At 36.1% G+C, this 57,671-nt stretch carries 59 protein-coding genes (1 of these 59 running past the window's edge); 27 read left to right on the forward strand and 32 right to left on the reverse strand.

Features of this window, described 5'->3' with window-relative positions; genetic code table 11:
- From C0W29_RS10635 to C0W29_RS10655, 5 genes are all read left to right on the forward strand, one after another.
- Positions 1-281: helix-turn-helix transcriptional regulator (locus C0W29_RS10635; RefSeq protein WP_146147151.1), on the forward strand; the 281-nt coding region annotated here is incomplete at its 5' end.
- A gap of 121 nt (positions 282-402) precedes the next feature.
- Positions 403-723, forward strand: coding sequence for a helix-turn-helix transcriptional regulator (locus tag C0W29_RS10640; protein ID WP_158260024.1), 321 nt, complete (start codon positions 403-405; stop codon positions 721-723).
- Positions 723-1,463 (forward strand): EAL domain-containing protein, encoded by a 741-nt coding sequence (locus C0W29_RS10645; RefSeq protein ID WP_045044628.1) that lies wholly within the window; start codon positions 723-725, stop codon positions 1,461-1,463. Before C0W29_RS10640 ends, C0W29_RS10645 begins: the two co-directional genes overlap by 1 nt.
- Before the next feature lie 22 nt (positions 1,464-1,485).
- Positions 1,486-2,244, forward strand: a complete 759-nt coding sequence (locus C0W29_RS10650) for a hypothetical protein (RefSeq protein ID WP_045044629.1) — start codon at positions 1,486-1,488, stop codon at positions 2,242-2,244.
- Positions 2,245-2,288: 44 nt separating this feature from the next.
- Positions 2,289-2,783, forward strand: a complete 495-nt coding sequence (locus C0W29_RS10655; RefSeq protein ID WP_052671585.1) for a GGDEF domain-containing protein — start codon at positions 2,289-2,291, stop codon at positions 2,781-2,783.
- 178 nt (positions 2,784-2,961) lie between these two features.
- On the opposite strand, the gene C0W29_RS10660 is transcribed toward C0W29_RS10655, so the two are convergent.
- Positions 2,962-4,629 (reverse strand): RluA family pseudouridine synthase, encoded by a 1,668-nt coding sequence (locus tag C0W29_RS10660; protein WP_045044630.1) that lies wholly within the window; start codon positions 4,627-4,629, stop codon positions 2,962-2,964.
- 273 nt (positions 4,630-4,902) lie between these two features.
- Here C0W29_RS10660 and C0W29_RS10665 point away from each other — a divergent pair, with 273 nt between their 5' ends.
- Complete coding sequence (locus C0W29_RS10665) at positions 4,903-5,184, forward strand: HPF/RaiA family ribosome-associated protein (protein ID WP_045044631.1); 282 nt, start codon at positions 4,903-4,905, stop codon at positions 5,182-5,184.
- Between the two features lie 144 nt (positions 5,185-5,328).
- Here the strand turns inward: C0W29_RS10665 and C0W29_RS10670 are convergent, their stop codons facing one another.
- Genes C0W29_RS10670 through cyoA form a run of 8 tightly spaced genes read right to left on the reverse strand, consistent with a single transcriptional unit; the run spans position 5,329 to position 11,883 of the window.
- Positions 5,329-5,829 carry a hypothetical protein gene (locus tag C0W29_RS10670; protein WP_045044632.1) on the reverse strand — a complete coding sequence of 167 codons (501 nt, stop codon included), beginning with the start codon at positions 5,827-5,829 and terminating at the stop codon, positions 5,329-5,331.
- A 13-nt stretch (positions 5,830-5,842) separates the two neighbouring features.
- Positions 5,843-6,346, reverse strand: coding sequence for a copper chaperone PCu(A)C (locus C0W29_RS10675; RefSeq protein ID WP_045044633.1), 504 nt, complete (start codon positions 6,344-6,346; stop codon positions 5,843-5,845).
- A gap of 11 nt (positions 6,347-6,357) precedes the next feature.
- Positions 6,358-6,978, reverse strand: coding sequence for an SCO family protein (locus C0W29_RS10680; protein WP_045044634.1), 621 nt, complete (start codon positions 6,976-6,978; stop codon positions 6,358-6,360).
- A complete protein-coding gene (gene cyoE, locus C0W29_RS10685) occupies positions 6,975-7,892 on the reverse strand; it encodes a heme o synthase (RefSeq protein ID WP_036789856.1) in 918 nt (305 codons plus the stop codon). The genes C0W29_RS10680 and cyoE overlap by 4 nt, the downstream gene beginning before the upstream one ends.
- Positions 7,893-7,905: 13 nt before the next feature.
- Positions 7,906-8,259, reverse strand: coding sequence for a cytochrome o ubiquinol oxidase subunit IV (gene cyoD, locus C0W29_RS10690; RefSeq protein WP_036789859.1), 354 nt, complete (start codon positions 8,257-8,259; stop codon positions 7,906-7,908).
- Positions 8,259-8,903 carry a cytochrome o ubiquinol oxidase subunit III gene (cyoC, locus tag C0W29_RS10695; RefSeq protein ID WP_045044635.1) on the reverse strand — a complete coding sequence of 215 codons (645 nt, stop codon included), beginning with the start codon at positions 8,901-8,903 and terminating at the stop codon, positions 8,259-8,261. The genes cyoD and cyoC overlap by 1 nt, the downstream gene beginning before the upstream one ends.
- A gap of 15 nt (positions 8,904-8,918) precedes the next feature.
- Entirely contained in the window at positions 8,919-11,006 is a 2,088-nt protein-coding gene (cyoB, locus tag C0W29_RS10700) for a cytochrome o ubiquinol oxidase subunit I (protein WP_036789864.1), read from the reverse strand.
- Positions 10,996-11,883, reverse strand: a complete 888-nt coding sequence (gene cyoA, locus C0W29_RS10705) for a ubiquinol oxidase subunit II (protein WP_045044636.1) — start codon at positions 11,881-11,883, stop codon at positions 10,996-10,998. Before cyoA ends, cyoB begins: the two co-directional genes overlap by 11 nt.
- Before the next feature lie 513 nt (positions 11,884-12,396).
- Here cyoA and C0W29_RS10710 point away from each other — a divergent pair.
- The 4 genes from C0W29_RS10710 to C0W29_RS10725 all read left to right on the forward strand — a co-directional run bounded on the left by C0W29_RS10710 (position 12,397) and on the right by C0W29_RS10725 (position 17,772).
- Positions 12,397-13,362 (forward strand): LacI family DNA-binding transcriptional regulator, encoded by a 966-nt coding sequence (locus C0W29_RS10710; RefSeq protein ID WP_045044637.1) that lies wholly within the window; start codon positions 12,397-12,399, stop codon positions 13,360-13,362.
- Between the two features lie 91 nt (positions 13,363-13,453).
- Complete coding sequence (locus C0W29_RS10715; protein ID WP_045044638.1) at positions 13,454-15,187, forward strand: glycoside hydrolase family 13 protein; 1,734 nt, start codon at positions 13,454-13,456, stop codon at positions 15,185-15,187.
- Between the two features lie 59 nt (positions 15,188-15,246).
- Positions 15,247-16,869: a PTS transporter subunit IIBC gene (locus C0W29_RS10720; RefSeq protein ID WP_045041132.1), complete on the forward strand. Its 1,623-nt coding sequence runs from the start codon at positions 15,247-15,249 to the stop codon at positions 16,867-16,869.
- 90 nt (positions 16,870-16,959) lie between these two features.
- Positions 16,960-17,772 (forward strand): endonuclease/exonuclease/phosphatase family protein, encoded by an 813-nt coding sequence (locus C0W29_RS10725; RefSeq protein WP_045044639.1) that lies wholly within the window; start codon positions 16,960-16,962, stop codon positions 17,770-17,772.
- Positions 17,773-17,843: 71 nt separating this feature from the next.
- On the opposite strand, the gene C0W29_RS10730 is transcribed toward C0W29_RS10725, so the two are convergent.
- The 10 genes from C0W29_RS10730 to C0W29_RS10775 form a co-directional block, all read right to left on the reverse strand.
- Positions 17,844-18,440 carry a DUF3157 family protein gene (locus C0W29_RS10730; RefSeq protein ID WP_045041134.1) on the reverse strand — a complete coding sequence of 199 codons (597 nt, stop codon included), beginning with the start codon at positions 18,438-18,440 and terminating at the stop codon, positions 17,844-17,846.
- A gap of 18 nt (positions 18,441-18,458) precedes the next feature.
- Positions 18,459-20,441: an FUSC family membrane protein gene (locus C0W29_RS10735; protein ID WP_036789875.1), complete on the reverse strand. Its 1,983-nt coding sequence runs from the start codon at positions 20,439-20,441 to the stop codon at positions 18,459-18,461.
- 240 nt (positions 20,442-20,681) lie between these two features.
- Entirely contained in the window at positions 20,682-21,398 is a 717-nt protein-coding gene (locus C0W29_RS10740) for a sulfite exporter TauE/SafE family protein (RefSeq protein ID WP_036789876.1), read from the reverse strand.
- A 110-nt stretch (positions 21,399-21,508) separates the two neighbouring features.
- Positions 21,509-23,287, reverse strand: coding sequence for a carboxypeptidase-like regulatory domain-containing protein (locus tag C0W29_RS10745; protein ID WP_045041135.1), 1,779 nt, complete (start codon positions 23,285-23,287; stop codon positions 21,509-21,511).
- Positions 23,230-23,952, reverse strand: a complete 723-nt coding sequence (locus tag C0W29_RS10750; protein WP_045041136.1) for a hypothetical protein — start codon at positions 23,950-23,952, stop codon at positions 23,230-23,232. Before C0W29_RS10750 ends, C0W29_RS10745 begins: the two co-directional genes overlap by 58 nt.
- Positions 23,927-24,433: a fimbrial biogenesis chaperone gene (locus C0W29_RS10755; protein WP_146145908.1), complete on the reverse strand. Its 507-nt coding sequence runs from the start codon at positions 24,431-24,433 to the stop codon at positions 23,927-23,929. The genes C0W29_RS10750 and C0W29_RS10755 overlap by 26 nt, the downstream gene beginning before the upstream one ends.
- A gap of 189 nt (positions 24,434-24,622) precedes the next feature.
- Positions 24,623-25,036 carry a hypothetical protein gene (locus C0W29_RS10760; RefSeq protein ID WP_045044641.1) on the reverse strand — a complete coding sequence of 138 codons (414 nt, stop codon included), beginning with the start codon at positions 25,034-25,036 and terminating at the stop codon, positions 24,623-24,625.
- Entirely contained in the window at positions 25,014-25,469 is a 456-nt protein-coding gene (locus C0W29_RS10765; protein ID WP_036789881.1) for a DUF4402 domain-containing protein, read from the reverse strand. The genes C0W29_RS10760 and C0W29_RS10765 overlap by 23 nt, the downstream gene beginning before the upstream one ends.
- Before the next feature lie 298 nt (positions 25,470-25,767).
- Positions 25,768-26,250, reverse strand: coding sequence for a hypothetical protein (locus C0W29_RS10770; RefSeq protein WP_045044642.1), 483 nt, complete (start codon positions 26,248-26,250; stop codon positions 25,768-25,770).
- A gap of 149 nt (positions 26,251-26,399) precedes the next feature.
- Positions 26,400-27,290 carry a LysR substrate-binding domain-containing protein gene (locus C0W29_RS10775; RefSeq protein WP_045041139.1) on the reverse strand — a complete coding sequence of 297 codons (891 nt, stop codon included), beginning with the start codon at positions 27,288-27,290 and terminating at the stop codon, positions 26,400-26,402.
- Positions 27,291-27,423: 133 nt separating this feature from the next.
- Here C0W29_RS10775 and C0W29_RS10780 point away from each other — a divergent pair, with 133 nt between their 5' ends.
- Together C0W29_RS10780 and C0W29_RS10785 are read left to right on the forward strand one after the other, a co-directional pair.
- The gene (locus C0W29_RS10780; protein WP_045041449.1) at positions 27,424-28,773 is read left to right on the forward strand and encodes a 6-phospho-beta-glucosidase; all 1,350 of its coding nucleotides are present in this window, start codon (positions 27,424-27,426) and stop codon (positions 28,771-28,773) included.
- A gap of 16 nt (positions 28,774-28,789) precedes the next feature.
- On the forward strand, positions 28,790-29,557 hold the full coding sequence (locus C0W29_RS10785; protein WP_045041140.1) for a carbohydrate deacetylase: 768 nt from the start codon (positions 28,790-28,792) through the stop codon (positions 29,555-29,557).
- Positions 29,558-29,625: 68 nt separating this feature from the next.
- Here the strand turns inward: C0W29_RS10785 and C0W29_RS10790 are convergent, their stop codons facing one another.
- On the reverse strand, positions 29,626-30,372 hold the full coding sequence (locus C0W29_RS10790) for a hypothetical protein (protein WP_045041141.1): 747 nt from the start codon (positions 30,370-30,372) through the stop codon (positions 29,626-29,628).
- A 181-nt stretch (positions 30,373-30,553) separates the two neighbouring features.
- Here C0W29_RS10790 and C0W29_RS10795 point away from each other — a divergent pair, with 181 nt between their 5' ends.
- Positions 30,554-30,874 (forward strand): hypothetical protein, encoded by a 321-nt coding sequence (locus C0W29_RS10795; protein WP_036789887.1) that lies wholly within the window; start codon positions 30,554-30,556, stop codon positions 30,872-30,874.
- A gap of 92 nt (positions 30,875-30,966) precedes the next feature.
- Here the strand turns inward: C0W29_RS10795 and C0W29_RS10800 are convergent, their stop codons facing one another.
- The 5 genes from C0W29_RS10800 to C0W29_RS10820 all read right to left on the reverse strand — a co-directional run bounded on the left by C0W29_RS10800 (position 30,967) and on the right by C0W29_RS10820 (position 36,071).
- Positions 30,967-31,425, reverse strand: a complete 459-nt coding sequence (locus C0W29_RS10800) for an NfeD family protein (protein WP_045044643.1) — start codon at positions 31,423-31,425, stop codon at positions 30,967-30,969.
- A 14-nt stretch (positions 31,426-31,439) separates the two neighbouring features.
- A complete protein-coding gene (locus C0W29_RS10805) occupies positions 31,440-32,396 on the reverse strand; it encodes an SPFH domain-containing protein (protein ID WP_036789889.1) in 957 nt (318 codons plus the stop codon).
- A 270-nt stretch (positions 32,397-32,666) separates the two neighbouring features.
- Positions 32,667-33,767, reverse strand: a complete 1,101-nt coding sequence (locus tag C0W29_RS10810) for a YdcF family protein (RefSeq protein WP_045041142.1) — start codon at positions 33,765-33,767, stop codon at positions 32,667-32,669.
- A 187-nt stretch (positions 33,768-33,954) separates the two neighbouring features.
- The gene (locus C0W29_RS10815; RefSeq protein WP_045044644.1) at positions 33,955-35,226 is read right to left on the reverse strand and encodes a winged helix-turn-helix domain-containing protein; all 1,272 of its coding nucleotides are present in this window, start codon (positions 35,224-35,226) and stop codon (positions 33,955-33,957) included.
- 392 nt (positions 35,227-35,618) lie between these two features.
- Positions 35,619-36,071, reverse strand: a complete 453-nt coding sequence (locus C0W29_RS10820; protein WP_036789895.1) for a DUF3069 domain-containing protein — start codon at positions 36,069-36,071, stop codon at positions 35,619-35,621.
- Positions 36,072-36,285: 214 nt separating this feature from the next.
- Here C0W29_RS10820 and C0W29_RS10825 point away from each other — a divergent pair, with 214 nt between their 5' ends.
- The 5 genes from C0W29_RS10825 (at position 36,286) to C0W29_RS10845 (ending at position 40,062) form a co-directional block, all read left to right on the forward strand.
- A complete protein-coding gene (locus C0W29_RS10825; RefSeq protein WP_045041143.1) occupies positions 36,286-37,260 on the forward strand; it encodes a GGDEF domain-containing response regulator in 975 nt (324 codons plus the stop codon).
- A 181-nt stretch (positions 37,261-37,441) separates the two neighbouring features.
- Positions 37,442-38,101, forward strand: a complete 660-nt coding sequence (locus C0W29_RS10830) for a YceH family protein (RefSeq protein WP_045041144.1) — start codon at positions 37,442-37,444, stop codon at positions 38,099-38,101.
- A gap of 112 nt (positions 38,102-38,213) precedes the next feature.
- On the forward strand, positions 38,214-38,501 hold the full coding sequence (locus C0W29_RS10835) for a GIY-YIG nuclease family protein (protein WP_045041145.1): 288 nt from the start codon (positions 38,214-38,216) through the stop codon (positions 38,499-38,501).
- 98 nt (positions 38,502-38,599) lie between these two features.
- A complete protein-coding gene (locus tag C0W29_RS10840; RefSeq protein ID WP_045041146.1) occupies positions 38,600-39,142 on the forward strand; it encodes a YaeQ family protein in 543 nt (180 codons plus the stop codon).
- A gap of 260 nt (positions 39,143-39,402) precedes the next feature.
- Complete coding sequence (locus tag C0W29_RS10845) at positions 39,403-40,062, forward strand: YdcF family protein (protein ID WP_045044645.1); 660 nt, start codon at positions 39,403-39,405, stop codon at positions 40,060-40,062.
- A 75-nt stretch (positions 40,063-40,137) separates the two neighbouring features.
- Here C0W29_RS10845 and C0W29_RS10850 read toward each other — a convergent pair whose 3' ends face one another.
- From C0W29_RS10850 to C0W29_RS10860, 3 genes are all read right to left on the reverse strand, one after another.
- The gene (locus C0W29_RS10850; RefSeq protein WP_036789910.1) at positions 40,138-41,502 is read right to left on the reverse strand and encodes a TrkH family potassium uptake protein; all 1,365 of its coding nucleotides are present in this window, start codon (positions 41,500-41,502) and stop codon (positions 40,138-40,140) included.
- Positions 41,499-42,161, reverse strand: a complete 663-nt coding sequence (locus C0W29_RS10855; RefSeq protein ID WP_036789913.1) for a potassium channel family protein — start codon at positions 42,159-42,161, stop codon at positions 41,499-41,501. The genes C0W29_RS10850 and C0W29_RS10855 overlap by 4 nt, the downstream gene beginning before the upstream one ends.
- A 525-nt stretch (positions 42,162-42,686) precedes the next feature.
- The gene (locus C0W29_RS10860; protein WP_045041147.1) at positions 42,687-43,058 is read right to left on the reverse strand and encodes a VanZ family protein; all 372 of its coding nucleotides are present in this window, start codon (positions 43,056-43,058) and stop codon (positions 42,687-42,689) included.
- A gap of 213 nt (positions 43,059-43,271) precedes the next feature.
- Between C0W29_RS10860 and C0W29_RS10865 the strand changes: the two genes are divergently transcribed.
- Positions 43,272-43,601, forward strand: a complete 330-nt coding sequence (locus C0W29_RS10865; RefSeq protein WP_045044646.1) for a hypothetical protein — start codon at positions 43,272-43,274, stop codon at positions 43,599-43,601.
- Between the two features lie 66 nt (positions 43,602-43,667).
- Here C0W29_RS10865 and C0W29_RS10870 read toward each other — a convergent pair whose 3' ends face one another.
- Entirely contained in the window at positions 43,668-44,192 is a 525-nt protein-coding gene (locus tag C0W29_RS10870; RefSeq protein ID WP_045044647.1) for an NADPH-dependent FMN reductase, read from the reverse strand.
- Between the two features lie 131 nt (positions 44,193-44,323).
- Here C0W29_RS10870 and C0W29_RS10875 point away from each other — a divergent pair, with 131 nt between their 5' ends.
- Together C0W29_RS10875 and speG are read left to right on the forward strand one after the other, a co-directional pair.
- Positions 44,324-45,223: a LysR family transcriptional regulator gene (locus tag C0W29_RS10875; RefSeq protein ID WP_045044648.1), complete on the forward strand. Its 900-nt coding sequence runs from the start codon at positions 44,324-44,326 to the stop codon at positions 45,221-45,223.
- Positions 45,224-45,329: 106 nt separating this feature from the next.
- Positions 45,330-45,854: a spermidine N1-acetyltransferase gene (gene speG, locus C0W29_RS10880; RefSeq protein ID WP_036789927.1), complete on the forward strand. Its 525-nt coding sequence runs from the start codon at positions 45,330-45,332 to the stop codon at positions 45,852-45,854.
- A 43-nt stretch (positions 45,855-45,897) separates the two neighbouring features.
- Here the strand turns inward: speG and C0W29_RS10885 are convergent, their stop codons facing one another.
- Together C0W29_RS10885 and C0W29_RS10890 are read right to left on the reverse strand one after the other, a co-directional pair.
- Positions 45,898-48,201: a phosphocholine-specific phospholipase C gene (locus C0W29_RS10885; RefSeq protein ID WP_045044649.1), complete on the reverse strand. Its 2,304-nt coding sequence runs from the start codon at positions 48,199-48,201 to the stop codon at positions 45,898-45,900.
- A gap of 130 nt (positions 48,202-48,331) precedes the next feature.
- On the reverse strand, positions 48,332-48,991 hold the full coding sequence (locus C0W29_RS10890; RefSeq protein WP_045041153.1) for a glutathione S-transferase: 660 nt from the start codon (positions 48,989-48,991) through the stop codon (positions 48,332-48,334).
- A gap of 181 nt (positions 48,992-49,172) precedes the next feature.
- Between C0W29_RS10890 and C0W29_RS10895 the strand changes: the two genes are divergently transcribed.
- Complete coding sequence (locus tag C0W29_RS10895; protein WP_045044650.1) at positions 49,173-50,606, forward strand: coniferyl aldehyde dehydrogenase; 1,434 nt, start codon at positions 49,173-49,175, stop codon at positions 50,604-50,606.
- Positions 50,599-51,033, forward strand: a complete 435-nt coding sequence (locus C0W29_RS10900) for an RDD family protein (RefSeq protein WP_045041155.1) — start codon at positions 50,599-50,601, stop codon at positions 51,031-51,033. The genes C0W29_RS10895 and C0W29_RS10900 overlap by 8 nt, the downstream gene beginning before the upstream one ends.
- 77 nt (positions 51,034-51,110) lie before the next feature.
- Here C0W29_RS10900 and C0W29_RS10905 read toward each other — a convergent pair whose 3' ends face one another.
- Positions 51,111-51,683, reverse strand: coding sequence for a PhnA domain-containing protein (locus tag C0W29_RS10905; protein WP_036789940.1), 573 nt, complete (start codon positions 51,681-51,683; stop codon positions 51,111-51,113).
- A gap of 351 nt (positions 51,684-52,034) precedes the next feature.
- Here C0W29_RS10905 and C0W29_RS10910 point away from each other — a divergent pair, with 351 nt between their 5' ends.
- From C0W29_RS10910 to C0W29_RS10925, 4 genes are all read left to right on the forward strand, one after another.
- Complete coding sequence (locus C0W29_RS10910; RefSeq protein ID WP_045044651.1) at positions 52,035-53,264, forward strand: trypsin-like serine protease; 1,230 nt, start codon at positions 52,035-52,037, stop codon at positions 53,262-53,264.
- Positions 53,265-54,157: 893 nt separating this feature from the next.
- Positions 54,158-56,137 carry a HAMP domain-containing methyl-accepting chemotaxis protein gene (locus C0W29_RS10915; protein WP_045044652.1) on the forward strand — a complete coding sequence of 660 codons (1,980 nt, stop codon included), beginning with the start codon at positions 54,158-54,160 and terminating at the stop codon, positions 56,135-56,137.
- Positions 56,138-56,235: 98 nt separating this feature from the next.
- A complete protein-coding gene (locus C0W29_RS10920) occupies positions 56,236-57,495 on the forward strand; it encodes an ABC transporter substrate-binding protein (RefSeq protein ID WP_045044835.1) in 1,260 nt (419 codons plus the stop codon).
- Between the two features lie 160 nt (positions 57,496-57,655).
- Positions 57,656-57,671, forward strand: partial view of a response regulator transcription factor gene (locus C0W29_RS10925; RefSeq protein WP_045041158.1) — the 5' portion only. Its footprint extends 650 nt past the window's final position; only the first 16 of its 666 coding nucleotides appear in the window; its start codon is at positions 57,656-57,658; its stop codon lies off the right edge, out of view.

A 57,671-nucleotide genomic window follows, 5' to 3' on the forward strand; every position in this document is an offset into this window, starting at 1 on the left:
CTTTAAACTTAACTCAAAAAGATATGGCTTTATTGTTAGGTGTTTCAAGAAATACATATATAAAAATTGAAAGTGGGATTGTTATTCCAAAAGTTGATTTATTATTGAAAATATCAAAATTGACTAATAAGAAAATTGCTTATTTTTATAATAATGAATATAGGAATAATGAAAAGATTTTAACATTATTAGATTCCTCTAAAGGAAATAAAAAGCGGATAATGATTTTATGTGAGATTTTATTACAAGTTGAAGTCGCTTTAAATAAAGAACATAAATAACTTAAATATCATCTTTGTGAACGCTTATAATATGTTGATGCTTCATAATGACAGATATGACTTAAGGTTTTTATGTATTAATTATCTAACTAATCCTATTGATTATAAAAATATAAATCACATGAATAACATTTCTTTTGATAAGAAAATAAAGGGATCTCGAATAATCTCAAATATCAGCCAAAAAAAAATGGCTGAGAAGTTAGGGATATCAAGACAAACATATATAGATATTGAAAATGGTGTAAGAATACCAAAAGCAGATACTATTTATAAAATATCAGTTATTACAAATCAGAGTATAAATTATTTTTTTTATGACAATACTGAAATAGGTGATATTGATCAGATATCTATATTGTTAGAACAATTACCAGAAAGTAAAAAAAAGTGGTTTTTCGCGGTTTTAAAAAAAATCATTGAATGTGAAGATTTATTATAATGAAGTTTGATTTAAATAAAATGAAAATAATTTCATTAGCAATAAAATCTAAAGAAATAAAACCATATTTACAGCCCATAGTTGATTTTAATAATAGAATTAAAGGATTTGAAGCATTATCGAGGTGGGTAAAGAATGAACATGAAGTTCTATTGCCTTATGCATTTATTGAAGATATAAAAGCTGATCATCAATTATTAGATGAGTGGACGATTAGTATAATTGAACAGTTAATTTGTTTTTTAATACCAAGAAAAATAAAATTAATTGATCTCCATTTGAATATATACAGTTCAACATTAAATACAACAGTTATAGAACATATAATTTGTTTAAATAAATATGTGAATGTAGTCATTGAAATTATAGAAGATGATATTATTTATAATGAAGATGAATTTATACGTAATTTAGATATATTATCTAAGTATGGCGTTAAATTGGCCATTGATGACTTTGGGTGTGGTTTTAATAATGAGTCGAGGTTATATAAATATAAATTCGATTTTATAAAGATAGATAGGTCATTAACATCATTGATAGATGTCGATATAGAAAAATATAAGTTAATAAAAAGAATCAAAAAGTTATCAGATGAAATGGGTACAACGATTATTGCTGAAGGTGTTGAAACTATAGAGCAGGCAAAATTATTGAAAGGTTTAGATATAAATAGATACCAAGGTTTTTTATATTATAAAGCATTACCTTTAGAGATAATAACTGAATTACAGTGGTAAGGTTAAGTCATGGATTTGAAATATGATTAAAAATTTGATTTTTTTATATTTGATATCATTTTTAATTACTAGTAGTTTTTTGACTATAAAAATAGAAAAGTTAAAAAATGAAATAGAGCAATCTTTTAGATATTTGAGTGATAGTATTTATAGATATCAAATTAATACTATCAACTCTAAAGTTATTTATGGAACAAAAGAGATTGAAAACATTTTGTACTTAACAAAAGTTAAAAATGACGAAACAGTAAAAGATATCTCAGAAAATTTTTCTAATTTTATATTAGATAGTCGTAGGAATGAGATTGTTAGTGGTAATATATGGACTGTAGCAAATATTTATCCTAAATATATGTTCGTTGAACCATATAGAAAAGCATATGAAAGAATACACGAACATACAGATACAGACAATGAGAGAAGTTACTTTGATTATTTAGTTGGATTAGAAAATATAGAAGTCAATTTAGAAAAATCCAATTTATCTATATATGAAACAATGAAAGTTTATGGACCATATACTGAGAGTGATACTAATGAGGAATTAATTACAATATATTATCCTTTGTATGTTAATAGGAAAATACAATCAATATTATTATTGGATATAAAATATGGTTTTTTTGATGAATTTATAATTAATTTTAATAAAAGAAATTTTTCGGTAATAAAAAAAGAAGATGATATTAATATTAGTCAGATGATTTTTGATATTATAGCAAAGAATAATTATAATGATAAAATTCATATACCTGTTGAGATTGAAAAAAGTATTTTTTAGTATATAGCATTTTTGTATTTCTATTTTTTTGTGGATGGTATTATTTGATTACTTTTTTATTCAAGTTTGTAACTGAGAGTAAAAAAGATAAATTAACTGGATTATATAGAAAAGATTATCTTAATGAGAAAAATTTAATCAATTGTATTATTGTTATTGATATAGATTTTTTTAAAAAAGTTAATGATACTTATGGCCATCAGGTCGGTGATTTAGTCATCGCTGAAGTTTCCAATCGAATTAGAAATACGATTAGAAAAACTGATGTGGGGGTTCGGTGGGGAGGCGAAGAGTTTGTTATATTACTTGATGGTGTAATTAATATTTCTGATTTAAATGTCAAACTAGAAAAACTACTAAAAATAATCAGTGATAAAAAAATAGAAGACATAAATGTAACAATTTCTATTGGCGCCTTTTTATCATCGAATAGTATTATGCTATCTGAAGCATTTAAATACGCGGATGACGCTCTTTATCAATCAAAAATGGCAGGAAGAAATAAATATACTATTTTTACTGATGAAAAATTAAAGTAGAAAAAGCCTTAAAATTTTATTTTCATTTATAATATAGCCATTGTAGAGATTATATATTAGTGATTACCTAGCAGTATTAACATTGTTGATGAGGTAGGGTGCAGCAATTGCTACGCCCTAAAAAAGACTGGCATTAGAAGTGCCAGTCTTTTTTTACATGCAACCTTATTACACATATTTAAAAGTCGGCATCGACTTCAAAGATCATTGGCTCGCCAGTCACAGGGTGTGCAAGGCCAAGATATTGTGCGTGTAGATGTAAGCGCTCGGCTTTTTGACCGTATAAGTCATCCCCGACAATTGGCATGTTCATGCCGTTGTGATGAGCTGAGTGGATGCGTAGTTGGTGAGTACGGCCTGTTTTAGGGTAATAATAGACTTTGGTTTTACTGTCTTTGCGCTCGATAACTTGCCATTTTGTTTGTGCTGGTTTGCCGTGTTCATAGCATACTAACTGGCGGGGACGATCATCTAGATCAACTCGCATTGGTAAGTTAATTTCACCGTGATCGTGTTCAGCAATGCCATCTAATAGCGCCACATAACGTTTTTCTGCAGTACGGTTAATAAATTGTTTTTGCAGAGCTTTATGCGCATCTTTAGTTAATGCTATCACTATTAGCCCTGAAGTTGACATATCTAAACGATGTACAATCAGTGGGCTATCACTATCTGGGAACATCGCTTGCATACGGCTATAGACAGAGTCAGTGATCACTTTACCTGGAACAGAAAGGAATTCTGCGGGTTTATTGATAACCACCATTGCTTCGTCTTGATAAACAATCTCAAGTTCTTTGCCTTCGGCGGGGTTTTGTAATAACGGGTTAGCATCAATTTCAATACCAGTAAGCATATGCTGTAAAATTGGCTCACATTTGTTTTTACACGCTTCATAAAAATATTTGTGCTTACGAATTTGTGCAGCAGGAGATGCTCCCCACCAAAATTTTGCCATCGCTAATGGTTTGAAATCTTGTTTAAAGGCATGCTGCAATAGTTTAACTGTGGCGCATTCGCCTGCCTCTTGTGGCGGTGTTATATCCCCAAATAAGGTATTTAAATCTTTTGCTTCACCATACTGATTTAAAAATTGATATTGTGCGTAACGGTGCTGCTGTAATAATGTCGTTAAGGTGTCGTACTCTGATTTTAGTAAGGCTAGTTGTTCTTTATCTGCTTGTAACTTATCGCTAATCTCTGCAAGTGTTTGAGTCCACTGTTGACGAATAGTTTTCTGCTGGTGCTTATCAAACGCACTTTCACGGGCTAAACGATGGAATTCTTGCGTCATAAATTCGCTATCGTTACTTTGTTCGGCTGCTGTCCGCTGTAATTTACGTTGTTTGCGTTGCTCTATCATCTGTAAACGAAATGACTCAGAGGTTAACTCTGCTTGAGTTTGGGCTGTCTGATACTGCTGTTGCAACTGAATGTAGCTTGGTTTGGATTTAATCGCCGTAATCTTAGCGGTAATATTATCTATGATAATTTGTTGAGTGCTGATAGCTGGATTAATGTTGAGAGCATCAACCACAGGCGGAACAAAATGTGGTAGATGTGTTTGGCCAGCAATTTTTCCAGAAAATGCAGATAAATAACCGATATCACCTTGCGGGTTTTGAACTAATAAAACGCCAAACATATGGCCAATAGCATCATCATTATTTAACCCAAAGTTATGCTGCCATTGATCTTGAGTTTCGATATGTTGTTGTAATTCTTGAGCTGCTAATACACATAATGGATGTGGTGTGTAGCAAAAAGGAAAAGTAAAGCGCTCAGGCAGTGATAGCGTATCAATAGCAGTGATGAAGTGGGTAAAGGTGTTGTCAGATGCGTGCATGATGTTATCTATTACGAATAGGGGCGGCGATTCTAGCATTTCTAACACTTAAATTCGAGTTAACTAATAGGTAACGGTTTTGCTTAATACTGGTTGTTTAAGATTAAATATTTCATAGATGTATATAAAATATTTCTAATTGACATCTATTTAACCTAATTATAATGAGTGTCAAATTTTGAGTATTAATATTACTTTTTTATAATAGAGACATTTTAATTTTTTAGGATTATAGTTTGTTCAAGATATTTAAGATAATTACCGAGGTGTATCATGAGCTTAAAAATCAAATGTGAACATATGGAATTAACCGATTCAATTAAAGTATTGGTTGCCGATTATATTGAAAAATTGATGGTTATTGATCCAGAGTTTAAGCATGTTCATGTGGGTATTTTTAAAGAAGATACAGGTTATGCTGTTGATTTAAAAATGGATACAGAAGAATTCAATAAATTAAGTGCTAAAGCTCATAATGTTAATCTTGATGAGTGTATTAAAGAAGCATTTTTTCATTTTGAAAAAGTAATTGAAAAGAAAGTGGCACATCAATAATAAGTTACAGTTTATTATTGTGATTAGAAGGCTCTTATTAGAGCCTTTTTTATTATCTGCTATTTATAATAATAAAATTATTTTTTTAATAAGTAATAAATAAGGGCTGAGTAATGTTATTTACTCAGCCCTAATATAATAATATTAATTACTGATCACTTGTCGAGTGGTGACTAAGCAAATATTGGGTAGCTGATCAGTCAAAAAAGCTTGTTTACCTTTAATGCGTTTACTATTAAGTACATAAGTCCTTTCATTCAGCTTACCTTGAAAATCCCATTTACTGAATGCTTCATGACGAGCATCAGAACACGATGTTTGTAACACATAACTTTCGGTGACTGAAGTATTACAGCGGCCCGCAGTGTTTTTTACGCCGTGAAAGCTAACATGGCTATCACGATCTCGATAACTGGTTACTGCAAGTGCGTTGAAGAGGTGAATATTGTCTGCTTTATCGTTGTAAGACAATATACGGTGTGGGTTGGTTTTCAATGTCACGTCAGCAAGTTGTATTAATTCGCTAGAACAAGGGATGGTTTGACTCTTTAGTATACTGTCCATTGATGTTTTTGCCGTTGCTTGTGCAATATACATACTTGGTAATAGACAGACTCCAATAATAAAAAGCGATGCACCTTTCATCTCTGATCTCCGATTAATACTTTTTCAATGGCATAACTAACAACTGAACATCAAACTGTTCACCATTAGCTTGTTGCATGCGTACTGTAATCACTTGATCGGCTTTAAGAGCATTTTTAACACCCATAAACATTAGGTGATAACCATTGCTCGCAAGCGTAACACTGTCTTTTGCTGGAATTTCAAGTGCATCTACTTTACGCATTGCCATTTGACTATCACGCATAAACATACGATGAAATTCGGTATGCTTAGCGATAGTCGTGGCCGCGCCGGTGAGGGTGATCGCTTTATCGCTATTATTGATGATTTTCATATAGCCAGAACTGACTTTTGCGCCAGGAATAGTGGCTTTCGCAGTGGCATTCTCAATGGTTAATGCAGCGTTTATCTGCTGAATATTAGTATAATCGTGTTGGGTTGATGACTGATGGTCAGCATGAGCTATTTCAGTGGCAAAAACCGCCGATGGAAAACAGCTAAGTAATAATGCTAAGTACAAAGAACTTTTTTTCATTGTTATATCTCCTATTGTTTAGCAATGGTTTTGGCGTAAACACGTTCAATACCAGCCGCAAGCTCAATCGGGGTGGTGTTATGGCTCATCGCACCGACTAATGTGCCTGTTTCATCAATAATGTAGAACCGCGAAGAGTGATCAACGGTGTAGCTTAATTCCGATGATTCCATGTCGACAATGTCAAAATAGACCCCATATTGTTTGGTTAATGCATCAATTTGTTGTTCTGTACCGGTAACGCCGACAACGTGATCGTCAAAATATTTAGCAAACTGATTTAAAGACACTAAATCATCACGCTCAGGATCGACACTAATGAATAATCCTCGTACATGGTTATAGGTTTGTGGCGATAAGCGTGATAAAGCCGCTGATAGAACCCCCATTGAAGAAGGGCACACTTCAGCGCAGTTTAGAAAGCCAAAATAAAGTACAACGATATTGCCTTTATATTGATCAAGGCTGACAGTGCCATTTAAGCTATTAAGTTCAAAAGGACCACCAAGATCTTTAAGTGGCTTAACATTTTCACCAACAGGGGTGGTGGTGTTATAGACATAACATCCCATCAATGTTGCAAGAAAGAGTGCTCCGACAAGAAGCACTATTTTGGTTGGGTTTTTGGTCATGAATGCGGCTCCATTATTATCGTTGGAAGCGCATTAACTTGATAATTTTCACTGAGACTTTCAGATGAAAAATCCAATGAAATCAGGGTGCAAAATACCATAATGTTAAAAATAGAGCTTAACAGCATTTTCTTACCCCATTGCGCATCAGGCACTTTTTGATAGCCTACTTTGGCAATATATAGCCAATGTAAACTCACTAACCCCATGCCTAATGCATACCAACTACCAGCGTAACCAAGGTAAGTGAGAGTCAGTGCCGCCATAGCAAAAGCAATGATATAACCAATGATATGGTGACGCGCACGCGCAATACCGACTTCAACAGGTAATACTGGGATCGAAGCGGATTTATAATCTTCGAAACGATAAATCGCAATGGCATATGAGTGAGGAATTTGCCATAAACAAAAAGTAATAAAGAGTACTGCAGCACCGGTATCAAATTGGCCAGTAACAGCGCAATAGCCAATAACGGGCGGACATGCACCAGATAAGCCACCAATTAATGTGCCGTGTACTGATTTCCGTTTGAAGTACAAACTGTATAAGCCAACGTAAACCACGAATCCAAGCACACCAAATTGAAATGCCACTAAAGAAGTGTATTGATAAAGGGTAAAAAAGCCGGCAACACATAATGCTGTCGCCCAAACTAAAGCATGAGATACAGGAACAACTTTTTTGACCAATTCACGCTCACAGGTGCGTTTCATTAACTTGTCGATATCAATATCGATGACATTATTGAATACACACCCTGAAGCAACAATTAAGGTTGTACCCACACATACCGCGAGTAGTAGTAACCAATTAATATTGCCTTGAGAAGCAAGTAGGACGCCACCCACGGCGGCAACTAAGTTGCCACCGATGATGCCCGGTTTAGTAAGTTTTAGATAAGGTTTAATCATAGAACATCCCTGATCAATGACCCATTAGCATATTGTGGTTTAAGTGATCCATGATCCACAAAGAGCCAATAAGAATAATAGAAACAATGACGACCACGAATACGGCAGATGACGTATTCCACATTTGTTCTGAAGAGGTGTTCATATGAAGGAAGAACACCAGCTGTACCAGGATCTGTGCCACGGCGAACACCATGATCACACCAATAATGAATTGGGTAGAGCCAACTCCTGCCATTACCATAGCGAAAGGAACAATCGTCAAAATAATGGAGAACACTAGCCCTCGAACATATTCTTTTACACTGCCGTGTGCTTGGCCACCTTGACCATGTTCAGTTGAGTGTTGGTTAGTTGAATTGTCCATTACAATACTCCCATTAAGTAAACAACACTGAACACACAGATCCAGATAATATCTAGGAAGTGCCAGAACAGGCTTAAACAGGCTAAGCGGGTTTTGTTTTCTGTAGAGAAGCCATCACGCTTAAAGTGGAAGAACAGCACGATCATCCACACTAAACCTGCAAATACGTGTAATCCATGAGTCGCAACGAGACCATAAAATGCTGACCAGTACGCGCTGCTGTGGAATGTCGCACCTTCACTACTAAAATGATAGAACTCGTATAGTTCCATGATTAAGAAAGAGAAACCAAGCATGAAGGTGATGCCTAACCATTTGAACATACCTTTCATATCTTCATGGTTAGCTTTTAACATCGCCATGCCGAACGTAAAACTACTAAACAGTAGTAATGCGGTTTCTGCTAATACAAAGCTAAGGTTAAACAGCTCTTTGGGTTCAATTAAGCCTGCAAAACTGTTGGAGTAAACGGCGTAAACTGCAAATAAAGTACCGAATAATAAACAGTCACTGAGGATATAAATCCAAAAACCAAAAATGGTATCACCAGCATAGTCATGATGGTCATGATCATCGAGATCATGACCGTCATTAGACTGAGCAGGGACATTGAGGTTAAATGTATCTTTTACTTCTGTAGTCATAGCTGCTCTCGTCCCTTATGCCATTGAGTCTGCTGGTTTTAGACCTGATGGATCGAAATCATCATCATCTTCACCATCTTCGTTTTCAAGTGTCTTCTCACCGCGCGCTTTAGCAAGATGTTTACGTTCAATTGCTTCAACTTCAGAGACTTCAACGTAGTAATCTTTATTGCGTTGGAAGCTATAAATGATCCATGAAGCAATCATGCCCACCGTACCTGCAATAACCATCCACCAGATATGCCAGATAAAAGCAAAGCCAAACATTAATGAGAACATACTGATAACTACACCTGCCCACGTGTTTTTCGGCATGTGGATGCGCTTATAACGCTCAGGTTCTTTGTAAGCTAAACCATGTTCTTTAGCGTAATGGTGCTCATCACGGTCATGAATTTTAGGTAATAGAGCAAAGTTATAGAATGGAGGAGGGGACGATGTTGCCCATTCCAAAGTACGGCCATTCCATGGGTCACCAGTAAGATCCACATTCTTTTTACGATCACGGATACTGACGTAAATTTGATAGAATTGAACCGCGATACCGGCAGCGACAATACAAACACCAAATGCAGCTACCCATAAGTAAGGTGCCCACTCTGGGTTATCTGCAACATTAAGGCGACGAGTCATACCGTTAAAACCAAGTACATACACTGGCATGAAGGCAACAAAGAAACCAACAGTCCAAAGTACGCATGAGATTTTGCCTAGGCGTTCATCAAGGGTGAATCCTGTTGCTTTAGGGAACCAATAAGTGAGACCAGCAAAGTAACCAAATAGTGCACCACCAATAATAACGTTATGGAAGTGGGCTATAACGAACAGACTGTTGTGTAGAACAAAGTTAGCTGCTGGTATAGCAAGCATTACGCCAGTCATACCACCAATAGTAAATGTGATCAGGAACGCAATCGTCCACCACATACTGGCACTGAACTCAACCCGTCCTTTATACATGGTAAATAACCAGTTGAAGATCTTAACCCCAGTTGGAATTGAGATAATCATGGTAGCAATACCAAAGAAGGCGTTAACACTTGCTCCTGCGCCCATGGTAAAGAAGTGATGCAGCCATACGATAAATGACAACACCATAATAACCATCGTTGCCCATACTAATGACGTATAACCAAAGAGGCGTTTACGAGAGAAAGTAGCGGTTATTTCGGAAAAAATACCGAAAGCAGGTAATACCAGAATATAAACTTCAGGGTGACCCCATGCCCAAATTAAATTGACGTACATCATTTGGTTACCACCCATATCAGTGGTAAAGAAATGGGTGCCAACATAACGATCTAGCGTAAGCAGCGTTAGAGTGACAGTCAAAATAGGGAAGGCGAGTACAATCAGTGCGTTGGCACACAGTGATGTCCATGTAAATACCGGCATTTGCATCATTTTCATGCCTGGCGCACGCATACGAAGGATAGTAACAACAAAGTTAATCCCTGTTAGCAATGTACCGATACCTGATATTTGCAGTGACCATAACCAATAATCAACCCCGACCCAAGGATTTGCATCCATGCCCGAAAGCGGTGGGTAGGCTAACCAACCTGTTGCGGCAAACTCACCAATAAACAGTGACATGTTAATTAAGATAACACCGACAACGAATAGCCAAAAACTCAGGGAGTTTAAAAATGGGAAGGCAACGTCGCGGGCACCTATCTGCAATGGCACAATAATATTCATTAAACCCACCACGAATGGCATCGCAACGAAGAAAATCATGATCACGCCATGAGCAGTAAAGACTTGATCGTAGTGTTCTGGTGGAAGATAGCTAGCATCAATCGTTGATGCCGCTTGTTGAGAACGCATCAGTATTGCGTCAGAGAAACCACGTACGAGCATCACCATTGAGACGATGATGTACATAATACCTATTTTTTTATGATCAACAGAGGTAAACCATTCACTCCATAAGTAGTGCCATTTCTTTTGATAAGTGATTAATCCTAACAGTGCCAGTCCACCGAGCACGACTGCTATCATGACCGGGAAAACAACTGGATCGGTAAAAGGAATTACATCCCAATTTAATTTGCCGAAAATTGGATCCGCTTCGGCGTATACATCCCCTTTATAGGCCATTTTGGACTCCCGCGTGCTTCTCAATAATGTCTTTAAATTTAAGCGGTGCAACAGAGGCAAAATATGTCACCGGATGTGGCGCAGTTATTTGTTCTTTAGCATTCGCTGTTAGTTGGTTATAGCTATTGCTATTTAATACTTGCTCAGAGGCTTTAACTTTTTGAATCCATTGTTCAAAATCAGCGTCGTTAACAGCGTGTGCCTTAAATCGCATGTTAGCAAAGCCATAACCACTGTAATTTGCTGAGATTCCTCGATAAGATCCTTCTTCCTGAGCCATGAGATTTAAACGGTTTTCCATACCAGCCATTGCGTAAACTTGGCTACCTAGCTGTGGAATAAAAAATGAATTCATGGCGGTATCTGAAGTAACTAAGAATTTAACTGGACGGTTAACTGGCAAGGCAATTTCATTGACTGTAGCGATCTGTTGTTCAGGATAGATAAATAGCCATTTCCAATTCATTGCAACGACTTGAATGGTTAATGGTTCTTTATCAGAAACGATTTCTTTTCTTGGATCGAGAGAATAAGAGGTTTGGTAGGTGATCCAACCAAGCGCTAAAACAATAAGACAAGGTACAGTCCATACGATGACTTCTATTTTAGTCGAATGCTCCCACTCAGGAGTGTATTCAGCCTCTTTGTTGCTATGACGGTATTTATAAGGAAAATAAATGGTCATGAACAAAACAGGGACGATAATGATTGCCATCAGTAATACTGAGGTAATTATTAATGATGATTGCGCTTCGCCAATGATGCCTTTCGAGTCAAAGAGCACCATATTACTACTGGCGAAAAGAGCGATCAAAAGTAATGTTGCAAGTAGGGTAAGAAGAATTATTATCATCTTCTTACTACGAATTATTTTCATTTTTCCTCCATGAACTAGCCTACTCATAAAAATCCAGTAATAACTGTTATAAAATAACCAACGACTGTTAATTTAAAGGTTAATGACTTGTGATTTTAATGGTTCTCAGTGTAACAAAAGATAACTACATGATATATATTATTTTATTATATTTACAAGCTAAAAATAGCTCGTTAATGTTGCTTGTTTGTTCATAAAGTACAATAACTAAACTTATCTTTATCATCTTCGTTGTTGGATTTCCCTATTTTGGATCAATTAACACTAGTAATAAAATGCTTATTTTAAATAATTGTACTAAAAATGTTAAAAAACATACCTGTGTTATGTTTTTGAAAAAAAGTTTTCAATTTATTGATGATTTAATAGACGTTTTGCTGGGGGGGCTGTTTTCGAGGTGGCAATAATAATGTTGAGGGTAATCGTCAATGTTTGACATTTAGTTACTGTGTTATTTTTGAATATATTGGATACTGTATCTAGTACTGATTTTTATAGAGTAATGAAGATATTATGGCGCAAAAAATGACCATGGCTGATATTTCAAAGCAGCTTGGAATTTCAAAAATGACAGTGTCACGTTATTTTAACGGCGGTTATGTTTCAGAAGAAAATCGTCTTAAAATTGATGCCATCGTAAAAGAAAATCACTACACTCCTAATAAATTTGCGCGTTCTATTCGCAGTCAATCAAATATTATTGGTTTTATTGCGCCGCGTATTGAATCTTATACCACTAGTTTAGTGATTAAAGGGGCATTAGCGGCCGCGAATGAATCTAATGCACGAATGCTGTTTCATGCGACAGGGTTTAGCCATGAATCTGAACGTCAAGCGGTGAGTGAGTTTAGTGGTTTAAATGCTCTTGGTACGATTGTTATTGCTTCAAAACACAGTGTAGAAGAGCCATTTTATCAAGGATTAGAAGATCTTATCTTTATTGGTAAACAGATCCCAGATCACTGCTGTTTATATTACCCTGAAAAAGCAGCTATTACGGCGTTGGTTTCCCAAACTATTCGCCAATTACAGCAACAGCACGCACCATTTACAGCCATTCATTATATCTATGATGCGCGTATGCTTTCGTCTCGTACTCAACTAATGCAAATGACAATCGCTGATATCGCACCAACACTGCCTTGTTCATTACAAGCGTTAGCTGATTCAGAACAAAAAGAAGCCTATCAAACGATTACACTGCAACCTAATCAGGTTTATTTCTGTGCTACCGATAATATTGCGATTCGTTTGTATCGTCGTGCTAAAGAGCAGAATTTAAAAATTGGCCATGATATTTGGGTGATAGGGATTGGTGATTATGACTACAGCGATTTATTAGTACCGAGTTTAACTAGCGTTGCTTTTAATTATTATCAGATGGGTTATCAAGCAGTAAAGAAGCTAATTAAACGCGATTCAAGTTCCTGCGAAGGTCAATTTGAGTTAAAAATCAGAGAAAGCTCTCAGTTCATTTAAAAACATTTTGCATATCAATCCATTCGATCTTACCTTGTGTGTTATCGGTAACACATAAAGATAATACATCGCATTCAGTAAGGTTAAATGGATGAATCACTCTAATAATGCATCAGCAATATCACTGCCATGGTGGAAAACAGCGACCGCTTATCAAATATATCCACGGAGCTTTTTTGATAGTAATCAAGACGGTATCGGTGATATTGAAGGGATCATTACCAAACTTGATTACCTAGCTGATCTGGGTATTGATTTGGTGTGGATTTGTCCATTTTATCAATCTCCGAATGATGATAACGGTTATGACATCAGTGATTATCAAGCGATCCATCCTGACTTTGGCAGCCTTGAAGATGTTGATCGCCTAATTTGTGCGGCACATGCCCGTGGTATTCGTATCATTATGGATTTGGTGATTAATCATACTAGTGATGAGCACCCGTGGTTTATTGAATCTCGCCAAAGTAAAACTAACCCTAAACGTGATTGGTATATCTGGCGTGATGGCTGTGAGCCTACCTCAGAAAAACCGACTTACGACCCTAATAATTGGGAAAGTATTTTTCATGGCAGTGCATGGCAATATGATGCCGAGACTGCCCAATATTATTTACATCTCTTTTCTAAAAAGCAGCCTGATCTTAATTGGCAGAATCCCGAAGTTAAACAAGCCTTATTTTCGATGATCCATTGGTGGTTAGCGCGTGGTATTGATGGCTTTAGAGTGGATGCGATTAGTCATATTCAAAAGCAACCGAATTTGCCTTCATTACCTAATCCGAAGGGTGATGATTATGTGTCTTCATTTGATTATCACATGAATGTTGATGGGATTGAGCAGCATTTATATGAACTGCGCGATCAGGCTTTTGCACCGTTTGATATTGTTACCGTTGGCGAAGCGAATGGTGTTGATGCAAAAGATGCGTTGACCTGGGTTGCTGAATCGACTGAGACCGATAAAGGTGGTGTTTTTAATATGATCTTCCAGTTTGAACACATGAAATTGTGGGCAGAAGAGCAGAACCGTGATCAGTTTAATCTTGTTGAATTTAAGCAAATATTAACTCGCTGGCAAAATACATTGGAAGGTAAAGGCTGGAATGCGCTGTATCTAGAAAACCATGACCAAGCTCGCTGTATTAATACCTTTGCCAATGTTAATCATTGGTATGGTAGCGCAACCGCATTAGCAACCTGTTATTTCTTGATGAAAGGAACGCCGTTTATTTATCAAGGGCAAGAGCTTGGCATGATCAATCATCAATTTATGGCATTGGATGAATTTAATGATGTTTCAGCTAAAAATTTAATCACCAAATTGCAGCAACAGGGGCAATCTGATCAGTCTATTTTAGCGTTATTAAATCAAGTCTCTCGTGATCACAGTCGTCTTCCAATGCCGTGGAACAATCGTCCGTTTGGTGGTTTTTCGAAAGTGAAACCATGGATAACGGTTAATCCTAATTACACCGATATTAACGTTGAACAGCAACAGCAAGATTCGAATTCGATTTTACAGTTTTATAAACAGTTAATTATGCTACGAAAAAACAATCAAAATTTAATTACTGGTCGTTATCAATTATTGCTAGAAAATGACACTAATATTTATGCATATCAAAGAATTAGTTCCGATGAAACCTGGATTATCATCACCAATTTAAGTGATATTGAGGTTCAGGTTGATATTGATAATACGCTGTTAGGAGAGTTAGTACTGGATAACCAAACACCGAATAATGACAACGTGAGACTAGATTTTATGGCCACAAAAATAGCGCCAGCCTATGCCGCCTATGTGTTTGTGAAAAAACATTAATTGTGTTTATGGCAGGTCATTGATGACGTAAACCTGCCATCTCAATCAAGGAATTAGTTATGAGTAAATTGTTCTCGTTTGATTTTTGGCAACGATTTGGTAAATCCCTAATCGTTGTTATCGCAGTAATGCCTGCTGCCGGTATTATGATCTCATTGGGTAAAGTGGTTGCCATGTATGCCGGTGGGATTGGCGCTATCGAAACCTTAGGCCATATTATGGAAAATATTGGCTGGGGTGTGATTGTTAACCTGCATCTATTGTTTGCTGTTGCTATTGGTGGTTCATGGGCAAAAGAGCGCGCAGGTGGTGCATTTGCAGCTGTTATTGCTTTTATTCTAATTAACCGTACAACTGGGGTTATTTTTGGCGTTAATGGCGCGATGATGAGTGATCCCCACGCGACAGTGATGAGTCTGTTTGGTACTGAACTGCCTGTTTCTCAATTTTTTACGACTATTTTAGGCGCACCAGCACTTAACATGGGTGTATTTATTGGCATTATTTCGGGTTATCTGGGAGCCAATTTATATAACCGCTATTACGATTTTTCTCGTTTACCAGAAGCATTAGCGTTCTTTAATGGTAAACGATTCGTCCCTTTTACGGTAATTTTTTATTCGGTAATTATTGCATTAGGATTAGCCGTTGTCTGGCCGCTAGTGCAAGGTGCGTTAAATGATTTTGGTCAATGGATTGCAAGTTCAAAAGATAGCGCGCCGATTATCGCTCCATTTGTTTATGGGACGTTAGAGCGTTTATTACTGCCATTTGGCTTACATCATACGTTAACTATTCCAATGAACTACACCGAGTTAGGTGGCGCATACCAACTACTAACGGGTCCAAGCGCTGGTTCAAGTGTTTATGGTCAAGACCCATTATGGTTAGCGTGGGTGAGTGATTTAAATAACTTGAAATTAACCGATCCAACCACTTACCAGCACTTATTAAACACGGTTCATCCTGCGCGCTTTAAAGCCGGTCAAGTGATCATTGCTGCTTCTTCACTAATTGGTATCGGTTTGGCTATGTACCATTGTGTCGATAGTGATAAGCGTTTGCAATATAAGCCAATGTTCTTCTCTGCTTGTCTTGCTGTTTTGCTTACTGGTGTGACTGAGCCGATTGAGTTTATGTTCATGTTTGTCGCGCCAGTATTATATGTTGCCCATGCGATATTAACCGGCCTGGCTTTTGCGCTGGTGGATCTGATTGATTTACGTGTACATGCTTTTGGTTTAATTGAACTTATTACACGAGTTCCGATGATGATTTCCGCAGGAATTGGCAGTGATTTAATTAGTTTTGTATTGGTGTGTATTGCTTTCTTTGCAATTAACTACACTTTGTTCCGCCTATTAATCGTTAAGTTTAATATTCCAACACCTGGGCGTGCTGGTAACTATATTGATGAGAAAGCCGAAGGTATGTCGCAAGACGATAAACTTGAAATCATTATTCAGAACTTAGGGGGGCGCGACAATATTGCCGAGATTGATGCTTGTATGACACGTCTTCGTATTACCGTTAAAGATCCTGCATTAGTCGCTGATTATACATTATGGAAATCAACGGGTGCATTGGGGTTAGTGATTAAAGATCAAGGTGTACAGGCCATTTATGGACCAGGTGTTGATGTGATTAAGTCGGCATTGATAGATAAGTTTGCTATGGCGTAATAAGCAATCGCGAATAGGGAGCATTATCGATAAGCGTAGTAGTAATGCTACGCTTTTTTATCTCACATAACATCGATAAGTGAATAATTTATGAAGTTATTGACATTAAATACCCACAGTTGGCAAGAAGATAATCAATTACAAAAATTAGACATAGTGGCTCAGGCAATTATAGAGCAACATTGTGATGTTATTGCGTTACAAGAGGTGAATCAGCATCATCTTAGTACTGTTATTAGTGAGCAGACATTAAGTAATCATCCTGTCCGTGAGGATAATTATGGCTATTTATTACAGCAAAAATTAGCAGAATTAGGTCATCATTATCAATTAACTTGGGATTTCGTTCATCAGAGTTACGATGTTTACCAAGAAGGACTCGCATTTTTAACTCGATTACCGATTATTGAACATCAGGTTATTGATTTAAATGATCACTATGATGAAAGTAATTGGAAGCATCGTCGTGCTGTACGAATTAAAGTTGTTTATCAACACCGAGAAATTGATTTTTATAATTGCCACTGCGGCTGGTGGAATGACAAAGAAAGCCTATTTACTGATCACTTAAATAGAATTACAGCAGTATTATCATCTCGATTGAGTTTCTTGTTAGGCGACTTTAATAATCCTAGCCATATTCGTAATGAGGGCTATGATTATGCGTTACAATGTAACTTATATGATTGCTACTCTATCTCTGAGAGTAAAGATACGGGCACAACAGTTATTAAAAATATTGATGGCTGGCAAAAAAATACTCAAGCGTTACGACTTGATTATATTTTTAGTAATCAGAAAGTTGCTGTAATGCAGCATCGGGTTATTTTTAATGATGATTTTTATGAGGCGGTGTCGGATCATTTCGGGATCATTATGGATGTGACTATTGTCACAGAGTAGTTTGTAAATAAGCTTTGGATATAAAAAAGCTCAAATTCAACGGTGAATTGAGCTTTTGCTATATTCTATTGCTATCTCAGATCAATATTTGTGACTTCAGCGTGAATCAAGTAACTCTCTGACTTTGGTACTTTGAAGCTGATAGGTTTACCTTGTTGCTGAGTCTTGGGACGGAAATAGGTTTCTGGCATACGGTTAATTGCGCGCCATAAGGTAACATCTTCAGCTGCAATTGTTTGACCCTGCATATCACTTAAACGTACTTTCATCGTGACATTAACGACTGATTTTGAATTTTGGTTAGTCATCATTGTTGGAATAACCAGTGTACCATTTTTATAATGTGCAGCTGATAACAATATATCCACGCCGCTATCACTAAGTTGTTGGATTGCTTTTTTAGCACCAAGTTCAACAGTAACTCCTTTTGAGGCGCTAATAATAGGGATCGCAGCTGCAGACGTTGCTATAACAGGTGTTTCAGTCGTAACGTTAAGTGTTTGTTTTGTTTGGGGAGTATTAGCCTGATGTTTATATTGCCAAGTAAAATTATCATGCAGAATAACTTCACGGCCATCATTGAGAGTGAGTGTTTGATCGGCTGCCCATACAGAACTTGAGGCTATTAATGCAATGATAGCACCGCATAGTTGAGTTTTATTTAGCATTATTATGTCCTTAATATCTTATTGCGGTTGATGGTCTATGGCTTTAAGGAATAATGCAATTTCTTTTGAAAGTAATGCTATCAATGCATTGTTATCAAGACGGTAGATTTCATCTTCGATATAAGTGAAAGATTGATAAATAAACTTTTCTTGCTTAGAAATATGCTTGAATAATTCCGTATGATTTAATGTTTGTTGTAACAGTTGTTGCAGTTGTATTAGTGAGTGCGTCGCGCTTTTTAATTCTGCTTCAATCTCATCATTAAGTATTATATTTTCTTTACTTTCATTTATTTGAGTTAATATACGTAAAATTATATTAGAGCTACGGCTACAAAGAAGGATATGTTCACTTGTTTGTGAATTGCGTTGTGGTTCGCCTAAATATCCCATCCAATGATCAAAGAGGTTGGTATCGTAGACAACACAATTTTGGAAGTGATGCTGTAACTTTTCAGTGTGTTTTTGGTCTTTATTCGATAAGTAAAGATTGAAGCTAATTAAGTAATCAATATAGCCTTTAACGGTAGTACTAAGCTGAGTTGGGAATGATTTCTTTTGCCAACCAGGGGTTAGGATAAACACAAATATAAGTGGAATAATAACACCTAATACCGTGTTATCTAGACGAGGCAACATAATATTGTCGCCTTGGCCATTGAGCGAGAAACCGGCGAATACAAATAAGGTCACAAAAAAGACCGCAAAACCATAGTGGCGTGCAGATGTATGGAAAAACAATACCGCAGCAATACAAAATATGAACGGTAAAATACTACTTGCCACTTGGAAATGTAATAATCCGCTTACTACAATTAAACCGCAGATAGTACCAGTTAAGCGCTGTAATAATCGTGTCCATGTCATTGATAAATTTGGACGAAGGATAAGCAAACTTGTCATTAACGTCCAAAAACCAAAATCGAGATCCAAGAGACGAACAACGATCAGGCCAGTAGTGAGACTTAATGTTCCACGAAGTGCATGACGAAAGTAACTTGATTTTAACGTCATTTGGCTGGTTAATTTAGAAATAATATCACGCCATTTCCAAGTTAAAACTATCGGTTTTACGATTGTAGGATTGGTGATAGTACTCGATTGATTTTTGAGCTCGCATAATGAAAGATAAATAATATCGAGCTTATTAATAAAAGATTGTGCAGCGATTGCCTCTTGCTGGGCTTCCGCGGGTACTTGATAGCGACGTAATGCTTCAAAATCAACATTTGGCAGTGCTAAATGGTGGACATTATTGACACTCACTTGTGCGAGGTATTGGCTAATTTGTTGATCCGCGTGATGGATATGTTCTAACCATTGTGGGCAACTCTGCTTTAAAAGTGGTGTCGAGGTGAAATACATTAGCCGTGTTTGTTCATTAATATGTTCCGCTATTTTTAAAAAGCGGTAGATATCTTGTAATTTTGCACTGTCTTCACCACAACTAAATTGTTGGTGGATCCGATATTCAAGTGTGTGTGACAGAGTCGCTATTTTTGAGCGTAATTGGGCTGATTGAATGAATAGCTGGTTTTTATCGGTGGAGAATACAAAGCCTTGATCATGGATCATCAGTTTTTTAGCGAGTGCTTGGTAAAGGTCCGATAAAATATCTTTTGATTCTTGATTGGGTAGAAAAGTAATGGCTAATGCTTGCCAGAAAATGTACCACATTGCACCGCCAGTTAGCCACATAGGTATTAACCATACAGGGCGCCCTTCAAGGTGTAATAACATGGCATAGATGGCTAATAGAATAGCAGCGAAACCAATCGCTCCTAAACGTGGCGTTAATACTGCGAGCATAAAGAGCGCAAAACTAACAATTGCTAATGATCCAACAAATAACAATGAGTGTGGAAAAACGACTTCAATACCTAAACTGATTAAGAAAAATAATGGTAAAGCAATCGCAAAATCTAAAATACGATATTTAGTTACGCTAGATGTATCAGCAAAACCACAACTGATGCTACCGAGTGAGAATGCAATTCCCATGGTGACATGTCCCATGAGAAATAGAGGAATAGAGCAACTAATAAAACTAAGGGCTGCAATATTTGTCCTTAGATTAAAAAAAGTTCGTAATGATGGATAACGAAGTAAAATATTTGATTGAATCATTGTCAGCACAGTAGTTAATGAAAAATGCGTATTATTATAATTTATCGCTTGTTGGTATAATTAGCCAGTGTGATGGCTGATTTTAGTGATAAAAATACAGGAAAAAATGATTCATCAGAGACTTTTATATACCGCAATAACACCACAAATTAAGCATAAAGATAACGCGCCATAACGAATGGTTTCTTTCGGTAAAGATTGTGTCGTTTTTAATGCTAGCCAATATCCTGCCCATGCAGCAGGCAGTAAGGGTAAGGTTAACCACAGTTTTTCGAGATTTAAAAATCCAGCAGGAATCAAGGTTATTAATGAGATAATTGAACTAAAAACAAAAAAAGCAGATAGATTACCACGGAGTTGATTCGCTTCTTGATGCTGTAATAGTATGGCCATTGGTGGTCCTCCAATGGCAGAACTAGTACCAAATAATCCAGAGAAAAATCCAGCGATAACCATTCTTGTTGGCGTTGGTTCAATTCTAAAAGGCATTATGCTAATAAAAACGGCCAGTAATACTAATAAACCAACCCACAATGATAAAGTTTGAGTTGAGACAAAAACCAGTAAAGTGGCACCAGCAATAGATCCTGGAATACGACCAAAGATCGCCATCTTTAATCCTCCTAATTCAATATTGCTTCGGTACTTGAGGCTATTAAGCAATGAAATAAACAATGCGACTAAACAGATAGGAGCGGGAACATATTGAGGGGCAATAATAATAAGAATAGGCGCTGAAACTATAGCGAGCCCAAAGCCGATAGCTGTTTGTACAAAAGACCCTACAAAGATCATAGCAATGGCAAGTAAAGTCGTTGGTTCGATGATCATAGTCGTCTTCTTATTAAAAGGGAGCAATAAAGTGACTGCAAAATAATATTATTAGCGTTTAATGTAAATAATAAACTGTCTAGAGAGAGAATAATTGCGAATCGTTAAATCTAAGGAGGAGAAACCATCGATAAAGTACATTGTTGGGTCTTATCGATACAGTCAATCTGTAATTGAATATTACTGAGCCACTGTTGCTGATTAAGAGCTGACCATTCCATTGATGCTTGCCGTTCTCCAGCTTTATAAGTAATGGTGTAATCTGCCGCAGTCAGTCCTTCAATCATGAAAAAACCGTCATCTTCAATCTTATAAGTGAGTTGATGTTGGGTATTGTTGTTGATAAATGTAATCGTAGCTTCTGAATGACCATCAAAATTAGTAATGATACCGTCAAGACCAAAAACCCTATTTAGACGAACGATAACATCAGTAATTCCACCTTTCTGAGTGTTGATTAATAGTGGGTTATATTGTGGTTGCAAGTTAATATCGATGGTTTTGGGATTCAGTTTTAATGCGATGTTATCGGCTATAGCGACACCATCTAATACAAAAATACCATTGGCGTCTGACCGTGTTTTTTTACGATAGATACTAAGGCCAATATTAGGTACTGGCGTGCCAGTATGATCGACGATTTGGCCTCTTACCGTAGCATAACCATAGTGATTAGGATCAATTGATGAGAGTTGCCAATCAGTTACTTTTGAAATTTTTAAGCCATAACTATAGCTAGCTAATAATGAAATTGAATCATGTGTCGCATTCGCGGTCAGTTTTATATTTTGGTTGAATTCAACAGCAACAGATGCTGATACGGTAAGTTCTTTTTTGTAGGAAGCACGAATGTTGTAATAACTTTGATTTGAAGTGATTATTGATGAAAAAAAGCAGTTAACACATTGATAACGGTAATTTGCATTATACAATAATTCGCTATATTGAGATGATTGAAGTAGCTCTAATTCCAATGTTTCTGTTGTACTTCTTATATAATTGGTTGTAAAAGTATACTCCGTATAAGGATTATTATTAGTATGAATATCATTGATCATTAATGAAGCAGATAAGTATGAGTTTAGTTGAGAACGAATGATAATATTGGTATTAATTTTGGTTTTAGTTTGAATAGCATTAATATTGAATGAAGCAATACTATTGTAGTAACGGTATTCAAGTTGGTTAAATCTGGTATCATCATCGTTACTAAAAAGATCTGAACGATTATAATTAATTTTCAGATAATGGTTAGCATTAAAATTAAAATCAACTTCACCTAATAACTTATTTTCCTTTGCAATCCAAGCGAAGGTGATGCCTATATTCGATGTTGGAATTGCACGAAATCCAGCAGTGAGCTCTGTTGCTAATGTAGAGTGAAAAGCACTAATACCTAACGTAAAGTTATCTTTTATTCCGTAACTGAAGCGAGAGCGTTTACGTTGATTTCTATCCATTTCGCCCTGAATAGAATAAGCAAAATATCCTTGTTTTAATACTGATTCTGATGTGTTGGCAATGTGAATTTGAGTGTTGACGATTTCACCAATACCAATACGCTCTTTAAAATTAACCATATCACCAGGCATTACCGAAAAGCCGTCAACAATATATCTACCTGAGTCGTTTGCCTGAACAGTTTTAACGAAAATACCATTAACATAAATATCAACGTACGCATTAGCAAGTGTGCTTCTTTCATCATAGAAACTACCTTCGCCATTAGTTTCATAATTCGTTAGGCTGTAGCCATTTTTAGTTTGGAAAATATTATTTGTTATTGATTCAGGTATAACAACATTACCTATTGTTAGGCTCGCATCTGCGATCAGGTCCTCATAGAAATAGCGGTAGTAGGTAAGGGCGTTATCACTACCCGATTGCATTGATATATCGATAAATTGCTGGTAGTTGCGAAAAAAAAATCGCTTGCTACCTCAGTGTTAATTTGTTGGGTATTATATTGGCTGCTAAGTGCTAAACGACTTTGTATCATTGTTGTATTCGTCGGTGATATACGGGGTTGAGTCGCTAATTTTTTTATTTGTTTGGCTTTTTCTATAGAAATACGGCGAGCGCGGTCTATTGCTTTTTGAATATCTGTAGGTGAAAGGTATTGCGTTTGTATGTTTAAAATATAGCTATCAGTATCCCAATAAACATTGGCATTGAAACAAATGGCAATATCTTTCCAATGTAACCAATATTGTTCTTCAATATAATGGACATTAATATTATGTACTTTTTTGTTTGTTGTGGAATTACAGTGTTTTTCTTTAAAATTGATGGTTGTTTGACCATCATTAGGTCTTAATGCTATAAAATAATGACAACGCTCACTATCACACTTTCTATCAAGTCCATAGAGTAATGGTAGTAGCGTTGATATATTTAAATAAGGTGTTTCATCATCAAGTAGCACTCTAAAAAATGAGTCATAACGTTCATTCGTTTTAATCTCAATAAATGCCTCTGATAACTCATCTGCAAATAATGATGCAGAAATAAAATAAATTAACAGGTAGCTATAAACACACTTTTTGCTGTTCATCATTAATCTTTATTGTTGTTTTTCCATTATAAGCAATATCTAGATCTGATTGACGAAGAAGAATAAATTGCTTATATGTATCGGCACCTAACAATTCTATTTTTTTTTGATAGCGTGAGTTGTTAATGATTGTTAAATGATTTTTACTGCATTTAATAATAGCCTTTGGTGGTGTTGTTCTATCCTTTTTTTGGTAGTAAATAGGAATGGATGAATTAACAAGCATTGCTAGATCAAATGAAATTGATGTGTCTTCATCGGTGGGTGGGTTTAATTTTTTTATTACTTCCTGAGTGAATTTTAAATGAGTACGGTATTCGCCACTCAAGTAGTTATTAGGGATATCTGAAATACGCAGCCTTATAATTTTTCGTTCGTTTGGCATCAAGGTACTTATAACGGGAGGAGAAACACGTAGAAAAGGGGTAAGATCTTCATTTTTTTGATTAATATTCTTATGACGAGTTTGATATTTTGACATAGGTGATTCAACAAAGGAGGGAGATATTCGTACTCTAATAGATTTGTCTCCAGTGTTAGACACGAGAAATTTTTGAGTTGTATTTGCTTCTGTAGTGATCACTCGTAATGGCGCTATTTTCATGTTTGCCATTGAGTAATTAGAAAAAAACATTATAAATATTAATAGCCTATACATTTTTATTCCTTGTTATTTCACATACTCAGCATGTAACATGAGTGAAGTGACTGACTCTCCACTTTTCATGTTTGCCGGTATGATAATTGTTCCATCAATACTTAACTTCTTTGAGTAACCTTTAGAATCTATTGCAACGAGTCCTTTCGTATTAAATCCATCTCTGTACTTTATATTTTTGATGAAAATACTATTATTATTGTTATTTAATGCATCAATTTTTATATAAGAGTTTGGCTTTCCTTTTAATTTAAAACTAAAACTGCCATTTTCAATATTATCTTTAGAAAATTTAACTTGTTGTGAATAATTGCTTTCAATAACAGTGATTATAATATTTTCTTGTTCAATAAAATCAATAGCAAAAATATTTGTACTTATAAAAAGGAAAGCAAATAAATAATTATTGATATACAACCGTAACATTAAACGATCCAGTGTAGTTACCAACGGTCAGTGCTCCTACTGCATTATCTATATCAGCCGTACCACCGGCTTTCACTTCTGTTGCACCACTTAATACAATCGATGAGTGATTAAGATTAATACCTATAATTGGGATGGTTTTTGTTCCATCTGTCGTATGAGTTAAAGTCGCTGTTGTGTCGGTTGTAATATCTGTTGTTGTTCCATCGTGACCACTAATAGTGAATGTCGCTGCACCTCCATCAGTGGTAGCAACAATGACATCTTCCGTTCGATCTGAGAATATCGTACCAAAGTCTAACGGACTGGTTTCTGCGATGGATAGAGGAGGTATAATCTCAATGGTTGCTTGAATACTTCCCACTTCGGCTTGTGCTAACGATGGCATTATTGCTAATGCAACAAAAGCTAATTTTCTCATCGAGTTGCGCATACTACTTCCTCTTATTTGATTACATTTTTCACCTTATTTAAAGTTAGTTGATGAAATTATGAAACTCAATTAATCGATAGCGATGAGGTGGAATAAAAATTAAACAAAATTCCCACTAAAAATCATTAATATTCAATTGGTTATTTTTGTGGTTGGTTTTTTAATGTTAGATAAATAGAATATTCTTATATTTAAGAAGTTTTATGTTGTAGTGTTTATAATTGAAGTGTGTTTAATTAAACAATAAAAATAGCAAAGAATGCTACTTTTATTGTTTAGGGTTATATTTGAATTAAATCTATTTCTCTATTATTTTTTCAACAAAGTGAATATAGATAATTAATATTATATTGATGCTAAATAAATTCAGTAAATATTCAGCATCACGCGCATTAGAGAGTGTTTCACTAAAAAGCATTATGACGGTGACGATGAATGATGCTAGTGCTGACTTTATTAGCCATGGTCTTGTTTTATTAATAAGGAATTCTTTATTAATAATCGACATGAATATAAATAAAAAGGGTAGGCACTGTAATACTATTATTATAGGGAATAAGATATCAAAAAAAGGTGAAAAAAACAAATGACCTATTCGGCTCTTATCCCAGTTGCCGACAATATGATCATGCCAACCGTTCCATGTTAAACCGTAATAGGCTGTTTGAGGATGAATTATCCCTAAAGAAATGCCGACTATTTTATCAAGAAAACCATGTTTTAACCAATATGCTGCTAAAAACAATTGAAGGGGTATTATATATAAAGAAATTTTTTTCACACGTATAGGTCCTAAAAATAATGTAAGTTTATAATAGTTATTTATTAACGTAATATTTTATTTGAATTTAAATATAAATGGAATTGAGATCACAAAATAGGTAATTAATAAAAATGACATTCACCCTGTAAATATAACAAGGTGAATTATTAAATATCATTATTTATTTCATTTAATAACCATTGACGAAATGCTTTATATTTAGGTCGTTGATCAGTGTTTTTTCTACAGACTAGATAATAGCTAGCGGTTGCATCTATAGCGGGTAATGGATTAATCAAGGTCTTTTCAGCTAGAGCCTTTTGAGCAAATTGGTAACGACCCATCACAATTCCCAAAGAGTTTAAAGCTGCTTTCATATAAAGATCACTATGGTTAAAGCTGTATTTTTTTAGATTTGGGTTTATATCACTACCGATAATATCTAACCATTGTTGCCATGCTTGAGATTGGCTACGGTGAATAAATGTTGCGTTGCGTAAGCCTTCAATACCATGTTGCTCAAGGTTTAGTTGTTGGGCATATTCGGCAGTACATAGAGGCATACGTTGCTCATTTAATATTTTTTCGTAGTGTAAGTTTGTTGGTGGTGATTCAAGGTAATAAATAGCAACATCTATCGGTTCATAATCAAAATCATAAGCATTATTTTGAGCTTGTAGACGAATATCTAAATTAGGGTAACGTTGTTGAAAGCGGGCTAATCGAGGCATTAACCAATATGAAGCAAACCCATTTGAGGTGCCAATATAGAGTTCACCACTTAACTCGTCATGAGTGATGTCGTTTAGTTCGGTGTAAATATTATCAAATGAAAGTGAGACTGTTATTTTGAGGCGTTCACCTTCAGGGGTAAGTGCAAGTTGCCGTGTTTTTCTAATAAATAGTTTAAACCCCAACTGTTGCTCAAGTTTTTTCATCCTATGACTAACAGCACTTTGTGACATATTAAGTTCTTGTGCCGCTAGAGTAAAACTTAACGTCCGAGCGGCAATATTGAATACATGCATATTGGCCATGAATATCTGCTGGTCACCCATATTTTGACTCTCTTTTATTTTTATACATGAACAAAACTAATTTATAGCGGTTATTTGTTCGTTTGTGAAGTGTATTGGTTATGGTTTTAATAGGCTCATCTTAATCAAAGGACACTGAACGATGAATACAAAAATGAAGAAGAATCCTCTTAAAGTCGTGATCATTGGTGCTGGCTCTAGCTACACGCCAGAATTGATCGAAGGTATGTTGGCGCGTAAGAATGAAATGACAATTAGCGAGTTATGGTTAGTTGATATAGATGATGGCTGGCACAAAGCTATGACTATAAAATCATTGACTGAACGTATGGTGAAACATGCTGGTGTTGATATGAAAATTCATCTCACTAAAGATCGTCAGCAAGCATTGAAAAATGCCGATTTCATATGCTCACAATTTAGAGTTGGTTGTTTAGAAGGACGTATTCGAGATGAAACCATATCCTTAAAACATGGCATGATAGGTCAAGAAACGAATGGTTTAGGCGGCTTTGCCAATGCGTGTCGAACTATTCCTGTTGCATTAGAAATATGTCGTGAAATCGAACAATTATGTCCAAAAGCGTGGTTGCTTAATTTTACCAATCCATCAGGTATGGTGACAGAAGCTATTTTAAAACAAACTAATGTAAACGTGGTGGGCTTATGTAATGTACCCGTTACGATGCAAAAAGGTGCCGCAAAAATTATTGGTTGTAATGAAGATGAATTAGTTATGCAAATCGCAGGCCTTAATCATCTTGTTTGGGCAACAGAAATTATTCATGACGGTGAAAATAAACTCCCTCAGGTTTTAGACGCTGTTTTAGCTGGTGATAACAGTATGGTACCCCAAAATATTCCTGCTTTTGGATGGCCAACAAAGTTAGTACGAGATATCGGGTTGATTCCATGTGCTTATCTACGTTATTACTACCAAAGCCAAGATATGCTCGATGATGAAGTTATTGAAATGAAAGAGCATAAACTTGGTTGTCGTGCTGAAGTTGTAAAAGATATAGAAAGAAAGCTTTTTGAGATATATGAAAACCCACAGTTAAATGTCAAACCTAAAGAGTTAGAACTACGTGGTGGGCAATATTATTCTGAAGCTGCTTGTGAATTGATGAGTGCTATTCATAACGACAAACGTACTATTATGCATGTTAATACACGTAATAATGGCGCAATAGCAGGGTTACCTGATGATTGTGCTGTCGAAGTGAGTTCAATTATTACCAGTGCCGGCCCTAAACCATTAAATGTTGCTCCATTACCTGTAGATGTACTTCGTTTAATTCAGTTGATGAAAGAATTTGAAACACTCACAGTAAAAGCTGCAATTGACGGTGACTTTAGCGCAGCATTACGTGCATTAGTCCTAAATCCAATCGTACCCACAGGTAAAATCTTGGAGAAAGCATTAGAAGAAACGATTATGGCTAATAGCTGCTATATGCCTCAATTTTCATCTTTAATACAAGAATTAAAAAAGAATAATTAAATGAAGAGGTTGTAGCATGAAACTTATTATGAATGCCGATGATTTTGGACTTACTCCGAAAGTTAACGATGCCATTATTCAGTGTTTACAAGCTGGTATAGTGAAATCAACAACATTGATGATAAATCAAGCGGCTGTTAGTGATGCTATTGTGCGTATTAATGCTGGAGATGTTATAGGAGATGTTGGTTTACATATAACATTAACGGCGGGAAAGCCTATTTTAGCGTCGGAGTTTGTAACGAGTCTTATAGACTCGGATGGTTATTTTCTTAAAAAACCACAATTATTTAGTCGTACTGATGTCGATGCAAAACAAGCCTATCAAGAAATGCACGCGCAATACCAGCGAGCGTTAGATCTTGGTTTTAACCCAAGTCACATTGATAGCCATCACTTTGCTGCAGCACTGCCTCAGTTAAAGTGTGCATTTGTACAGTTTCTTAATGATATTGGTCTACCTGCACGTAGAGTTGATGTGTTTGATGCTGGTTTAGGTGGATTAACTGTGCCCACGACAGATGCCTTTGATATGAACTTTTTTGATCAAGGAGTCTCTGAAGATAAACTTAAACAGTTAATTCTTAAATATCAAAAAATGATACCTAATGGCGTTCTAGAGCTGATGTGCCATCCAGGTTTACAACAAGATTCATTGTTGAGTTCAGTGTCTGGATATGTTGATCTCCGCTATCAAGAATTGCTTATATTAACGGATCCTCAGCTACGATTATGGTTACAAAAGCAGGATATTCAATGTGTCAACTTTAGTAACTTAATATAGTTGGTAGAGAATATGTATTTGTCACAAGTAAGTGAGAATTACATATTCTCTTTTTATTGAACTGGTCATTATTTAGATAGTTTGTCTAAAAAAATCAAACCATTTTTTAAACCATTAGTGGTTAAGGTTTTATAGAAATTATCAATATCAGCTAAATATAGGCTGATAGCTTGTCTTTCTTCATCATTCTTCGTCATATTTAAAAATATAAGACATACAGTACCTGTTCTAGAATGGATCACTTGCTCTAATAATAGCGTACCTGCTTTTGATGATAATTTGATACCTAAGTCTAATGTGTTGTTAGTCATAGCATGGCTAAAAACCGATAATAATTCATTATCAATATCTTCTGCCTGCGAGAATAGAGAGGCGAGGAACTTAACGTGTTTAGTTGCGAGTGCCGCTACCATGTTCTCAAGGCTTTCAGGCATAGGGGATTGCTGCCAATGCAACATGTCATTAGGTGTTACGGTTGTTATTTGACCGCAAGTATTGGCTTTATCTATAGCAATATCATGATTTGAAATATAAAACATATTAAAGCAATGTTGGATCACCCATTCAAAATTGGTTTCTGGTGTAGTGATGTTTTGTTGTGAAAGAATATTAGCAGTGGTGTTTTTTGCTTCACTGTGGAGTGATTGCACCATTAGGTATAGTGTAAAAAATATTTTTCCTTGATGAATCGCCTCATGCATACGATCATCCATTGATGATGAACGAGCTGTTAACTCGGTAAATGCCGCTATCTCCCTAACAGCTGCTTGAATGTGTAGTTCGATACTAATAGTATCATTAAGTCTTGTACTCATTAGCGTATTCCTTTTTCGCTGGTACAGCTTAATTGTGGTACAGATTAGTGATTAATGCATAGTGTAATAGTAGATCTGTGAATAACGTTCACTTTTTCTTAAAGCGTATTTAATTCGCTTAAGCTATTACATAGTGAACTTAAGGAATATACTATTACAAAAATAACTAGATGCATTCACCATGAATATTACTTATAGCGAAAATCGGCATTTACGAAAGTTTTTTCATTTACACGAGCAGTATCAAGCAATTATTTATCAAGATGTAAGAGAACGACTTCCTAATTTGATTGCTAGCCAATCTGCAAAAATAAAGACAGCAAGACAATTACGTAATGACGGCTTAAAAATCTATGAATACAAAATTGTAGCTGCTAAAGACGCAGTATTTCGGTTAGCTTATACGTATTTTAATGACACCATTAACGTTATTTATATTAGTCAAACAATAATAAAGCACCAGTTTTGTAAGTTATTAGAAAAAACAGAACTTGTTGATTAATATATATTATATGAAAATTTTGATGTAAAAATAAGCCGCTAAGTAATCTTAACGGCTTGTTTATATTTAGCTAAGATTTATTCTAGACAGTTTTATTTTATTGCACTATCTACGGGTTCGACCCATAAAACGCCGACTTCTTTTTTTATAACCTTAACGGCTACACCTTTTGCTATTGTTGTATTTGATTTAATTAGCCATTGAATACCGGAGTAATTATATGTGTAGCGTTCTGATGGTAATAAATCCTTTTCGAGTTCAAATGTTATAACTGCAAAATCACTATTTATATCAGTTTGAGCTGTTTTATTTTGTAATTTTTTCAAGGGTTTCCAGAGTGCAAGTGTTAGCAATAACGTTATGATTGCCAAGGTTGAAATGGTACTCAACCAATTAGCTTCAACCATGCCAATATAAATTAACCCACTGGTTAGGAGCATAGCGATGCCAAAAAATAGCAATACTAGCGTACTGCAACCGAGTATCAGAACTTCAATGATAAGAGCTAATAAGCCTAATACCACTAATGTTTGTGGAATATTGCCAAACATACAACACCTTAGCTCTAAGAATTACCTTTTTGAGCTTTATTTATAGAGTTAATGATTGATAGACCTTGAGCAACCATTGAACTTGCGTTTGTTGCGTCGTCTGCTAGAAGAACAACAGATGATTCTTTTGCAATGGCTTTCTTTGCTTCAATGGCTTTAGTTGCTAATTCAAGTTGAATCGCTTTCTGGCCTTGTTCTGTATCAGCCGCTTCACCTATTTTGCGTAATGCCTGTGCTTGTGCATCAGCAACCGCCAAAATTGCTGCAGCTTCACCTTCAGCCCTAAGAATTTGTTCTTGCTTATCAGCTTCAGCAGCTAGAACTTGAGCTTGTTTTTTACCTTCAGCAACGTTGATAGCGGATTGTCGATCGCCTTCAGACTCAAGAATTTGTGCTCTTTTTTCACGCTCAGCTTTCATCTGAGCTTCCATTGCTTCCATAACAGAGCTCGGTGGCACAATGTCTTTAATTTCGTATCGTAGCACTTGTACACCCCAAGGATCTGAGGCTGTATTGATAGCAGCAACAATGTTAGCGTTTAAAAGATCTCGTTCTTCAAATGTTTTATCTAACTCCATTTTGCCTAATTCACTACGCATCGTGGTTTGTGCTAATTGAGTAACAGCAAATCTGTAATCATCAACACCATAAGTCGCTTTATATGGTTCAAGAACGCGGAAATAAAGTACACCGTCAACGACAAGACTAATATTATCTTTCGTTATCGCTGACTGTGATGGAACATCGACAGCTGTTTCTTTCAGGCTTCGTTTTGCACCAATACTATCAATGAATGGAATAATGAAATTTAGACCAGCTTCTTTGGTAGAGCGGTATTTACCAAAACGTTCAATAAGCCATGCTTGGTTTTGTGGTACAAAAATAATACTTAATTTAAGTGTAACTACAATAAATATCAGTAAGTATAATTGTGGACTGGTGAGTAGGTTAGTAATGAGATCGAGCGGCATTTTATACGTTCCTTATGTTTATTACCGATTAATATTAAGTTTATACTGTGAGCAAATAAAGCCTTATTATACCTGTTTCTTATCCCGATAATATACAATTGAATTTGAGATGTGTAGTCATTTGAAAATTTAACTATTGCGATAAAAGCTCAAAAAAGAAGATTTAAGCTAGTAAAGTTAATCAGAGAGTAATTAATCGTATAAAAATGCCACAGAATATAAAACTGGGCATGTTAAGACGATTTATATAAGAAAAGTAAAAATAGTGCTCTAGCGCTGTTCTAGTGGGTATGAACGGTAGCTCCACATACCATAAGTGCGAAGAGCATCACGGTATATACCGAGTAGTTCCTTATCTGAAGGGATCACTAATGTTGATAGCGGTTTATCAGCAACACTAATACTGTCAAAGGTGATACCGCGAGGTCCTGTTTGCCAACTGGCAATATCAAACAGTGTTTGGCCTCGACGAACATGACTTGCTGAACTGATAATTGTTGCGTGATCAATGTTGTGACGAGCTAATGCATAACTAACATATAATGCATTTTCAACGGTACTTCGCGCATAGTTATCTTCAATAATACGCTGCTGAGGAACACCATGTTGAATGAGCCAGTCAGCCATTAATTTAGCTTCAGTCTGATGATTTAGAGGCATACCTCCAGTGACAATGATCAAAGCCTTCGGTGACTGTTTTGCCAAACTTAAGGTTTTTTTGAGACGCTGAATAAGAATATCATTCATTGTTCCATCTGGATTTAAAGCATAGCCTAAAGTGACGATGGCAGTATTGCCATTATAGGACTTGAGTGGCGTACTTTTCAGTGGAATTGCAACAATATGATCTATTGTATTAATTATGTGTTCTATATCTGCTTGACGACCAGGATTGAGTGAGGCTAGCTTTGTCATTTGTTTTATAGACGCTGCATTATTACCCTTGAAGTTATGCCATACAGCAAGGTATGACAAAATATCAATATCATTAGGAGCGACAGTTTGTGCTTGCGTAAAGAGTGCAATTGCGCGATCAACATTGCCATTATATATTTGCGCGTTTGCTGCTGAAATGAGTAAGTCTGTCCGATAAGGTTCAAGTTTATATGCTTTTAATAGCCGTGAAGTAACAATCTCAAGGTTGCTTGGCATTTTTGCGGTAAAGCCCGCATGAGAGATACGAGATGGTGATTGAAATGCAATAAGAGCGTCGGTGAGTAATTGATTGACGACTTGGCGTTTAGTTGTGTATTGAGTAATGTCTGTCGAAGGAGTAATACTTTGCAAGGGAACTGAAGTATTGGCAAATGTAATAGTAGAACTCAAGCAAAGTAAGCTAGCAATTAAAGTTGAAATTATATTCTTTTTCATCGTCATTTAGGTATTATTATTTTGGTTAGAAATATACTAAATTGAGATGATCAAGAATGTGATCATTACGTGATATTTATTGTTAACTAATTGTATGTTTTAATGATAGTGCCATGATCATCATTAATGACGGAATTGGATTTTCTCACAAGTTTCGTCAATAGTATTCCGTAGGGATTACACTTACTTAAAAGTGTTCTGCTGGTAGTAATGTTAATGGGTTATTTTTACTGCTGTGTAGCCAATAGAGGCCCGAATTTTCACCTAAGATCAGTTGTAAGCGCTTCTGAGCTGCAATTATATAGTCATAGCGAATAGCATTATTTTTATATGAATTTGATTTATTATCGTCATCTGAGAAAATAACTGCTTTATTTTCACTTAAATTAGTATTGTTTTGATAAGCCCAATGAAAAACTTCAGGTGTTATTTTTAGAGTTGCAATGAATTGAGAATCTTTTTTGGTTATCTTTAATGATTCTGCTGATAGTGAGAGAGCTTGGTAACGACCTGTTTTTTTATCTGCAATAAAGCTGACTTTCGAATAATCAAAAACATTGCTTTGATCAGTTGGTGAAATATAAAAATTTGATACCTTAGATATTAAACCGTAATTACCTATATATGAGCGGTAAACGACAGATAAAGGTTCATATAATGACTCCGATGTAATACTTACATTTTCATGAAAGAGTTTTTTATTATCGATAATAAGATGAGTAAAGCTATTCCATTTATTGGCGGAAATTTTATAACTGAAATCAGTCATTGGTTTACATTGGTTTGTTTCAGGTGTTACTTGACACCAAGCGATAGAGTAAAAGTCATCTGCTTTATAAAAAAATATCTTTTTATTTGTAGCAGTGATTTTGCCATATTTATTTATTTGTTGTGAAAAAAGAGCTTTTGTTTTGTTCCTTAAATCAACTTGTTGTTCTAAATTTTTGGTGATGAACGTAATATTATTCGTGCCGATATTTTCATGCTCAATTAGAAAATGAGTAGGTTCTGTTTGAGAAGGCGACATATACCATACACAACTACCAAATAGTGTTATGGCAAGGATAGCAGCAGAAATAATGGTTTTTTTGTTAATATTACTAATAGTACTGTTTGATTTTTGTTCGCTTAGATCGACTTCTTCACGGGTGAATTCGCGAATTTGATAACCAACTCTAGGCAAGGTTTCAATCACATCACCTTTATTTTTCTCATTAAGTTTTACCCGTAACGCTCGAATAACTTGAAATAATGAGGCTTCAGTAACGATACGATCAGGCCAACCCACTTTAAGTAAGTCATCTTTAGTTACTGGAGTACTGTGATTCTCAATAAGATAGCTGAGAATATATTGTTCTGACAAATTTAGCTTGAGCGTAGATTCGGATGTTTTAAGTACTCCTTGACTTGCTATGAAGCATACTTTTGTCCGAAATCTTATTTGCTCAATATTTACCATTTATAAACCTTGAATATTATTAGCTAGTCTATCAATTCTATCATGAAAGAGTTATAAAATGACTTATAGGTGTTAAAAGTTACACCTGATAGTTGTGTTTACATTTATAATATTAATTATTGACATAAAATACAACAGGCTAGGTGATTATTAATGTGGTAAATAAAAGATAAGCGATTAATAAGAATACTATAAATCAATAATAAATAGGAATATACCAAATAAGCAACTTCCTATTATTAGATACTATTTTTTATCCATATAAATGATGTTATTTGACGTAATCTTTACATTCAAAGAGATTAATTATAAAAACCATGAATATAAACGTTCAATTAAAGAAAGAGTATTTATACTCTTTCTTTAAATATTAATTATGATTGCAATAAATATTACTTTTGAAAAATTTCAGTGAACTCACGCTTCATAGGTGGGTTACGACGGGCTTTTTTCAATTGCTTACACATATCTTTGACGCAATTAACCAGTACCTTATCAAGCATTGATGCCTTATACTCAGCTTGCTCATCAGCACTCATGTCTTCTGGGAATTTGGTATCTTGCATTTCACCAAGAAAGTCAACGCCAGAATAGCTTTGGCTTAATGCAACTAGAGAGTGAAATTGCTCAAAATTATCCAAAACATTTTGTGCGCTTGCTGGTAATGCGTTCCATGCTTCACGTGATGTAGGCTCTGATACCTTATAAACGTTTACAAGCATATCAATCAACTCTGCTGGTACTTCCTCAAATTTGACTACTTGGCGAAGTTCTGGAGAACAGTCATCTAATGTGAATACTGTTTCTTCGATGATTTGCTCTTCGTTGTTATTAATTTCAGACATAGTTTTTCCTAACGCATTGTGTTTTGAGAGGAGGAATCCTATATTCCTACTGATAAATGTCAATATATGATTATAAAAGACATAATAAAATTTATTTTAGTGGATAGTCATGGTGTAATCACGTTGTTAAAGGACTTTTTTAAAAATAGGCATATATGGCACGAATAATGCAATTTGTTTTATATTATATGCTTGCTATCGTGAAGGATTTAATATGGGCGTGATGCGGATTTTAATGGCCGATGATATCGCTAGTGAGAGATTATACTTAACGGCATGTTTAACAAACCTTGGTCATCATGTTAAGTCGGTTTCATCAGGGGCTGAACTCTTGAAATGTTATTCAGAATTTCAGCCTGATTTGTTATTAATTGATATTGAGATGCCAGAGCAAAATGGTATTGAATTAGTTCATACCATTCGTCTTCAGTACCCCGAATGGGTACCTATTATCTTTTTAAGTGGTCTTAATGAGCCCCATGTTATTGCTAAGGCGATTGAGGTTGGCGGGGATGATTATTTAGTTAAGCCAGTAAATCCGATTATTTTAGCAGCAAAAATGCAGGCAATGAGCCGTATCGCAGTTATGCGGCAACGGTTAGAACATACTACGGTACAGTTGCAAAAGGTAAATAAATTATTGTTAGAACAGGTAAATGAAGATCCATTGACTAAGCTTGCTAATCGTCGATATCTTGATCAAAAGTTAAAAGAGTTTATCGCATTACATGGACGAAATAGTTTACCGTTAACGATTATCTTACTGGATGTGGATTTTTTTAAATTATTTAATGATTTCCAAGGGCATATAGAAGGGGATAATTGCCTTAAATTATTGTCCTCTAATCTGAAAAGAACATTTAATCGAGCCGGTGAAGTTTGTGGTCGCTATGGTGGTGAGGAATTTATTGTATTAATTTGTAATTGTGATGAAAAACAAGCAATTAAAGAGTGTCAGCGGCTAAAGGATTCGATTCGACGATTAGCTATACCGCATGAGAATTCGTTAATTAGTGATAAATTAACGGTGAGCCAAGGCGCTATTTCATGGGTTCCTACGGGATTGGAGTTAGTTGAGAATTTATACCAAGCGGTTGATACTTTATTATATCAAGCGAAAGAAAATGGCCGTGATCAATTTGTGACATCAGAATATCCATATTCTTTAGTTAGCCATAATGAAAACTAACTTTTACTTGTCCATGGTCAAAATTCATGCATTTGATGACCTAACTACTTGCTGGTAAAGATAAATGTGCTAGTCTTCTTAGTGTATTTTGACACTATATTATAACAATGGCTTTTTGAGTGATAAGTGTCGAGATATTACGTTTACGAGAAAGCCATTAGGTAATATGAATAGGATGATCATGGATATGCAATTAACAGAACAACAGGCTCGAGTTATTGGTTGCTTACTTGAGAAAGAAATTACTACTCCAGATCAATACCCTTTAACGCTTAATGCGTTGACGACAGCATGTAATCAAAAATCAAGCCGTGAACCCGTAATGGCGCTTGAGGAAGCAACAGTACTTGATACTCTTGAAGAGCTTAAAGAAAAGCGTATGGTGAGTGACGTATCAAGTTTTGGCAGTCGTGTATCTAAGTTTCAGCACCGTTTTTGCAATACTGAGTTTGGTTCGTTGCAATTTACTAAACAAGAGCTTGCTGCAATTATTGTATTGTTATTACGAGGGCCACAGAGTGCGGGTGAAATTCGTACTCGAACTAATCGTTTATGTGATTTTTCTGATACGCAAGAGGCTGAAGCGGTACTTGAGCAATTAGCATCAACTGCCAAGGGACCTTATGTTGTTAAATTACCTAAAGAGTCGGGTAAACGTGATTGTCGTTATATGCATTTACTCAGTGGTGAGATTGATATCGATAATTACACGCCGATGAAGTCTACGGCAGCAAGTAGCACTATTAACGAAGAGCGAATTATTGCATTAGAGCAAGATGTAGAACAATTAAAGCAGCAAGTTATTGAATTGCAAGCAATGTTAGAATCATTAACAGAATAGTTTCTATTATTTGGGAATACTGGTAGATTACTCAGTCTGTATTCTTACAGTTTTATTGCTTATGTAGGCTCAACATTATGTGTTGAGCCTGTTTGTTTTATGGCTTGTTATTATGTCTACCACACCTTGGTTTGTTTATCTTATACGTACTCGTAAAGGGACTCTTTATTGTGGTGTTACCACTGATGTTTGCCGTCGTTTTGAAGAACATCAACATAGTAAAAAAGGGGCTAAGTACCTTAAAGGTAAAGGACCTTTAACATTAATGTGGTCGCAGCAGGTGAAGTCTAAACGTGATGCAATGCAGTTTGAATATCGAATTAAAAAACGTTTAACAAAAACACAAAAAGAAGATCTTATTCAGCAAGATATCTCCTTATATAGGTTGTTTTCTGATTAAAACAACCACAGTATTTTTTGTGTACGCGAGTTATATATGTGATGTATTAGTTGCGGACACTGTTATTTAGAAATAGTTATAATCATAAAGGGTTTCCCATGGCGATCAGTGCCACTATATATAAAGTAAACATTAACGTAGCAGACATGGATCGCCATGTTTATCTCGATGGTCAGCATACAGTTGCTTGTCATCCATCAGAAACATTACAGCGCTTTATGCTGCGTGTGCTTGCTTGGGGATTAAATGCAGATACAGACTTACAATTTACGAAAGGAGTAAGCTCTGCAGAAGAACCCGACTTATGGACTAAAAACTTAGTAGATGAAATCGAATTATGGGTTGAGTTAGGTTTGCCTGATGAGAAACGTATTCGTAAAGCATCGCATCGTGCGAAGAAAGTGATTGTTTATGCCTATGGTGATCATGCAGCTCCCGTATGGTGGCAAGCGAATAAAGCTAAGATCAGTGCTTTAAAGAATGTATCTGTCGTATTTATTCGTGATGAATCATTAAAAAGTTTAGAGCAGTTGGTTGAACGTTCAATGCAACTACAGTTAACGATTGAAAGTGAACAAGCATGGCTAAGCGATCAACATGGTACAAGTATTACGATTGTGCCTGAATGGTGGCAACGGTAACGAATACAACAGATAATTTATAGTGGAATAAGTGCAGACTTGTTCCATTTTTTTTGCTTATTTTCCAGTGATTTTTGAACAATTAGGATCGTCATTGTTCATTGATAGTATATTAAGTCATCTCATGGTAGCGTGACTATAGTTCTGATTAACGAATCAAAATAGTACTTATTATGAGAATGATATTTTGAATATTAGCAATGTGCAAATTATCGCCATAATTATTAAAATAACAAATTTAGATAACAAAAGGACTGTTTATGCCATCGGGAATTTATCGTTCAGCTAAAATTGTTTGGGATTATCATTTATTGCATCAACCATTAGTTAAAAGTGATTGTTTGTTTGTGCTTGGCAGTAATGACGTTCGAGTGGCAGAGTATGCTGCTCAACTTTTTTTACAAGGTTATGCTCCTTATATTGTTTTTTCTGGCAATGTGGGCGAAATCACTCAGGGGTTATTTCCATGTTCAGAAGCCGAGCATTTTGCCAATATTGCGCGTGAAATGGGGGTACCAAATGATTGTATTTATATTGAGCCTCTGGCAACCAATACTGGGGATAATATAATAAAAACCCGCGAGCTACTACACGCTAAAAAGCTTGATCCACAGCGATTCATTTTGGTTCAAAAACCATTTATGGAGCGTCGGACTCTTGCTACATTTGAAAAGCAATGGCCCAATAAAGCCGCATTAGTGACTTCACCACCGTTAATGTTTGATGAGTTTGCCAATGATGTTATTAGTTACGGTGATGTTGTGAATGTTATGGTAGGGGATCTACAACGCATTCGTTATTATCCGGCGTTAGGCTTTGCAACTGAACAAATAATTCCGCAACAGGTGTGGCAAGCATATCAATATTTAGTCGCAGCAGGGTTTGATGATCATTTATCGGCAGATCTTCCAAGAGATTGATCTTGATATAATAAAAAGGCGTGTTTCTTAATATAAGAAACACGCCTTTTTTATTTGTCATAATTTATATGGCTATTAACCAGCAGCAACATTATCTTCAGGATAAACCAGTAGCGTTGGCTTTGGACGAGCTAACATATACGCTAATGTTAACGGTCCGAGACGACCAATAATCATCACGACAATGATGATGTATTTACCTGGTTCTGATAGCGTCGCACTTAAGCCTGCTGTAACACCAACGGTTGCAAAGGCTGAAATAGTCTCAAACATCACCTCATAAAACGGCGCTTTTTCCGTTAGCATTAAAGCAAACATTGCGATCAACAATACAATGCCACTAACCACAATAATCGCTAATGATTTAGTCACAGTTTGGTTTGAAATTGTGCGTTTAAAAAGTACGACGCGATCACGCTGTTTTAAGAATGACCACGTAGCTAAAATAGCAACAACAAAGGTCGATACCTTAATACCACCACCGGTTGAGGTTGAGCCCGCACCAATAAGCATTAATAGCATTAGAACTAACAATCCAGGCTCAGTAAAAGCACCAATGTTAACGCTATTAAATCCAGCTGTACGTACTGTTGCTGATTGGAAAAATGCAGCAAGCCATTGACCGGAAGTATTTAAGCTTCCCAGAGTTTGCATATTATCGTGCTCCAGTAACCAAATCATCACTGTACCTACTAATAATAATATTGGTGTTGCAATAATCATTATTTTTGAATGTAGTGACAAAAAGTGAAAGCCACGATGTGCGTTACGCTGTAAATCTGAAATAACAGTAAAGCCTAAACCACCTAAGATAAATAACATGGCAATGGTAATGATCACTAATGGGTCATCGACATATTGAGTTAAATTATCAGAAAATAGTGAGAATCCGGCGTTATTAAAGGCTGATATTGAGTGAAAAACAGCAGTAAACAGGCCTTTATCCCATCCCATCATCGGCACCCAGCGTAATGATAGAAAAAAGGTTCCGATTAGTTCACATATAATCACAAAAATAATAATGTGCTTAACCAGTAGACGGATATTGATGAATTTCTCTTGCCCGAGTTGCTCTTTTGTTAGCGATTGTTGACGTAGACTAACGCGTAAGCCAAACATATATAACAAAACAGCAGATAGGGTCATTTGTCCAAGACCACCGATCTGCATTAAGATCATTAATAGTACTTTACCACTGGTGGAAAAGTGAGTGCCTGTATCTACAACGCCAAGTCCTGTAACGCTAATAGCGGATGTTGCAGTAAAAAGTGCATCAACAAAACTTAAGCCTGAAACAGAAAAGACTGGTAGCGTTAATAAAATAGCGCCAGGGATCAGTATAGCCAAAAAACTAAAAATAATGATTTTTGGCTCAGACCAACGTTTACGCTTTTCTGTTTTTATAGGGACATACATCGCCCGATTTGGGATAAAACTCATAACTTTCTTAATGTTTCTGATAGTACGTCTTCAGGGCCAGTAATAATAAGGATATCACCAACTTGCATTTCCATAGTCATATCAGGTGCTTTACGTACTTCTGGACCACGTTTAAGTGCTAACACTTGTGTTTCATCGCTACTTGCACATGGGTGTTGTGAAATAGGTTTACCCATATTACGTGCAGTCACTACAACTTCAGCTAATGAAATACCACTGCCAAGTTCTGAGAATTCGAAAACACGTTTATCTAACATGTTACGAGCGATACGAATACCCATATCGCGCTCTGGTCTTATGATTTTATCAGCGCCAATTTTTGAAAGGATTTTACAATGTGGAGTATCTTTGGCTTTGACCCAAACGGTTTTTACACCTGCATCTTTTAATAAAAGTGTTGTTAAAATATTAGCATTAATATCATCACCAATTGCAACCATCACTAAATCATAATCGTCAAGTTTCAGTTCAGCAATTGTAGCTTCGTTTGAACAATCAGCGACGACAGCTTGTGTTGCTATATCCGCAGCTTGGCGAACACATGTTTCATTAACGTCTATAGCTAATACTTGCGCTCCGCGTTCACTAAGTTCTTCACATAGCGACATACCAAATCGGCCGAGGCCAATAACAGCAAACTGTTTATCTTCAGGATTCATTCTTTTTCCCCACATTACTTTAGTGTAATGCTTTATTTGTTTTGTTGTTGATTGTAAAAACATTAAGTTAACAAATTAGCTATCACCATGCTATCTGAGTATCCTTCTCGTCATGTCATTTCTTGTTATGACGATAGACATAGCAATATCAAATTCCGGTTAGGTATAATTTTCGGATATTGCTCGCATTTTTTATGTAATTCAAGTTAATGAATTCTAGTTTTTATTCATAGTTTACTACAGTAAGATGATGAGTTTAGTGTAACTGTTTGATTAGAAATGTTTTTCTATTTATTTTGTATATTGTTATCAATTTTTTTATTGAAAAAAGTAATCTTATATTTAGCTCTAATTATGTTATTTACTCATTATATGTCGAATTATCAGCCAATCTTATGTTGATCTATTGTTTCGATGAGCTAAAAATAAGCTCAATAAAGGTGCTCTTCAGGTATAGACAAAATAAACCTAAATAACCATTATTTTGTCAACAATCGGTCAGGGAATAAGAATAAATGATTATCATCAGCTTGTTGAATTAAGGTGTTTGTGACAAAAATAAGCCATAATTCTAGCAATAATAAAGCCACTTATTAATCCGCCAGTATTCGCAGCAAGATCTAGCCACTCACCAAAGCGGTTTACGTAAGGTTGAATTAATTCAATTGCGCCGCTCCAACAAAAGAAAAAAATAGCTATCCATTGCCAGTGTCTGGGTTTAACAAAACCTACGGCAAACATTAATGCAGCATAAGCAATAAAGTGATGGGTTTTATCTGTTCCGACAACTACTGGTAACTCAGCTTGGGGCGTTAGAGATAAGACGGTAATTAAAGCTAGTATAAGTAGGCTAATTAATTTCCAATACGAATGAAAAAAGTGGTTTATGCGCGACATGGTAGCAAGTCTCGGTATAAATTATTTTATAAATTATACCGCTGCTACTCTTTGATAACAACGACGATAGTAGCGTATTGATGTTAAATACGGCGAGGGCAATGGAGGTCAGGCTTACTTACACCTGTGTTAATTATAATTGAATAGAGTATGGCAATGGCTACATTCTATGATAATGATTGCTTTTATATTATTAATAAAGCTGGATAACCCATGGCTAAAGTTCATATATCACAACTGTTTCATACCTTTCAACGTGCACTACCTGTTATGGTTGCAGGTGAGGCGATAGAAGCGAGAACATTTAAAAAAGACCGCGGTATTGTGGTGCTAAAACAAGATGTCGATCATTTTGTATTTAATCAATTTGGTTTCGATAATAAAACACTGACTCTTGATAGCACTAGCTTACTTAAGCAGCTAAAAAAGTCGATAGCAAAAGAGTTTCCGCGTAGCAATATGGCGTGGATTGTACATTTTGATGGTGTGGCCTCGATTGAAGCATTAGGTTCTGATTATCATTCACAGCCAAGTCTTTTTTAGTTATGTCCTATGTTTGATGATAAAGGCAGTATTTTCGATATAAATACTGCCTTTTTAATAATAGTATTAGCGTAGTGTACTAATCGTTGTTTGTAATTGTTGATGTAATTCTGCATTAGTTACCTTTCCTGTAACAAGGTCAAAATTATCGTAGAAACTAGGAATTGATAATGACGCTTTTACTTCACCTGCAAAATAGGGAGCAGAGCTAACTGCCGTTGTTAATACCGTATTTGCGCCACCTGGGCCAGGTGATGTCGCCAGTAATACCATCGGTTTATTTTGATATACTTTAGGTTCAATGCGTGATGCCCAATCAAACAAGTTTTTATAGGCGGCAGTATATGAACCATTATGTTCTGCAAAAGATATAATTATTGCATCAGCTTGAGCGATACGATCTAAAAAATCTTGTGCTAATGATGGAATACCTGATTCTGTTTCACGATCAATACTATAAAGTGGCATTTCAAAATCATTAATATCTAATAAATCAATTTCAGCTCCTGCAACTAATGATGCTGCATATGTTGCAAGGTGCTTATTAATTGATTGGCGACTGCTACTAGCTGCAAAAGTAAGTAATTTCATGTTTAATTCCTAATTATAATCTTTGATTCGATATATTGATTGGTTAATAACGATACCTTGTTAGTGTTGTTCCAGTGTATATTGACAGTCTAAATTAATTAATAGACCAAAAGTGTTTTAACTGTTTCCATATGACTAATAATAAATTATTTGATGGTATTATTATTTTTGTTCAAGTTATTAAAAGTGGTGGCTTCGGTGCAGCAGCTGAGGTGCTAGGGCATTCAAACTCACATATTAGTAAAGAAATAAATAAATTAGAAACGCGCTTGGGAGTAAGGTTGCTTAATCGCACTACGCGTTCAGTAGCGCTTACTCCTGAAGGTGAAGTGTATTATCAAGAGTGCGTACACTTGATAACGGATGCTGAGCAGGCGTTGGGGCTAATTTCGCAAGATAGCCTAAATCCAAAGGGGATACTTAAAATAAGCTGCCCGGTATGGTTAGGGACTCAATATTTGCAACAGGCATTTAGTGACTATTTATCCCTGTATCCTGATATGCAGTTAGATATTGATTTAAATGATAAAACGGTAGATGTTGTTGCCGATGGTTATGATCTTGCTATTCGCGCATCAGTCGCATTAACTGAATCAAGTATTATTTGTAAACGTCTTTTTAGTAGCAAAATATACACAGTGGCGGCACCTTCTTATTTGCGACAATTTGGTACTCCTGAGCATCCATCTGAACTTATTCATCATCATTGCTTATGTTATAGCAATTTGAAGAAGTCTAATCGTTGGCAATATAGCAATGCTGATGGCAACACTTTTAATGTTGATGTTCAGCAAAAGTTACGCTGTAATAATACGCCGATGATGGTTGCGATGACGGTTAATGGAGCAGGTATTTGTCATGTGCCTGCATTTTATATTGAAGCACAATTGCAAAGTGGTGAGTTAACGGTATTACTCACTGAGTTTGATAGTACACTAGTAAATGTGTACGTTGTGTATCCTAGTCGCAAACATTTATCTGCAAAAGTGAGACGATTTATTGACTTATTAGAGCTCATAATGAGCAAGTAGATGTTTTTTGAATCTATTGTCGTACAATTTTACATTTTTAGTCTTTTGTTTTTATGTTTTAGTGATATTTTCTAGAAAAATAGTTTTTAGGAAATGGATAACCACTATGAATAATGAAATTCGCCTTCGTGCTTTAGAACAAACAGATTTACGTTTTATTCACCAATTAAATAATAACCGTGCCATTATGTCATATTGGTTTGAAGAACCGTATGAGTCATTCTATGAGTTGGAAGAACTTTACCGTAAGCATATTCATGACAGCACTGAGCGTCGTTTTATTGCAGAAAACAATGAAAAAGAATCGATTGGGCTAGTTGAATTAGTAGAAATAAATAGCATTCATCGTAGTGCTGAATTTCAGATTATTATTGCTCCTGACTTTCAAGGCTGCGGTTATGCACGTGCATTAATTAATCGTGCTTTGAACTATGCATTTACGATTTTGAATTTACATAAAGTGTATTTACATGTAGCAACAGAAAACGAAAAAGCGATTCACTTATATGAAGAGTGTGGCTTTATTGAAGAAGGCCATTTAGTGAAGGAAATCTTCATTAATGGGCAATACACAGACGTTAAGCGTATGTACATGCTACAAGATCAATATATCGCTAGTCGTAATAAATAATAAAATGACCCTGACAGTGCAATACTGTCAGGGTGATAGCTGCTTAACGAACGATTAATGCTTCAAGTTCAGGAGTATTACTCAGATTACCCATTTGTGGGTCTGAGCAGGCTTGGTAATTGTGTCTATGTTGTTGTTCAACTCGGCCAGCCGCTTGTAAGCTAAAATTAGGTTGTTGTTTTAATGTGATTGTGACGTCATACCAGCAATGCTTATTTAACTTCAGTTCTATATGCTCTGTTTTTCCTGCCTTAATACGATGCTTTTCGGTTTTATTTCCATAACTGTTATCTTTTACAACAATGATGGTATCTTGATCACTTGGATTTATAATCTTAACGGCTAAATGTGGACGCTGTTTATGGCCTCGAAGTGCTTTGTGACGAATTTCTATCAATGGTAATTCTTGATGATCGCTGGTATTGGCTTTTATATGGCGAATAAAACCATTGGGGCCAAAAGTCATTAAATCAATATCGGTATTTTTACCCACAGACCATTTATCCGATACGATAGGTTTTAGCGGATTTCCGTTTTTACGCATTACCGTATAATTACGAGGCATTGTTAAGTCGATATCATTTTCGTCAATCATGATACTATTGTTGCTTGGTACGTAGTTATATGTTTGATAAACAATCGATTTTTTACCGTTATTTTTATATTCAAATAGAACAGCTTGTGATTTTATTTGAATATCAACTTGCGGTGAGTAAGGTAAATCACACGAAGGGCGAACATAGTGATCTACTGCTGGAAGGCCGACTAAATTAGATTGAGGAATATTAGGTTCACCATGATCTTCATTCCATTGATCTGCTTCGGCTCGATAAGCATTTGCAGTCTTTATATCTGTTACTACCTCATCGGGAATATCAACCGTTGCATCTTTTTTTTCAAAGTCAAAACACGACATTAAATTACCACAGACTTCGCGTCGCCACGGTGAAATATTGTCTTCTCGAACCCCAGTAAACTGCTCTAAAAATTGTAATACTGATGTATGATCAAAGAGTTCAGAGTTAACATTTCCCCCCGTACTCCAAGGCGAAATAATGTAGGTTGGTACGCGTGGCCCAAGTCCGTGGGAAGCATTATGGATAAACTCTTTACCTGCTCCTCCTGGATATGCGGTGTCATAATAATATTCACCATCTGTTTTAATATTGCTTTTGCCATATTGGTTACCCTGAGGATCGCGGTGAGGTACTGAAGGAGGCGGCATATGATCAAATAAACCATCATTTTCATCAAAGGTAATAATAAATACTGTTTTCGCCCAAACATCAGGATCGGAGGTAAGAATATCAAGCACTTTAGCGGTATATGCTGCACCTTGAAGTGGACACGATGGTCCAGGATGCTCTGAGTACTCTTTTTCACATACAATCCAACTGACCTGTGGTAAACCTTCACTACTGTTATATTGATCTTCAAATATTTCTATTGATAGACGATTATCTGTACCAATACCTTTTTGATAGAGTGGATGTTGGCGATCTTTATAATGCAGTTTGCGGAAGGATTTAAATCCGTGTAATGGATTATCGGTATAATTATTATCGATATTTTGAAATAGGCGCCATGAAACACCAGCGTCTTCTAATCGCTCCGGATAGGTTTTCCACCGAAAAGCGTCTTCCATATCATAATGATAATTTTCTTTATCACTAAGATTTTTATCGTGATGAAAATCTTCATTGGCATTGGTCAAAACTGGCCCACCACGTTTACCATAAGCATCATTAGTTCCAGTCCAAAACATGACACGATTGGGGTTTGTGCCAGTATGTAAACTACAATGATATGCATCACAAAGTGTAAAGTTGTTAGCTAATGCAAATTGAAACGCTAACTCTTGTTCGCAAAAATAACCCATAGTGCGATCACTTTTTTGTGGTAACCACTGATCCATTTTTCCATGGTTATAAGCCTGTTGAGCATTATCATAGAAGTGTGGTGTGCCACCAAAGCGCTCATAGCCAATATTTTCTGAGGTATTAAAATACCAAGGTAAAAGTTCGCTGACATAATTGCCAACTTTTGGATCGGGGGTTTCATTAAATTGTTGCCATACATAAGAGCCATTAGGTTGTTTTAATGGAAATCGATCCCCAAAGCCACGAATGCCAGGCAAAGTACCAAAATAATGGTCAAAGGCTCGGTTTTCTTGCATCAAAATAACTACGTGTTCAACATCTTTAATACTGCCATGGTGACGATTAGCAGGAATGGATAAGGCTTTTTCTATACTTGCAAATACATTTGAAGAGCTGGAAATAGCTGCGGCACCAGCGGCGGTAATGGCTGTTGTCTTAATAAATGAACGACGACTGTTACTGATCATTGGTATTCCTTACGCATACTGTTATTAATAAATAAGTTAATTGCAGTATGCGTAATGAGTATGTCAGCTTTGTTTGATTAACATGTTAGTTTTATTACGTATAAAAAATAGTATTGATTAATTGTGTTATCTATACAGTTTCTTGATGAGAATTGCTTATTAATCGTGTCGGTTGCCATAATTGTTTTTTTTCCATGACTTTTGAAAAGATAGGATCCTGATAATGCTGTTCTAACCAAACTTTTAATTTAGGGTAGGGAGCATGGCGAAACCATTGTCTTTCAACATGCGAAAATTGGCGAATAAATGGTAAAATGGCATAGTCAGCGAGACTTGGTTTATCGCACATAAAAAAGCTGTGTTTTTCTAGTCGTAATTCAAGATCATCAAGGAATGACTGGCATAAGTTTCGATAGATAGCGACATCGGGATTGTGATAGCGAATATCAGCTTTATAGTGCTCTAGTGCTGCAATGTATTTACAGTCATTACGGGCGATGAGGTTGAGCATATCAGTAAACAGATGGCTGCTATCGGCTAATAATAGATTTTGTGGATCATGCTGGTTCAGTGCCCAAACCATGATCGTTAAGCTTTCGTCAATATAATCGCCATTACCTAATACTAATAGCGGAACAGTGCCTTTATGAGTAATGGCAAGCATTTCTGCTGGTTTGTTTTTTAGTGAAATATCACGTATTTCTACATTTTGTTCAGCAAGGCGTAGACCTAAGCGTGCCCGAATAGCATAGGGGCATTGCCGTAGCGTATAGAGTATAGGTTGTGTCATTCATCCCTCCGAAAGATTCTGTCCTTTAATATAATTAAGTTTAGTGCAAATATTAATAAAGAAGACATTAGCCCCATTCTTCGTTGTATTGCTACTTAATATAACGATAATAATTCTATTTGTAATAGTGAAGCTATGGGTATATTAGATATAGAGTTTACAAATATTATAAAGGGATATTATGAGTGATTTATCTATAAGCGATGTACTTGAACAGCGTCGCCAGCAGCAATATCAGGCGTTCATGCATCAGCCAATGCCAACCGCTGAGATGCGAATTGCTGATTTGAAGATATTAAAACAATTAATTACCCAGCATCAACAACAGATTTGCCAAGCAATTGCAGCTGATTTTGGCTGTCGATCTGCAAGTGAGACGGCATTATTAGAAATATTTACTTCGTTAGAATCTCTTAATGACGCTATCAAGCAGGTTAAAAGATGGATGAAGCCTCAGCGTCGACATACTTCTTTATGGTTTCAACCGGCTAAAAATAGGCTTATCCCACAGCCTTTAGGCGTGGTTGGCATTATTGTGCCATGGAATTACCCTTTATTTTTAACCATTGCACCGATGGTCGCTGCATTGGCTGCGGGTAATCGAGTGATGGTTAAAATGTCAGAAAACTCTCAACATTTATGCCTGTTACTACAGCAATTATTTGCAGATGTATTTAGTGATGAAAAAATTTGCATTATTGCTGAAGAGGGACAAACGGGGATTGCTTTTTCAACGTTGGCATTTGATCACTTGATTTTTACCGGTTCGACTACCACAGGTAAAGCGGTCATGGCGGCTGCGGCAACTCATTTAGTACCCGTTACGCTAGAGCTTGGCGGTAAGTCACCAGTTATTCTAGCTGATGATTACGATGTGCATAAGGCTTTGACGAGAATACTTGGTGGTAAAGTATATAACAGCGGCCAAACTTGTGTTGCTCCTGATTATCTACTGATCCCTGAAGGGTTAGAAAGTGAGCTTATTAAACAATCACAAGCAATAATGGCGCTGCGGTTCAGTGATATTCAACATCCTGATTACACTTCAATTATTGATGATGCTTCTTTCTCCCGCTTGTGTGATACCGTCGAAGATGCCGTTGAGCAGGGAGCAAAGGTGATTAATTTGATCCCTCATTCTGAACCTGACTCAAAACAACGTAAATTTCCATTGCAGCTTGTTTGTCAGCCAACAGACTCGATGACGGTGATGCAGCGGGAAATTTTTGGGCCTATATTACCGGTCGTGACTTATAAAACGCTCCAACAAGCATTAGATTATATTAATGCGAGAGAGCGACCATTAGCGCTGTATTTGTTCAGTAATGACAAAGCAGTTCAGCAGCAAGTATTAAACCAAACTCGTTCAGGTGGGGTTGCGTTGAACGATGTTATGTTACACGTTGCGCAAGAGGATTTGCCTTTTGGTGGTGTCGGGCACAGTGGTATGGGGCATTACCATGGTCGTGATGGCTTTGAACGGTTATCAAAAATGCGTCCAGTGATGTACCAAGCGGCTTTAAGCTCAACTAAGTACCTTTATGCGCCTTATGGACAAATAGGTAAGCGATTAATTAACTTTATTATAAATAGAAAGCTATCTCGTTATGAATAATGAAATAATAATTACATATGTAGGGTTCTGGCAGCGGGTGTTAGCTAGTTTGATTGATACCGCTATTTTAGCCTTGATTAGTGCACCGTTAATGTATTTAGTCTACGGTGAAATGCACCCTCAAACTGATACGTTTATCATTGGACCTATGGATGTCATTATTAATTATATATTACCGTTTGTAGGCGTGATTTTATTTTGGATTTATAAATCAGCCACGCCTGGGAAAATGGTGATCAAAGCACAGATCGTTGATGCTAAAACAGGCAATAAGCCAACAGTGAAACAATCAGTGATACGTTATTTAGGCTACTTTGTGTCAACCATTCCTTTAGGACTTGGTTTAATGTGGGTTGGTTGGGATAAAAGAAAGCAAGGTTGGCATGATAAATTAGCCAATACCATTGTCGTTAAACGGTATAAATAAAACAGTATTAAAAATACAAGAAAGCCGCTGTTGATCGTTTCAACAGCGGCTTTCTTTATTCTCAAATACAGTCAGAATTACTTCTTAGTGTAAGCTGAGATGATCACCATTTGCACACCGTCGGCACGGCCTTGGATGTGAAGTGGGTTATCAGTCAAGCTGATGTTACGTACTGGCGTACCACGCTTGATAACCATACTTGAACCTTTAACTGGTAGATCTTTAATGATAGTTACGCTATCACCAGCTTGAAGGATGGCACCGTTTGCATCACGGGTAGGGATTGAAGCTTGTTCTTCTTCAACAAGACCTTTTTCAGCCCATTCTTTAACGTCATCTTCTACATACATCATGTCAACGAGATCCATTGCCCAATCAGTTTTAGTCGAAAGACGCTTAAGTTGGCGATATACCATAACTTGAACAGCAGGAACTTGACTCCACATGGTGTCGTTTAGACAACGCCAATGGTTTTCGTCAGTTGTTTCTGGATTTTCAAGCTGACCACGGCAAGTATCACAAAGTAGTACACAACAACCCGCGCTCTTGTCTTCAGAAGCAGGAACAGCGTATACCGCTAGATTGTTTTCAGAAGAACATAGCTCACATTTTGATTCACTACGCGTTTTTAATGCTTGTTCGATAGTCATGGGAATTGTCCATTGATTTATTGTGCCAATATTATGCCGTTCTATTGTACAGAATAAAAGTAAACTAGTCCCTGAACACGAAATTTATAGTACAACAGACTGTTTAATATCCATTCGGCTTTATTTTGTTAACTCGGTTGTATCAGTAAATAATCATTTTTAACTATTAAGTTACGTAACTTACGATAACTTTTGATATGGAAACTGCGTGATAAAACAATTTGTATGCTGGTGGCATTTGCATTTACATAAAAAAAACGAGTCTTATCGCAGCGTATTAGTTTCGATCTGCAGCTGATAAATGAGAAGGGTAAGCTACAGCAATGATGACTCTGGTAAAGGAAAACAAGGATGTTTTTGTATAAATATAGTACGTTAATGCTAGCGATTACAGTAAGTGTGATAACTCCTGTATGCGCATCCACAGATGTAGCAATGTTGTCTAATACTGTTTCACCGTATGTTGTCGGTGGCGATGATGTTGATAGTAATACTCCTGCTAGTGAAAATTTTATGGCGTCACTGCGAAATAATAAAGTAGCAGAAAAGCCTTTTTGTGGTGCAACGATTATTAATGATCAGTGGGTATTAACAGCTGCTCATTGTGTGGTAACTGGGAGTGGTGAAAGTACCGTAGTGATAGCACCTTCAGATATTACCATTACGGTTGGACTAATAGATAACAGTCGACCATTAGAAAATCACATATTTTCAGCAACTCATGTAGTGGTATATCCTGACTATAGTCCTGACGCGATCATAAAAACAACCACAGAGAGTAATAACCAGGTTACAACTGAAGTTATTACTACTGTGTTAGATAATGATGTTGCGTTGATCCGCGTTAATCGTAAGTTTAGTCGTGTTGGCCAAGTTAATTTACCTACGCAAGAGCAGGCTATAGACATTGAAAAAAAATTAAACCAACAATGGAATAATAGTGATTTTCAAGGTTCGACAATACATGATAAAAATCTCAAAGTACTCGGTTGGGGAGTAACCGATCCGTCAGGAAGTAGTGACTCAGCTTCTGATACTTTGCAACAAGCAATGCTAAGCCTATTTCCTATAGATCTGTGCTATAACCGCCTTGAATCCAATGAGCATCCTGGGTTAATCATTGATAACCCAGCAAATATTACTAAATTATGTGCATTACCATCTGAGATCTCAGGCTATATAGACAACACGCCTTATGGTATTGATGCTTGTTTTGGTGATAGTGGGGGGCCAATTTTGGCTCAAGATGATAGTGGAAAATGGTTCCAAATAGGTATTGTTAGCGGTGGTATTATTGGTGAGCTAAAATGTGGATCGATGACACTACCTAGTTTTTATGCCCGTGTTGGTAACTATACTAATTGGATTGTTGATAACATAAGTAAAGTGCCAAGTAATCCAATTACGCCACCTGATTTCCTTGCTGATAAATATGATGATACTGACAGTGAAGATTGTAATGATAGTCTTTCAGCGAACAATTGTAATATAGGTAAAGATCGCGATAGTGGCGGTAGTTTTGGTTTTATTGGCTTATTATTGCTTTGCGGCGGTGTGTTTTTCAGACGTTTAAGAATTTAAATAGCATAGATGCAGTAATAAGAATGTAATTAAACCAATACTAATGATTGATTTTTTTTATATTAAAGTGGAAGTCTATTTTATCATTAGACTTCCATTTTTTTTATCTATTAAACAATGGCTTGTTTTTATATTTTTACATTTTCAATATTTATTGAACTCGTTTTTATTTTATATTAAAGGCGGTGGGTTATCGTTGATAATTTTGTGAATAGTATAAGAAATTAATGTATAAGTTACATTTAATTAACAATTGAAGTCTTTTGGGTATCGAAATAAAGTAATAAATTAGTTGATTTTTATTGCAATTAGATTTAAGAAAATGTGTTTTTTTTATTGTTTTTGTTTAATATCAGTTGGTTATGTTTGTTGTTTTCAGCTTTGAATATATGAGAAATTAATTGTATGATGTTTTATTGTTTTATCCCCAAAAACTGCGTTATCCACAGAAGCTGTGCATAACTCTGTGGGAAATGCGTTAAAGCTAGATTTGGTGCAGCCTCTGGTAAAGTCAATATATAGTTAATTGAAATTTATTAATAACGATAAATTTATTGATTTAGTTCAATGATCAAACAGAAAGCGTATTTTGTGTATTCGGCATTCAAATAAAGTTTAATATTTAAAATTTTAAATTATGAGTAAGCCTTTATTGGAATCTAAATGTTGATATTGTGTTTCTAAATATAGCAACTACAGCATTTTTTTGGGGGAGGTTTTATTCGGTAGTTGATGATATTCCATATGCGAATTTAGAAGTAAAATAGTGTGATCTATGTATTGAAATGAATGATATTTTTTTATTTTGGACGCCGAAATAATTATATTTAGCGGCTATCCATTATTGATACCGTTATTGGTAATGGCTTCATTCCTTTACAGTAGAGCGCTGTATGTCATTCTCAATTGTTCAACGTACCATTGCGGGATTTACTTTAATGCTGGTGCTTATTCTCATTGTTGGTGGGGTAAGTTATGGTAATACCGATAGAATTCACAGTCGATTACAACATGTTACTGAAGTGTCAACACCGATGGTTATTTCTGCTAGTCAGCTATTGGCGAATTTGCGAGAAAATCAATTAAAGGTGATTGATTATCAAACCACAACCAATATTAATTTATTGGCTGTAAAAAAGGTTGATGTCCAAAAAGCGGAGCATCGTTTTCGATTACTGGAACAACAAGCTCAATTATATGCCGTTGATGAGCGAGCACAAACTGAATTAGCTGCGGCATTATTGGTCGCTAATGCGTTTTTTGCATCATCGAATACTGCGATTGAACGTTATAATCAGTGGTTAGCCGTTAAGCGTCAGCATCAAAGGTTAAATCTTGAATTCATTCATCTTGAAGATACCTACCAATCGGCAGCCAATCTGCTTATTCAAAGTGCTAGCCATAAGCGATCGTTACGCAATCGTGCTGAACTGATTACCAGTGGTATTAGCCGTGATTTAAAAAATGTTCGTCGAGCTACTCCACAAACTGATCTTAAGACATTATCTGCAGTATTAACCAAAGATATTGAAATGGCTAAGCAGGGGATTACACGCATCGATGTGGCAAAAGATGTTAAAGCGCGTTATAGCAAAAACTTAAATCGAGTTTATGAACTTACGTTGGGTGATAATAGTATGCTGGCTGTGATGGAAAAACAGCACACTTTAGCAACCCAACTGGCTGATTTAAATGAAAAATCAAATCAACAAGTTACAGCGACTCAGCGGGCATTAACTGACTATATGGCTTATGCTCAAGCGAATGCTAAAGCAAGCCAACAAGCGGCGGATGAAGCGGCTAATCAAGCCACATTGAGCATTATTATTGCTGCGGTTATCTCTGCTGTTATTGCATTAGTTGTCGCTATAACGACAGCTAAAAGTATCCATACGCCATTAGTACGAATTAATTCAGTGCTTAAGAAAATGACAGCAGGCGATATGACTCAACGGACTAATTATCGCTCGCGATGTGAGTTTGGCGCATTATCTCGTTCAATTGATCAATTATCGGCGAGCATGACAGAGATATTAACCCAAATAAATGTTGGTTCAGCACATTTGGTATCCGAAGCGACAAAAACAGCAGCGACCAGTGAAAAAGCCATGAATCGAGTTGAAGACCAAAAATCTCGTACCGATCAAGTTGCTGCTGCAATCTCAGAATTAGAAGTGAGTGCCAAAGAAATTTCGCGTTCAACAGAGCAAACTGTTGAAGAAGTTAATGAAGTTAACCAAGCTGCGCAGCAAGGACGAGAGTTGGTATTAACCAGTCGTACTATTACTGAACAACTCGCTACTGAGATGACAGAAGCGGTTGCTATTACTCAAAAATTGTCTGAATTCTCTAATAACATTGGCAGTATTCTAGACGTTATTCGTGGTATTGCTGAGCAAACTAATTTACTCGCTCTTAATGCTGCAATTGAAGCAGCGCGAGCAGGGGATCAAGGTCGAGGTTTTGCCGTTGTGGCTGATGAAGTGAGGGCTCTCGCCAATCGTACTCAACAATCAACGGAAGAAATTCAGCATATGATCACTAACTTGCAGAAAAATACCTTACAGGTATCGCAAGTAATGACACGCTCGCAAACTCAGACTGAGCAATGTGTTGAACAAGCCCGTTCTACGGATATTGCTCTACAGACTATTGTTGAGCGAATGCATCTTATTTTAGATATGGCGATACAAGTAGCACACGCAACAGAAGAACAAATTTCTGTTAGCCAAGATGTGTCTGAACATATTAATGGTATAGCTGCGGTGGCATATAACGCAGAAAGTGAAGCAAGAGAATCCTCACAAAGCAGTGAAGCGTTATCGCAACTGGCTGCTCAACAACGTCAATTGATTGAACGTTTTAAGGTCTAATTATGTCATTTTTATCTTTTTATCAGTGCTCAGGTTCTCGATTTTATTCTGTCATTAAAATGATCTGTGGTGGAGTATTCTTAGTGCCTAGCTTAGTTATGGCTAACCCTGAACCTATTCGGGGAGAGGTGGTTATTGATTCATGGCGTAATGATAATACCATTTGGGATAAAACAATTATTCCAGCGTTTAATAAACATTATCCCAATATAAAAGTAACGTACCGATCCCCTGCCGATCCATCGACCTTTAATAAACAGTTAGATAATGATCTCGCTCAAGGTAGTGCCGGTGATTTGATCGCGTGTCGTCCATTTGATGGCTCATTAGCGTTATTTGAGCAAGGACATTTTAGTGATATTACCGAAATGCAAGGGATGGAAAATTTTCCTAGTTTTGCTTTAGGTCCGTGGCAAACTGATTCAGGCGCCCAAACCTTTTGTTTGCCGATGGCATCAGTTATTCATGGTTTTTTTTACAATAAGACCATTTTTTCTGACTTAAATCTTCAGGTACCAACAACAACATCTGAATTTAAACAAGTGCTTGAAAAGATAAAGTCCAGTCAACGTTATGTGCCGATTGCATTAGGAACTAAAGATAAATGGGAAGCTGCGACAATGGGCTTTCAAAATATCGGACCTAATTACTGGCAAGGTGAAGATGGACGTTTAGGATTGATTCAAGCGCAACAACGTTTTACTGACGTGTCATATCTTAACGTGTATCGTGCATTAGCAAGTTGGACGCCGTATTTAGGCACTAATTACACTCAACGTAGTTATGCTAACGCTATTGAGTTGTTTAAAAGTGGTAAAGCCGCTATTTACCCAACGGGGTCATGGGATATTTCCACCTTTGAGAACAGTGTTGATTTTGGTGTGTTTTCACCGCCTGTAGTAAATAAGGGGGATGAATGTTACATCAGTGATCATACTGATTTAGGTATGGGGCTAAATACCAAATCAGAAAAAAATGCTGCAGCAATAGCATTTTTACAGTGGATGACAACCGCTGAGTTTGCTGAATTATTAACGAATGGTATTCCCGGTTTTTTCTCATTATCAAATCACTTTTTTGATGTTACTCATCCGATAGCGAATGAAATGATGGCATGGCGTAATAGCTGTGATTCAACTATTCGTAATTCAGCCCAAATACTTTCTCGTGGTAAACCTGATTTTGAACAGCAATTATGGGAAACCAGTGCTGGAGTATTAAATGGTACTATGACGCCAGAAGAAGCAGTTACAGTAGTGCAAACGGGATTAAATAGTTGGTATCAACCACAGCGAGATGTCAAAACATTAGCTGAAATGTGTCAAGCCATGGCTCCAATATCCAATCAAGCTCAATAATAATTAACAATATATTGTAGTTAGATCATCCCAAAATGTGTCAATAGTCACATGATCAATCAGACTAATAGTGTGAATGATCATGTGGTTGTTGATGCATGGTTGATATATACATATTAAGCATATTATTATGCGATGTTTTCTTTTTAGGTGATTGATTGTGTCGAAAATATTAG

The organism is Photobacterium kishitanii, from assembly GCF_003026355.1.
GTDB lineage: Bacteria > Pseudomonadota > Gammaproteobacteria > Enterobacterales > Vibrionaceae > Photobacterium > Photobacterium kishitanii.

Bases quoted from the DNA above. Each gene is read 5' to 3' on its own strand.
- C0W29_RS10730 (WP_045041134.1), bottom strand. From the start codon at position 18,440: ATGCTAAATAAAACTCAACTATGCGGTGCTATCATTGCATTAATAGCC.
- C0W29_RS10680 (WP_045044634.1), bottom strand. From the start codon at position 6,978: ATGACCAAAAACCCAACCAAAATAGTGCTTCTTGTCGGAGCACTCTTT.
- C0W29_RS10790 (WP_045041141.1), bottom strand. From the start codon at position 30,372: ATGAGTACAAGACTTAATGATACTATTAGTATCGAACTACACATTCAA.
- C0W29_RS10830 (WP_045041144.1), top strand. From the start codon at position 37,442: ATGGATATGCAATTAACAGAACAACAGGCTCGAGTTATTGGTTGCTTA.
- C0W29_RS10865 (WP_045044646.1), top strand. From the start codon at position 43,272: ATGGCTAAAGTTCATATATCACAACTGTTTCATACCTTTCAACGTGCA.
- C0W29_RS10710 (WP_045044637.1), top strand. From the start codon at position 12,397: ATGGCGCAAAAAATGACCATGGCTGATATTTCAAAGCAGCTTGGAATT.
- C0W29_RS10805 (WP_036789889.1), bottom strand. From the start codon at position 32,396: ATGCCGCTCGATCTCATTACTAACCTACTCACCAGTCCACAATTATAC.
- C0W29_RS10835 (WP_045041145.1), top strand. From the start codon at position 38,214: ATGTCTACCACACCTTGGTTTGTTTATCTTATACGTACTCGTAAAGGG.
- C0W29_RS10785 (WP_045041140.1), top strand. From the start codon at position 28,790: ATGAAACTTATTATGAATGCCGATGATTTTGGACTTACTCCGAAAGTT.
- C0W29_RS10895 (WP_045044650.1), top strand. From the start codon at position 49,173: ATGAGTGATTTATCTATAAGCGATGTACTTGAACAGCGTCGCCAGCAG.
- C0W29_RS10825 (WP_045041143.1), top strand. From the start codon at position 36,286: ATGGGCGTGATGCGGATTTTAATGGCCGATGATATCGCTAGTGAGAGA.
- C0W29_RS10665 (WP_045044631.1), top strand. From the start codon at position 4,903: ATGAGCTTAAAAATCAAATGTGAACATATGGAATTAACCGATTCAATT.
- C0W29_RS10810 (WP_045041142.1), bottom strand. From the start codon at position 33,767: ATGAAAAAGAATATAATTTCAACTTTAATTGCTAGCTTACTTTGCTTG.
- cyoC (WP_045044635.1), bottom strand. From the start codon at position 8,903: ATGACTACAGAAGTAAAAGATACATTTAACCTCAATGTCCCTGCTCAG.
- cyoB (WP_036789864.1), bottom strand. From the start codon at position 11,006: ATGGCCTATAAAGGGGATGTATACGCCGAAGCGGATCCAATTTTCGGC.
- C0W29_RS10720 (WP_045041132.1), top strand. From the start codon at position 15,247: ATGAGTAAATTGTTCTCGTTTGATTTTTGGCAACGATTTGGTAAATCC.
- C0W29_RS10845 (WP_045044645.1), top strand. From the start codon at position 39,403: ATGCCATCGGGAATTTATCGTTCAGCTAAAATTGTTTGGGATTATCAT.
- C0W29_RS10900 (WP_045041155.1), top strand. From the start codon at position 50,599: ATGAATAATGAAATAATAATTACATATGTAGGGTTCTGGCAGCGGGTG.
- C0W29_RS10850 (WP_036789910.1), bottom strand. From the start codon at position 41,502: ATGAGTTTTATCCCAAATCGGGCGATGTATGTCCCTATAAAAACAGAA.
- C0W29_RS10800 (WP_045044643.1), bottom strand. From the start codon at position 31,425: ATGTTTGGCAATATTCCACAAACATTAGTGGTATTAGGCTTATTAGCT.
- C0W29_RS10860 (WP_045041147.1), bottom strand. From the start codon at position 43,058: ATGTCGCGCATAAACCACTTTTTTCATTCGTATTGGAAATTAATTAGC.
- C0W29_RS10815 (WP_045044644.1), bottom strand. From the start codon at position 35,226: ATGGTAAATATTGAGCAAATAAGATTTCGGACAAAAGTATGCTTCATA.
- C0W29_RS10905 (WP_036789940.1), bottom strand. From the start codon at position 51,683: ATGACTATCGAACAAGCATTAAAAACGCGTAGTGAATCAAAATGTGAG.
- cyoA (WP_045044636.1), bottom strand. From the start codon at position 11,883: ATGAAAATAATTCGTAGTAAGAAGATGATAATAATTCTTCTTACCCTA.
- C0W29_RS10670 (WP_045044632.1), bottom strand. From the start codon at position 5,829: ATGAAAGGTGCATCGCTTTTTATTATTGGAGTCTGTCTATTACCAAGT.
- C0W29_RS10735 (WP_036789875.1), bottom strand. From the start codon at position 20,441: ATGGGAATTGCATTCTCACTCGGTAGCATCAGTTGTGGTTTTGCTGAT.
- C0W29_RS10885 (WP_045044649.1), bottom strand. From the start codon at position 48,201: ATGATCAGTAACAGTCGTCGTTCATTTATTAAGACAACAGCCATTACC.
- C0W29_RS10840 (WP_045041146.1), top strand. From the start codon at position 38,600: ATGGCGATCAGTGCCACTATATATAAAGTAAACATTAACGTAGCAGAC.
- C0W29_RS10645 (WP_045044628.1), top strand. From the start codon at position 723: ATGAAGTTTGATTTAAATAAAATGAAAATAATTTCATTAGCAATAAAA.
- cyoE (WP_036789856.1), bottom strand. From the start codon at position 7,892: ATGATTAAACCTTATCTAAAACTTACTAAACCGGGCATCATCGGTGGC.
- C0W29_RS10775 (WP_045041139.1), bottom strand. From the start codon at position 27,290: ATGGGTGACCAGCAGATATTCATGGCCAATATGCATGTATTCAATATT.
- C0W29_RS10915 (WP_045044652.1), top strand. From the start codon at position 54,158: ATGTCATTCTCAATTGTTCAACGTACCATTGCGGGATTTACTTTAATG.
- C0W29_RS10715 (WP_045044638.1), top strand. From the start codon at position 13,454: ATGAATCACTCTAATAATGCATCAGCAATATCACTGCCATGGTGGAAA.
- C0W29_RS10750 (WP_045041136.1), bottom strand. From the start codon at position 23,952: ATGAACAGCAAAAAGTGTGTTTATAGCTACCTGTTAATTTATTTTATT.
- C0W29_RS10755 (WP_146145908.1), bottom strand. From the start codon at position 24,433: ATGTCAAAATATCAAACTCGTCATAAGAATATTAATCAAAAAAATGAA.
- C0W29_RS10890 (WP_045041153.1), bottom strand. From the start codon at position 48,991: ATGACACAACCTATACTCTATACGCTACGGCAATGCCCCTATGCTATT.
- C0W29_RS10855 (WP_036789913.1), bottom strand. From the start codon at position 42,161: ATGAATCCTGAAGATAAACAGTTTGCTGTTATTGGCCTCGGCCGATTT.
- C0W29_RS10870 (WP_045044647.1), bottom strand. From the start codon at position 44,192: ATGAAATTACTTACTTTTGCAGCTAGTAGCAGTCGCCAATCAATTAAT.
- C0W29_RS10675 (WP_045044633.1), bottom strand. From the start codon at position 6,346: ATGAAAAAAAGTTCTTTGTACTTAGCATTATTACTTAGCTGTTTTCCA.
- C0W29_RS10745 (WP_045041135.1), bottom strand. From the start codon at position 23,287: ATGCAATCGGGTAGTGATAACGCCCTTACCTACTACCGCTATTTCTAT.
- C0W29_RS10765 (WP_036789881.1), bottom strand. From the start codon at position 25,469: ATGCGCAACTCGATGAGAAAATTAGCTTTTGTTGCATTAGCAATAATG.
- C0W29_RS10725 (WP_045044639.1), top strand. From the start codon at position 16,960: ATGAAGTTATTGACATTAAATACCCACAGTTGGCAAGAAGATAATCAA.
- C0W29_RS10660 (WP_045044630.1), bottom strand. From the start codon at position 4,629: ATGCACGCATCTGACAACACCTTTACCCACTTCATCACTGCTATTGAT.
- C0W29_RS10650 (WP_045044629.1), top strand. From the start codon at position 1,486: ATGATTAAAAATTTGATTTTTTTATATTTGATATCATTTTTAATTACT.
- speG (WP_036789927.1), top strand. From the start codon at position 45,330: ATGAATAATGAAATTCGCCTTCGTGCTTTAGAACAAACAGATTTACGT.
- cyoD (WP_036789859.1), bottom strand. From the start codon at position 8,259: ATGGACAATTCAACTAACCAACACTCAACTGAACATGGTCAAGGTGGC.
- C0W29_RS10875 (WP_045044648.1), top strand. From the start codon at position 44,324: ATGACTAATAATAAATTATTTGATGGTATTATTATTTTTGTTCAAGTT.
- C0W29_RS10640 (WP_158260024.1), top strand. From the start codon at position 403: ATGAATAACATTTCTTTTGATAAGAAAATAAAGGGATCTCGAATAATC.
- C0W29_RS10795 (WP_036789887.1), top strand. From the start codon at position 30,554: ATGAATATTACTTATAGCGAAAATCGGCATTTACGAAAGTTTTTTCAT.
- C0W29_RS10820 (WP_036789895.1), bottom strand. From the start codon at position 36,071: ATGTCTGAAATTAATAACAACGAAGAGCAAATCATCGAAGAAACAGTA.
- C0W29_RS10780 (WP_045041449.1), top strand. From the start codon at position 27,424: ATGAAGAAGAATCCTCTTAAAGTCGTGATCATTGGTGCTGGCTCTAGC.
- C0W29_RS10740 (WP_036789876.1), bottom strand. From the start codon at position 21,398: ATGATCATCGAACCAACGACTTTACTTGCCATTGCTATGATCTTTGTA.
- C0W29_RS10760 (WP_045044641.1), bottom strand. From the start codon at position 25,036: ATGTTACGGTTGTATATCAATAATTATTTATTTGCTTTCCTTTTTATA.
- C0W29_RS10910 (WP_045044651.1), top strand. From the start codon at position 52,035: ATGTTTTTGTATAAATATAGTACGTTAATGCTAGCGATTACAGTAAGT.
- C0W29_RS10920 (WP_045044835.1), top strand. From the start codon at position 56,236: ATGGCTAACCCTGAACCTATTCGGGGAGAGGTGGTTATTGATTCATGG.